Genomic DNA, 55,114 nt, shown 5'->3' with positions numbered 1-55,114 from the left:
CACCTACACCGAATACAAGACCATCACCGTCTGACTCCGGTCGTACGGCCCCGACGACGGCGAGAGACGCCGACGGACGGGCCACGGACCAACCACGCACACAACCGCCGACGGCGGCAGGTGGATCCGACCACCTGCCGCCGGCGCGGCGTTTTTGGCTGCCCGCGAACGCCTCGGGTCCGCGAGCTGCTCCGGGCGGCGCGGTGGCCACCGGCCGGTCGCCGGGGGACATGACCGCTACCGCCGGGCCCGAAACCTCGGCGCGGGTCAGGCCGGGGGCAGCACCTGGCGGCCCCGGTAGGTTCCGCAGTGCCGGCAGGCGGCGTGCGGCGGGGTCGGCAGACCGCATGCCGAGTTGGCGCACTGCACGAGCACCGGCAGAGCCGCCTTCCAGTGGGCTCGGCGGTGACGTGTCCGTGCGCGGGACTTCTTGTGCATCATGGGCGATGGTCCGATTCCGTGTGTCATCGCTCTGACCGGGCAGGGCACGCCGGAATCCGACGGGGCCACGCACACCTGTCCCTCAGGTGTCCTGGTCGGACACGGTTTCCTGAGGCGGCGCGCGGGCTCGTGGGAGCAGGGGCCGGTGAAGGTCAGAGCCGCTGGGCGCGGGCACAGTGAGCCCGCTGGGCGTGGGCGAGTGAGCACGCGTCCGCCATGGCCGGGTCCTGACAGGGGTTCGGCCGTCCGCCACCAGTGGGGGAACCCGCGCGCGGGCGAGGTGTGCGAAGCGGCTGGGCTGTCCTCAACCGCTGGTAACCAGCGTGAAGCCTGGACCGGCGCCGATGGGCGGTGGGCTCAGGCTAGGCTCTGTCGACTTCGATCAGCACGTCGAGGAGGCTAGCAACTGCCGGGCGTGCCCGCAAAACACGCACACTCTCCTGCTCGGCAGGTGCCCGTACGGGAGCTCTCCGCCACCTGCACACGTTTTCCCGCAGGAGTGTCCGCATGACGCCGACCGGCTTGTCTGAACACGCTGTATGGTTGCTCCGTAGGCTTGGCGGAAGCGGCACGTGTGCGACGCGGGCCAAGCGAGACCACCCTTCTGAAGACAGGGCACAGGTATGACGCTGACAACCACTCCGTTCGGAACGCGCGCCACCGCCGTGGAGGTACTCGACGGAGTCGATCTGAGCGGGCGCCGGATGATCGTCACCGGAGGGTCCTCCGGTCTCGGTGTCGAGACGGTGCGCGCGCTCGCCGGGGCCGGAGCGCAGGTGACCGTCGCCACCCGGAACCCCGCCGACGCCGAGCCGCTGGTCAAGGAGTTCCCGGGCACGCGGGCCGTCGCACTCGACCTTGCCGACCTGGCTTCCGTCCGTGCCTTCTGCGATGCCTGGAGCGGGCCGGTCGACGGCCTCGTCGCCAACGCCGGCGTGATGATGCTCCCGACCCGCGAGGTCAACGCACAGGGCTGGGAGATGCAGCTCGCCACCAACTACCTCGGCCACTTCGCCCTGGCCGTCGGTCTGCGCACCGCGCTCCAGGCGGCCGAGAAGCCGCGCGTGGCCGTGGTCAGCTCCGGCGCCCAACTGCGGGCGGGGTTCGACTTCGACGACCCGCAGTTCGAGCGACGCCCCTACGACCCGTTCGTCGCCTACGCGCAGTCGAAGACCGCCGACGTGCTGCTCGCCGTCGGAATCAGCCGTCGGTGGGCCGAACACGGCATCACCGCCAACGCCTGCGCGCCGGGGTGGATCCACACCAACCTGACACGCCACCTCGACGAGGCGACCATGCGGGCTTTCGGTGCCATGGACGCGGACGGAAACCTCCTCACCCCCGACTACTACAAGACCCCGGCCCAGGGCGCCGCCACCACGGTGCTGCTGGCCGCGTCGCCGCTCCTCGACGGTGTGACCGGGCGGTACTTCGAGGACAACCAGGAATCGGAGGTCGTCGACGGGGGCCCCGACGTGATGGCGGGCGTCGCCAAGTGGTCGATCGACCCGACCGCCGCGGACCGGCTGTGGGACCTCGCCCTCACCGCGGTGAGCTGACCCCCGCGACCCCTGTCGACGATGCGGGCCGAACCCCACGGCCGCGTAGACCGAAGGATCGAGATGAACGAAATCACGGGACGCCCCCAGTTCCTCCTGGTGCACGGGGCATGGCACGGCTCATGGTGCTGGCGGGAGCTTCAGGACGTCCTCGCCGACCGGGGCTGGACCAGCCACACGGTCGACCTGCCGAGCGTCGTCCCCGAGGGGTCCGGCGGGAAGCTCCCCGGTCTGCTGGACGACGCCCGGGTGGTCCGCGAGAAGATCGACTCCATCCAGGCGCCCCTGGTGGTCGTCGGGCACTCCTACGGGGGTGCTCCGGTCACCCAGGCGACCCCGGGGGCCGCCAACGTGTCCCACCTCGTGTACGTGGCCGCCTTCGCCCTGGACGAGGGGGAGAGCCTGATGACGTGCTTCGGCGGCGAGCAGCCGGACCCCGCCACGGTGGAGGGCGTCATCCCCGTCCGGGAGGACCCGGCGGAGACGCTCTACAACGACGTGCCCGAGGACAAGAGGAAGGCCGCTCTGGCGCGGCTGCTGCCCCAGACCGCCCTCTCCTTCGCCGAGCCGGTGAGCCGGGCCGGCTGGAAGACCGTTCCCACCAGCTACGTCCTCTGCGACGACGACCGCAGCCTCCCGCCGTCCTACCAGGAGCCGTTCGCCGAGCGGGCCGGTGCCGTCCACCACCTCCCCAGCGGCCACACCCCGCTGCTCTCCATGCCCGAGAAGCTGGCCGATCTGCTCGAACGGATCGCCCACGACACCCCGGCATAGGGTGCTGGAGCGGCCTGCCGAGCCGCGGAACCGCACGATGACCGGAAGGTGCCCGATGAGACCCGTGACCCGCCGCCAGGCCGACCACCATGCCGCGCGGTCGGCCGCCACCCGGGCGCAGGTGATGTCCACCCTGGAGCGGCTGCTCGATTCCGGCGAGGCCTTCTCCGAGATCAGCGTCCAGCGGATCCTGGAGGAGGCGGGCGTGTCCCGGGCCACGTTCTACGCGCACTTCCACAGCAAGTCGGACGTCCTGGTGCGGCTCACCGACGAGCTGCGGGAGTCGCTGCTGACGCTGGCACGGCAGTGGGACCCGGGCGCCGGTGCGGACCGGTTCGCCCGGTTCTTCGAGGAAGTGATCAAGATCCACCGCGCCCATCAGGGTGTGCTCACCGCGGTCCGCGAGGCGGCGTCCTACGACTCCGCTGTGGGCGATTTCTACACCGCCGACCTCGAAGGCTTCGACGAGGCGGTGCTGAGGACCCTGCTGTCCGAACAGGCCGCGGGCTCGACGCCGGCCGACCTCGACGCCGTCGCCGCGAGCCGGATCATCGTCTGGGGAGGCGCTCAGGCCATCGCGCACCACATCCGTGTCGACGACGGCAGCGGTGACGCCGTCTTCGCCCGCGAACTGGCCCGGATCTGGTGGTACGGCGCCTACCGACGCCCCGCCGGGGCCCAGTAGCGCCTCGCCAGGTCGTGGTTCTTGACGTAGCCCTCCCGGTCGACGGAGTCACGGCGGACCGGGCCCTGGAGGTCCTTGGTCCAGTCGATGCGGATCGCGTTCCGCGGACCACACACCCAGAGGTTCGCACATGGACGGCCGGCGGTGTACGTCACGGCCAACCCGCCCTCACCGCCCGTCGGTTCCTTGACAGCGAGGTCTGACGTGGAGATCCTCGTTACCAGTTAGAGCGGTGACGCACGTCAGGTGTGCACATGTGTCTCGCACGCTCCGGACCGAACACGAGGAAGCGACATGATCAGCAGGCGGAGACTGACCCAGGCCATGACGGCGGCAGCGGCGACGGGGGCCGCCGGTCTCGCCGGGGCCGGCCAGGCGTCGGCGGACACGGGCACGGCAGCCGTCAAGGCGTCGACCGGACCGACCGCGGGCGGCCTGGGACCGGTGCGCACCGTGCGCACCGACGTCCTGGACATCGCCTATCACGCGGTCGGCCCGGCCCACGGAAAGCCGGTGATCCTCCTGCACGGCTGGCCCTTCAGCCCCGTCGGCTCCTACACCGAGGTGGCTCCCGCGCTCGCCCGGCGCGGGTACCGCTGCTACATCCCCTACCTGCGCGGCCACGGAGAGACCCGGTTCCTGCACGGGGACACCTTCCGGTCCGGTGAGCAGGCCGCGCTCGGCGCGGACCTCATCGCCTTCATGGACGCGCTGCGCATCCCGCGGGCCCTGTACGCCGGGTACGACTGGGGCGGACGGGCCGCCGACGTCGCCGCCGCGCTGTGGCCGGGGCGCTGCACCGGTCTGGTCTCCGTGAACGGCTACCTCATCCAGAACCTCGCCGTCGCCGAGGAGCCGCTGACCCCCTCGATCGAGTCGGGCTACTGGTACTTCTTCTACTTCCTCACCGAGCGGGGGCGGAAGGGACTCCTGCGCAACCGGGAGGAGCTCGCCCGTGTCGTCTGGCACCGCAACTCGCCCGAATGGCAGTTCACCGAGGCGGAGTTCGCGCAGGCGGCCGAGCTGTGGACCAACCCCGACTACGTCGACGTGGTGATCCACAGCTACCGCCACCGCCTGGCCGACGCCCCGGGCGACCCCCGGTACGCCGAACTGGAGCGCAGGCTGCTGGACCAGCCGAAGATCACCGTCCCCACGGTCACCCTGGACGGGCAGGCCGACGGCGTCATCCCGGCCACCGACGGAAGCGGCTACGCCGCCCACTTCACGGGCCCCTGGACGCACCACGTCGTCCCGGGCGCCGGCCACAACCTGCCCCAGGAGCGGCCCGAGGCGTTCACCGCCGCGATCCTGGAGGTCGACGCCATGAGGTGACCGGCGGCACATGCGTCACCACCTTGACAGGTGACGATCGGCGGTGCACGCTGAGAGTCGTCCCCGGCGGAAACGAGGACGCCATCCACGATCGACGAAGTGGAGCATGGTCATGAACAACGAATTCACCAGCGATGCCGCCGCCGCGGCGGTGCGGCAAGCCCGCTTCGGCCGGCTTCCCGAGCGCATCCGCTTCGAGGACATGACCGAAGAGGTGGAGGTCGAGAAGGGCGGCGGGGCGAACTCGTACAACCCCGAGGGCTCGTGGCAGTACTACTCGTGCCTCGCGTTCGACCTGGGGCTGTAGACCGTCCCCGTCCCCTCCCCGGGAGCAGCCCCCACCGAAGCGACGGTCGGCGCGCCACCGCGTCGCCCGCCGCGTCGGCGAGATACGGCCGCACACACCCGGCCCGCGTCACCGGCGACATACCGATACGTCAGGTCGCCAAGCGGACACACGGTGTCGGATGATCCGATACGCTGTCGGGCCGCGTGTTTACACTGAGTGAACCGATGTACAACACGGCGCTTCCCTTTTCCTCGCGACCCTATGGAGACAGCAGCCCGATGAGCGACCTGGACCACCCGGCCGCTCCCGCCGCAGGACGGCTGATCGGGCGGGACCGGGACCTGGAGTTCATACGGTCCCACCTCAACGGTTCCGCGGTCCATGGCGCGTCCCTGCTGCTGTCGGGCGAGGCGGGCATAGGGAAGACGGCGCTCCTCGACGCGGTGGCGGCGGAAGCCAGGCAGCTGGGTACCCGCGTGCTGCGGGCGAGCGGCGTGCAGTTCGAGGCGGACATCGGCTACGCCGGTCTCAACCAGTTGCTCGTGCCGTTCTTCGACTCCTTCGACCTGCTGGACACTGCCCACCGCGACGCCCTGCGGGTCGCGGTGGGCATCGGCGACGGCCCGCCCCCCAACCGTCTGCTGACGTCCACCGCGGCCCTGATGCTGCTGCGCCGGATCGCCGACGACACGCCGTTGCTGATCGTCGTCGACGACCTGCCCTGGCTGGACCGGGCCACCACCTCGGTACTGGGCTTCGTGGCACGGCGGCTCATCGGCAGCTGCATCAGCTTCCTGGCGGCCTCCCGCGTCACCTCCGACAGCTTCTTCGAGTCGAGCGGCCTCACCGAACACCGGCTCCAGCCACTGGACGAGGCGTCGTCGGCCGAGCTGCTCCATCGCACACACCCCGAGATGTCCCTCGCGGTAAGGCGTCGCGTCGCGGCCGCGGCACACGGCAACCCCCTGGCGCTGCTGGAGCTGTCCGCCGCCCTGGAGGCCGAACAGCGCACGGCACCGACGGCGATGCCCTCCGTCCTGCCCCTCACCGAGCGCCTCCAGACTCTGTTCGCCGCGCGCGTGGCCGATCTGCCGGAGCCGAGCCGGGAGTTGCTGCTGATCGCGGCGCTCGAAGGCACGGGCGACCTGGCCGTGATCGAGGCCGCCGGGGCCGGACGTGCCGTGATCGACGACCTCGAACCCGCCGAACGCGACCGGCTGATCGCGATCTCCGCCCCCTCCCGGCGGCTGTCCTTCCGGCACCCGCTGATCGGCGCGGCGGTGGTGGCACAGGCGACAGCCGCGGACCGCCGCCGGGCGCACCGGGCGCTGGCCGCCGTGCTCACCGACCAGCCGGAGCGCCGCGCCTGTCACCTCGGAGAAGCGGCGACCGGCCCGGACGAGACGGTCGCCGGCCTCCTGGAACAGGCCGCCCTGCTGCGCCTGGCGCGCGGAGACGCACTGGGCGCGGTCGCGGCGCTCACCCGCGCCGCGGGGCTCAGCCCCGCGCCGGCCGACGAAAGCCGCCGGCTGGCCCAGGCCGCCTACATCGGCGCCGACTCCGGCGGCGAGCTGGCAGACGCCTCACGCCTGCTGGCAGGAGCCCGGCGGGCCGATCCCGGCGCCGGGGAATCGCTGTACGCGGCAGCGGCATTCGCACTCCTCCTGATCAACCAGGAAGGCGACATCGACACCGCGCACCGGCTGCTGGTGGGCGCGATAGAGACGGGGGGACACGGCTGGCACGCGTCCGACGGCGCCCTCGTCGAGGCCCTGTTCACCCTGACCACCCTGTGCTGGTCCAGCGGCGACCCGCAGAAGTGGCGGCCCCTGTTCCGGGCCCTCGACCGGCTCACTCCCGGGCCCCCCGACCTGTTGTGGGTGTGCGCCCAGACCGTGGCGGACCCCGCTCGCACCGGGCACCGGGCACTGGAGGCGCTCGACGCGCTGCTGGCGGACGTCGGCCAGAACCCGACCCGCGTCACCCGCATCGCCACCTGCGCGATGTACCCGGAGCGGCTGGCGGACGTGCGGGAGGCGTGCCAGCGCCTGGTCGAACAGGGCCGGGCCGGCACCGCACCCGCCCGCCGGCACCTGGCGGCCCTGCTCCACCTGTGCACGGACCACTACCGCACGGGCCGCTGGGACGAGGCCGTAAGCCTGGCCAGTGAGGGCCTCGTCCTGTGCGAGCAGCACGGCTATCGCTTCTTCGCCCGCAAGTTCCAGTACGTGCAGGCGCTGGTGGCCGGGGCGCGCGGCGACGCGGAGACGAGCACGGCCCTGTCCGAGGAGATCGTCGGCTGGGCCGTCCCGCGCGGCGCCCATGGTGTACAGGTCCTCACCTTCCACACCCGAGCGCTGACCGCCCTCGGCGCCGGCGACTTCGAGGCCGCCTACCGGCACGCCACCGCCCTCGGCCCGCCCGGAACCCTCCCTCCCTACCTCCCGCAGGCCATGGCCGTCACCATGGACCTGGTGGAGGCGGCCATCAGGACGGGGCGCCCCGCCGAAGCCGCCGCCCACGCGGCGGCCGTGCGGGAGTCCGCGATGGCGGACCTGGCGCCGCGCCTCGCCATGCTCGTGCTCGCCTGCGAGGCCCTGACCACGCCCGGCGACGACGCCTTCGACCTGTTCGACCAGGCGCTGCGCCGGGCCGAACCCGGCGCCTGGCCGTTCGACGTCGCACGGATACGCCTCTTCCTCGGCGAGCGCCTTCGACGCCGGCGCTTCACGAAGGAAGCCCGCGAGCAACTGACCGAGGCGTTGCGGGCGTTCGAGAAGCTGGGCGCGGCCCCCTGGGTGGCCCGTGCCATGGCCGAACTGCGTGCAGGGGGCCCTGGCGCGTCGGCCACCGCGCAGCCGGGGAAGGGCGCACTGACCGCTCAGGAGCGGGAGATCGCCACCCTGGCGGCCACCGGACTGACCAACAAGCAGATCGCCGAACGGCTTTTCCTGTCGCATCGCACCATAGGTACGCACCTGTACCAGATCTACCCCAAACTCGGCATCAACTCCCGAGCCGCGCTGCGCGACGCCCTGGCCGGTCTCGACCTGGACGACGCCGGCTGAGGGGCCCGTACGGCCGTACGGTGACGGGACCGGGCGGGGCGGGCGTACCGGAACTCAGCCGGTGGTCAGCAGGACGCCCGCGTACGACACCCCGGCCACCACGACCCAGGACGCCGCCCCGAGCACCAGCATGCGCCGGCCGGACTTGCTCGCGAGTGTGCTCAGGTTCACCGCCGCGCCGAGACCGAAGAGGGCCGAGGCCAGCACGAAGTGCTGCACCGCAGCGGTGTGTTCGAGCACCGCGGTGCCGAGCAGCCCGGTGCTGCGCAGCAGGATCATCGCCAGGAAGCCGACCACGAACAGGGGGAGTGCCGCAGGCCGCTCGCCGCCCGCGTCCGCCCCCCGGGACCGGCGCAGGGCGACGGCCGTACCGGCGGTCAGCGGGGCGAGCAGGACCACCCTCATCAGCTTGACCAGGACGGCGTCGCGCAGGGCGAGCGGACCGGCGGTCTGCGCGGTGGCGACCACCTGGCCGACATCGTGGACACTGGCCCCCGCCCACCGGCCGAACCGCACGGGGTCCATGCCGAGGACGGTGTGCAGCACGGGCAGGACCGCGATCGCGAGCGTGCCGCACAACGTGACCAGCGCGACCGCGCCGGCGACGTCGTCCTCCTCGCTCCTGGCCACCTGGCCCACCGCGCCGATGGCCGAGGCACCGCAGATCGCGTAACCGGCGGCCACCAGCAGCGGAACGTCGCCGGGCAGGTCAAGCCGCCGGCCCAGCCAGTAGGTACCGCAGAAGGTGGCGAGGACGACGCAGACCACCATTCCCAGCGTCGGCAGCCCGAGCCCCGCCACATCGGCGAGCGAGAGCTGGAGCCCGAGCAGGACGACGCCGACCCGCATCAACCGCTTCGCCGCCACGGCCAGTCCGGCCTTGGCCGACGTCCGGACGAAGACCCGGATCCCGGGCAACTGGCCGGCCGCGACACCGAGCACCACCGCGATGGTGAGCGTCGGTACGGCGGGCAGCGCCCCGTGCAGCGCCGTCGCCAGCAGCACACCGGCCGCCGCCAGCGCCAGACCGGGCACGGCGCGATGCCGGGGCCACTCCCTGAACACGGGCGGGATGAACGATCTGTCGTGGACTCCGCTCACGGCGTCAGTCGCGCTCGTCGGCAGGGCGCTCGTACACGCGTCGCACACTGCTGCCCAGACGCACCACGTCGGCGCCGTAGACGTGGAGGGAGATCGCCGTGCCGGTTCCGCAGTTGCGCACCTCGTGGATGTCACCGGGCGGGGCGAAGCCGCAGACGGAGCCCACCGGGTTGGTCACCACCTCCGTGACGACCAGGCGGGCGCCCGCGCCCTCGGGCACGAGGCGGTAGCGGTGCTCGCTCTCCGTCCCCTGGTGGACACCCGTCGCGCACCAGGAGACGTGGTCGTGGACCGGGGTGCGCTGACCGGGCAGCCAGACGAGCGCCACCACCGAGAAGCTGCCGTCCGGTTCGGCGTGCAGCACGTGCTGCGTGTAGCGCTCGGGCGAACCGACGCACTGTTCGGCGGTGAGCAGTCCGGGATCCGCCAGGTAGCCGCGCAGCGCCTGGCCGGCCAGGTCGGCGGACCGCGCGGGACTGAGGCCACGTGCCACCACGGCCCGGATGTCCGCTGTCAGGGCCGCCGCCGTCTCGGTGATGCGCGCACTGCCGGTCGCATGAGCGGTGGTTGCTGTCATGCACGGCAGCTTCGGGGCCGTCGCACACCGGCGTCCAAGCAGCGTTTCTTCGCTCGTCCCAACCACCGCTTATGCGAGCCGGGAGGCGCCGGGCGCCGAGCCGGTCATGCGCCGGCCGGGGGGACGGGCGTCGTGGTGGAGGCAGCAGCGGTTCCCGGCGTACGCGTGTCCGGTGGGGTCAGCAGCCGTTCCGGGCGGCGGCGGCCGAGCGTATGTGCTCCAGCACCAACTCGGTGGCCGGCAGGTGCACATGCTCGCGCAGCGCGTAGGCACTGACCCGGCGGAAGACGTTCGGCTCGATCAACCGGCCGGTCACCTGGCGGTGGTTGAGGAAGGAGAGCACCAACGAGGGGGCGACCGCGATGCCCACCCCGGCAGCCACCAGGCTCTGCAACGCGAGATTGTCGTCGGTGGTGAAGACGACGTCCGGTTCGAACCCTTCCTCGGCGCAGATCTGTAGTAAGTTCGCCCGGCACCGGGAGCACCCCGCCACCCAGCGCGCCCGGGCCAGCTCGGCGAGGCGCACGGCACGCCGGCGGGCCAGCGGGTGGCCGACCGGCAGCAGGACCACCAGCCGGTCCTCCAGGAGGTCGATCTCCGCCAGCTCGGGCGGGACTTCGGTGCGCAGCCCCGGATAGCTGAAGGACAGTGCGATGTCGCAGGCGCCGGACAGCACCCGGTGCAGGGACTCGGGCGGCTCGGCCTCCTGCAACTCCACCCTTACGGCAGGGTGGTCCGCCAGCAACCCGGCCACCGTTTCCGGGATCAGTGTCGCGTTGGCGCTGGGGAAGGCGCAGACGCGGACGCGGCCGGCACGCAGTCGCGCCAGTGCCTGGAGCTGCTGCTCGGCGTCGCGCAGTTTGCCCAGGATCTCCTCCGTGTGACGGGCCAGCGTCCGTCCGGCCTCGGTGACGCACATCCGGCGGCCCTTGCGGGTGAAGAGCGGCACGCCCGCCTCCCGTTCGAGCGCCCGGATCTGCTGCGTGACAGCGGGCTGGGTGTAGCCGAGGGAGCGTGCGGCGGCGGTGAACGAACCGGTGGTGACCACCTCGTGGAAGGTGCGGAGGCGTCGGGAGTCCAGCATGCGCCGATCATAAGCAGAAGTTTGGCAGCGGCGACCGAACGTGTGCTCCGGCGAGGCCTGAACGCTCCCTGTCCGTCATCGGCGTCGGGCTGCGGACGATGCGCCCCAGGGTCTCCGTGCCGGGCGGCGCGGACGACTTCTCGCCGCCGTCACGAGCAGGGATGTCCGAAACACCTATGCCACTAGGTCACCTTGACGCGGATATGTTCCAACATAGGATGTGTGTCGGTGCAAGATTCAGGGCGGCTCGCGCGGGATCGTCCGGCCTGGCGCCACGCGTTGAACACACGTGAGGGACCACTCAGCGAGGAGCGAGCTTTGCCCGAGAACAACCAGAGGCCGTTGACCACGGCTGCCGGTGCACCGGTTCCCGACAACCAGAACTCCCTGACGTCCGGTCCGCGGGGCCCGATGCTCCTCCAGGACGTGTGGTTCCTGGAGAAGCTCGCTCACTTCGACCGCGAGGTGATTCCGGAGCGCCGTATGCATGCCAAGGGCTCCGGCGCGTTCGGGACCTTCACGGTGACCCACGACATCACGCGGTACACGAGCGCGAAGATCTTCTCCGAGGTCGGCAAGAAGACCCCGCTGTTCGCCCGTTTCTCCACCGTCGCGGGCGAGCGCGGCGCGGCCGACGCCGAGCGTGACATCCGCGGCTTCGCCCTGAAGTTCTACACGGACGAGGGCAACTGGGACCTGGTCGGCAACAACACCCCGGTGTTCTTCTTCCGCGACCCGCTGAAGTTCCCCGACCTCAACCACGCGGTCAAGCGCGACCCGCGCACCAACCTCCGGGACCCCGAGAACAACTGGGACTTCTGGACCAATCTCCCCGAATCTCTGCACCAGGTCACGATCGTGATGTCCGACCGGGGCATCCCCGCGTCGTACCGGCACATGCACGGCTTCGGCTCCCACACCTACAGCCTGGTCAATGCCGAGGGCGAACGGTTCTGGGTCAAGTTCCACCACCGCACCCAGCAGGGCATCAAGAACCTCACCGACGCCGAGGCCGAAGCCCTCATCGGCAAGGACCGCGAGTCGCACCAGCGTGACCTCTTCGACGCGATCGAGAGGGGTGACTTCCCGAAGTGGAAGCTGTTCATCCAGGTCATGCCGGAGGCCGACGCGGAGAGCTACCGCTTCCACCCCTTCGACCTCACCAAGGTCTGGTCGAAGAAGGACTACCCGTTGATCGAGGTCGGCGAGTGGGAGCTCAACCGCAACCCCGACAACTACTTCGCGGACGTCGAGCAGGCCGCCTTCAGCCCGGCGAACGTGGTTCCGGGCATCGGCTTCTCCCCCGACCGGATGCTTCAGGGCCGTCTCTTCTCCTACGGTGACGCCCAGCGCTACCGCCTCGGCGTGAACCACCACCAGATCCCCGTCAACGCCCCGAAGAACCCGGTGAACTCCTACCACCGCGACGGCGGCATGCGCGTCGACGGCAACCAGGGAGCGACGCCGGGCATCGAGCCCAACTCCTACGGACGCTGGCAGGAACAGCCCGCCTACCGTGAGCCGAGCCAGGCCGTGGGCGCCGTGGCCGACCGCTTCGACTTCCGCGCGGACGACGCCAACTACTTCGAGCAGCCCGGCGACCTGTTCCGCCTGATGAGCCCCGAGCAGCGGCAGGTCCTCTTCGAGAACACGGCCCGCGCGATCAACGGCGCGTCCCGGCCGACCGTCGAACGGCACATCGCCAACTGCACCCAGGCCGACCCGGCCTACGGCGAAGGCGTCCGCAAGGCCATCGAGGCCCTGGCCGCCGGCGACCTCTGACCCCTTCGCCCCACGGCACACACGAGACATCGCCCCCGGCCCGGCGCGAGCGCGGAACACGCTCACGCCGGGCCGGAGCATGGGGGATGGGGGGGCATGGGGGAACCACCGTGACCGCACGATCCGGAGAAGGGGCACATGACCAGCGGTGGACTGACTCCTGAGCAGACGCGACGCGTCATGGCCATCGCCATGGACCTGGCCCGGGAGGGCAGCACCGCAGCATTGGTGGAGTTCGTGGAGCACGGGCTCCCGGTCGACGCCCGCGACGAGGCCGGCAACACCCTTCTGATGCTCGCCGCCTATCACGGCCACGCCGACACCGTACGGGCCCTGATCGCCCTCGGTGCCGACCCGGACCTGCGCAACGCCCGCGACCAGTCGCCCATCGCCGGTGCCCTGTTCAAGGGCGCCGACGACGTCGTGGGGGTACTGCGGCGGGCCGGCGCGGACCTGGACTCCGGAACGCCGACCGCGCGGGCGGCAGCCGCCCTGTTCGGCCGCGCCCACCTGCTGGCGGACTGATCCGCGAACGCCCGGCCGCGGTGGCAGCCGTACGGCGCGAGATGTCTCGGGAGCCGCTCTCACGCAGTCCGGCCGGTGCCGCCTCGTAAGGTGCCGGGGTGTGGCCCCGGAGCGCGGGTCGACGAGGTCACGGTGCAGGTGGCGCTGTGACTGAGGGCGGTGGTGAAGCTGCCGTCGGCGAACTGGACGAGGGGCCCGCGGGGCGAGCGGCCGACGGTGATGGTGCGCGCGTGGACGTCGTCGGTGTGCCGGGCCGGGACACGTGCGGCGGCGGCGCGGTCGCCCACGCTGGTCAGGATGTGTCCCGTGGCCATGACGCCCTGGGCGGCGAGGCGGTCCAGGTGGGTGGTGACGGCGCATGCGTGCCTGCTCGTGGGTCTCGGTGTCGGCGGCCTGTTCCTCGGCCACCGCCGTCTGCCGGACGTGGACGACCTCCAGTGGGCTGCCGGTGTCCCGGGCGAGCCGGGCGGCGGCGTCGACGACGGCCGGGGCCTGGTCGTGGGCGCCGACGGCGACGATGACCGGCGGGGTGTCGGACGCGGCCACGTTGCCGACCGGCGTGAGGGACGGCGCCGCCGGCTGGTCGTCCCCGGTGTCCGCCTCCGCCTCGCGCAGCAGCCGGTGGCCGCCGGCCAGGACCGGTACCGCGAGCAGGAAGGCGGCGGCGCCGAGGTGGAAGGGGACGCGGGTGGGGTCCGGATCCCGGCGGACCTCGGGGCGCGTCGGCCACGGCGGTGCCGGCGAGACCGGCCGGAGCTATATGGACCACGCGGTCCACTTTGTGGGATGGTGGGGGGAACAGGCAACTGACGGCGAAGGGCAGGGCGACGCGGCAACGCATCATCGTTGCCGCGGCGCTTCTGATCAGGGAGAAGGGGGCCGCCGAGACGACGCTCGACGACGTGCGGGCGGCCACGGCGACATCTGGCCGTGGCCGTGGCCGAGGCGATCGACCCATTGCGGCGCGTGAAGGCGGACGCCGCGCAGGCGTGAGCACCGCAGTGGACTTGCCGGTCCAATTTTGAGGGAGCAGGATCGGACCATGCCGTCCAATCCTGCTGTGGTCGACTCAGCCGTCCCTGTCGTCCAGCCCCCTCCCGCCCACGCCGGTGCGACGCGGGCCGCACTTGTGCTCCTTTCGGCCGCCTCGGTCTCGTACGCCCTGGTCCAGTCCGTGGTGAACCCCGGGCTGGAGGCGCTGCGCGATCACGTCCACGCCGGCCGGCTCGGCGTGGGATGGGTGCTCCACCGGCTTCCCGCTCGCGAGCGCCGTCCTGACACCCGTACTGGGCCGGGTCGGCGACCAGGTCGGCATGCGCCAGGTCCTCGTCGCGGTCCTCGCGCTGCTGGCTGTCGGAAGCGTGATCGGCGCCCTCGCCGCCGCATCGGCCGAGGGGTCGCGATCGCGTACGGTCGGGAGGGCGCACATGTGGTCGTCTCGGGCCGTGACACCCAGCGGGGCGCCGAGGTCGTGGCGGAGATCCGGGCCAACGGTGGCCGTGCCGACTTCGTCGCCGCCGACCCCGACGGCTCGGCCGCCGCCTCCCGTGCTCTCGCCGACGAGGCCCGGTCCGTGCTCGGCGGCCGGGTCGACATCCTGGTCAACAACGCAGGTATCTTCCCGGCCAACGGAACACTGGACAACGAGGCCACCTTCGACCGCGTCCTCGCCGTCAACGTGAAGGCCGCCTTCTTCCTCACCGCCGCCCTTGTGCCCCACATGACCGAGTCGGGTGGCGGCGCGGTGATCAACCTCGGCTCCTGGGCTGTCCGGCAGGACCTCCCCCAGGGCATCGCCTGCACCGCGTCGAAGGGCGCGCTAGAGGCCCTGACCCGCGCCTGGTCCGCCGAGTTCGGCAGCCGCGGGGTCCGGGTCAACGCCATCTCGCCCGGCGTGGTCCTCACCCCCGACCCCGATGAGACGACCCCGAACCCCGTCCGGGTGATGATGAAGGGCACTCCGCACGGCACCACCGGCACCCCCGAGGCCATCGGCCGGGCGGCCGTCTACCTGGCAAGCGACGAGTCCTCGTTCGTACACGGCACGGTGCTCGACGTGGACGGTGGCCGCACCGCGGTCGCCGTCATCGCGGGCTGACACCTCCCGCGCCCGGTACGCCGCGGTCACGCGAGCGCCGCTGGGCGAAACACCATGGGCTCACCGCCCCGAGAGCGCGTTCTGTGCTCGCAGCACCCGACAACCCACACACGTATCACCGATTCCGGAGGCCCTGTCATGGCTGTCACCGACAACGACACACTGGTCCGCGACTTCGTGAACACCTTCAACGCGCAGGACGCCGACGCCCTCGCCCCGTTCCTGGCCGATGACGTCGTCTTCACCGCCTACGGGGACGCGCCGGTCAAGGGGCGCGACGCGGTGGTCGCGCTGTGGAAGGGCGTGTTCGCCAACTTCGAGCAGATCAAGTTCGAGACCGTGCACCAGGCGGTCAACGGCGACGTCGTCATCGCCGAGCAGATCCACGGGCTCGCACTGCCCGGCGGCAAACTCGCCCCGGTGATGAACATGGCCGTCTACGAACTCCGCGACGGCAGGATCGCGGCCTGGCGCGACTACACCAACCCCGCCTACGCGTCCACCCTGCTACAGGCCTGAGCGGAGCGCTCCGCCGAAGACGCGGCACGCGCCGCCGTCCTCCCCATCCGCGACAACAGGGCCCCGGCCGACCCCGAGGGACCCGTCAACACACTCGCCGGCCGACCCCGGCCGTACCGAACAGAAAGAGGTGTGCACCATGCGTGCTGTGGTAATCGAAGAGCTGGGCGGGCCGGAAGTGCTCCAGCTGAGGGAATGGCCCGACCCCGAGCCCAAGCCCGGTGAACTGGTGGTGGACATCGACTTCGCCGGTGTCAACTTCATGGACACCGGCACCCGCGCCGGATTCGCGGTCCCCGGCGACCTGCCCTTCATCCCCGGTGTCGAGGGTGCCGGCCGGGTCACCGCCATCGGCGAGGGCGTCAGCGGGCTCGCGATCGGCGACCGGGTGGCCTGGGTCTCGGTCTACGGCAGCTACGCCGAGAAGATCGCGGTCCCCGCCGACCAGGTCGTCCCCGTCCCGGACGACATCCCGAGCGACATCGCCGCCGCGACGATGATGCAGGGACTCACCGCGCACCACTTCGTCACGGAGTCCGCGCCCCTGGCCGAGGGCGAGACCGCGCTCGTGCACTCCGCCGCCGGCGGTGTGGGACGCCTCGTCACCCAGTTGCTCAAACTGCGCGGCGCACGGGTGATCGGTCTGGTCTCCCGCGCGGAGAAGGTCCCGGCCGCGAAGGCGGCGGGCGCGGACGAGGTCCTCGTCTCCTCCGGCGGCGATTTCGTCGACCGGGTCAAGGACCTGACGGACGGCGAGGGGGTGCACGCGGTCTTCGACGGCGGTGGCGCCACCACGTTCCGGCCCTCGCTCGACGTTCTGCGGCGGGTCGGCACGCTGGTCTACTACGGCCCGCTGATCGGTGACATCCCCACCGTGAGCATGCTCGAACTGCCCAGGAGCGTCAGAATCACCTACGCGGTGTACGCGGACCACATCCACAACCGGGAGCTGCTGCTCCGGCACGCCGCGGACCTCTTCGACAAGATCCGCGAGGGCAGGCTGCGGATCGACGTCAGTGAGCGCTACCGGCTGGGCGCGGCAGCTCAGGCACACGCGGACATCGAGTCGCGGCGTACCTCCGGCAAGCTGCTGCTCGACCCGAGCCGTTGAACCGGCCGGGTACCTCTGCCGCCCTTCGCACAGCCTCCTACCGATCACACCCGGGGAGAGCCAGATGAAGCCGTACCGGATGCCCCTGAACGACGGCACGACGATCCCCCGACTCGGGTTCGGAGTGCTCTTCGTGCCGGACGAGGCGACGGAACACGTCGTCGGCACCGCCCTTGACGTCGGCTACCGGCACATCGACACCGCGCAGCTCTACCACAACGAGGCCGGAGTGGGCCGAGCGCTCGCGCGCTCCGGCCTGCCCCGCGACCAGCTGTACGTGACGACCAAGCTGCACAACGGCCACCACGAGCCGGCCCGCGCGAAAGCCTCGCTCGCCGAGTCCCTGGAGAGACTCGGACTCGACCACGTGGATCTGTTCCTCATCCACTGGCCCCTGCCGACTCTCTACGACGGCGACTACGTGTCGACGTGGCAAGCCCTGATCGAGTTGCGTGACGAAGGCCTGACGACCTCGATCGGAGTCTCGAACTTCGAGCCGCACCACCTGGACCGGATCGTCGCGGCCACCGGCGTCGTCCCCGCGGTCAACCAGATCGAGGTCCATCCGTACTTCGCCAACGACACCGCCCGGTCGGCGACCCGCCGGCACGGTGCGATGGTCGAGGGCTGGTCGCCGCTCGCTCGCGGTGCCGTCCTCGACGACCCGGTGATCACCGAGATCGCGGGTGCGCACGGCCGTACCCCGGCTCAGGTGGTGCTGCGCTGGCACCTGGAGCGCGGTGACATCGTGTTCCCCAAGTTCGCGAACCGGGCGCGCATGGTGGAGAACCTCGGGGCCACCGAGTTCGTCCTCAGCCCGCAGGAGACAGCGGCGATCGACGCGCTGGACCGTGGCGAGCCCGGACGTACGGGTCCGCATCCCGACACCCTGGACATCGTTCCGGACTGACACGTGCGCTGACACACCGTTCCGGCGCCTACGGATCGGATGGGCGGGTCTCGGGTTGCCGCAGGGCCTCCGCCTTGGCGCGCGCCTCTGAGGCACGTGCGACGCGGAGGGCACTGAAGAGGCCGGCCGCGCGGGTCCAACTCTCCCGCGCCTGTTCGGTCTCTCCCCGTTCCAGTTGAGCTGATGCGAGGTTGCCGAGCACCTCGGCCTGGCGTGTGTCTGCTCTGGAACACGCGCACCCAGGAGAAGTTCCGTTCGGTGGTGGCTCGGTGTTCCGCAGGCAGCCGGTGCAGCTGATCGAGGTCCGGGGCTACCGTGGTGCCCGATCGCCGAGGATCACACATCCGTTCGCGGCGTCGCCCACGGTCGTTGACGTCCACCACCGCCAGTACGGCGTCGGCCCTGTCGCGTACGTCGTCCCTGGCACGTGCTGGTCCGAACTCCGCCACTGCCCCACACCCGCCGTCCCACACCTTCTCCTTCACCGCCGTTACGTCGCTGTGAGATATGTTTCCAGTAGACATGTGTGAGATGCGGAAACGGAGAAACGGGGAAGGTGCCCATGCGGAGTGCTCCTGAGGCCGCGGCGGGCGGGAACGCGCTGTCGACGACCTTCGCCGACGCGATCGGACAGACGCTCGCCGAGGACGGGGTACGGCACGCCTTCGGTGTCGTCGCCAACGGCAACGTCCTCGCCGTCGCCGCACTCACACGACACGGCGTCCGGTACCTGTCCGCCCGTCACGAGGGCGGTGCCGTCACCATGGCGGACGCCTACTACCGGACCACCGGCGAGGTGGCCGTCTGCACCACGGGCAGCGGGCCGGGGCTGACCAACACGGCGACGGGCCTGGCCGACGCCGTGAAGCACCGCAGCGGTGTACTCGTGCTGTGCGGCGACGCACCCGTGGCCGGACCACGCAGGATCGACATCGACCAGGCCGCGTTCCTCTCCTCCCTCGACGTCCCCGTGGTCCGGCTGACCGACCCGGCGAGCGTGCGCACGGACACGCTGCGGGCCCTGCGACTGGCCCGCGACCAGCAGCGGCCGGTGGCGCTGTGCCTGCCCCAGGACATGATCACGGCACGGACCGCCGAGGCGGGTGCCGCACCCCGGCCGCAGGCTGCGCACCGCGGGCCGGTGGACACCGTTCGGACGGCGCCGGTGCTGGACGCGCTCGCCACCGCCCGGCGTCCACTCGTCCTGGGCGGCCTGGGAGCCTGGCGCGCCGGAGCCGCCAAGTCCCTGATGGAGCTGGGCGACCGGATCGGCGCGCTCTACACGACCAGTGCCATGGCCGGCGGACTCTTCGGCGACAGCCCGTGGTCGCTGGGCGTGTGCGGCGGGTTCGCCTCCCCGCGCGCCGCCGCACTGATCGGGCAGGCCGACCTGGTGCTCGCCTTCGGCGCGAGCCTCGACCGGTGGACGCTCGCCGACGGCCGCCTGCTCGCCCCCGACGCGGTGCTCGTGCAGGTGGACACCGGGCGGGCGCCCACGGCCGGCCGGGTGGACCTGTTCGTCCCGGGCGACGCCGACGAGGTTGCCGCGAGCCTGCTGGACGGCGTCCGGGCACGGGATCCGCGCCGGTCCGGCTGGCGGGAGGACATCACCGCCGGACGCATCGCCGAACTCGGCTGGGACCGCGAGCCCTTCCTGGACGCCGGCACCGGCGACCGCGTCGATCCGCGCACGCTGACCCTCGCCCTGGCCGGACTGCTGCCCCGGGAACGCACGCTGGTCACCGACGGAGGCCACTTCGTCGGCTGGCCCGCCATGTACTGGTCCGTTCCCGACCCCGCCGCCTACGTGTTCACCGGGGCGGCCTCCCAGAGCATCGGCATGGGTTTCGCCGGCGCGGTCGGCGCCGCCGTGGGCCGCACCGACCGGACGACCGTGGTGGCCCTCGGCGACGGCGGCGCGCTGATGGGCCTGTCCGAACTGGAGACGTTGGTACGCACCGGGCACTCGGCTCTGGTGGTGATCTACGACGACGGCGGATACGGCATGGAGGTCGTCCTCTTCGGTGACCGCGGCGCCGACCTCGACAGCATGGTCTTCGGTGACACGGACTTCGCCGGGGTCGCCCGTGCCCTCGGGGCGCGCGGCGCCACCGTGCGGTCGGTGGCGGACCTGGCCGTCGTCCGCGACTGGCAGTCCGGGGGAGCCGAAGGCGTCCTGGTCCTCGACTGCAAGGTCGTCGACGGGGTCGTGGCCGACTGTCTGGCCGGACTGACCACGGTCATCAGCGGCCGGGCGACCGACGACCGGTAGCGCGCGGCGGATCCGGCCGGTGCCGACCTACGCCCACGGCTTCCCCTCGGCTTTCCCGGGCGGGCTCAGAAGCCCGGGCGGGTCAGGCCGGTGCGTTTGACGGTGGCCAGGACCGGGGTGGTGTCGACCGAGGTGATCTGCTGCATGGCTCCGATGGTGTCGGTGAGGAAGCGGTAGAGCGCGTCCAGGTCGGTGGTGGTGACCATGACCAGGAGGTTGGCGGGTCCGGTGGTCGCGGCGGTGAAGCGGACGGCGGGTTCGCGGCTGAGCTGCTCGCCGGCGGCCTGGAGGGCGCTGGGTTCGACGGACAGCCACAGTTGGGCCTTGGTGCGCAGTCCGAGCAGGGCCAGGTCGGTCTCGGTGACCAGCCGAACCGTGCCGTCGTGCAGCAGTGCCTCCAGGCGGCGCCGTGCGGTGCGTGGTGTGGTGCCGGTCCGCTCGGCGAGCGTGGCGTAGTCGGCACGGGCGTTCTCGGTCAGGGCCTGGATCAGGGCCAGGTCCGCGGAGGGCAGAGGGGCCGGTGGCGGGGAACTCAGCGGGAACGGCCGCACTCCGAGGCGCGCGGCCTCCTCGTCGTCCAGCAGTCGGGCACCCCAGTTGAGGGAGGCGGGGAAGACCCGCAGCAGGGTGTGGGAGGTCCAGCCGTGGACGGCGTCGGTGGCCGGCAGGTCGCGCAGCAGGAGGCGATTGCGTGCCTCGGTCCCGTCCAGGAAGACGATGGTGCTGATCTCGTCGCCGCCGCCGAGGATGTCGACCCAGAGGGTGTCGGTGCGGCGCGCCAGGGTCGAGGCGACCGTTCTGATGCGCTCGGGACGGCAGCGGATGCGCAGGGCCATGGGCACCAGGTGGGGGAAGCGGATCGGATTGCGCTCCGCGGTGGCGCGCAGCGTGCCATCGGCGTACAGCGGGCCGGCGCGGCGGACCACGGTGCGTTCGGACAGCCCCAGGCACACGGCGACGGCCCGCCAGGAAGCGCGCGGTGAAGCGATCAGAGCTGCGGCGATCCGCTGATCCGTCTCATCCAGACTTTGGCGCACGATCGGCATTCTATACGGCGTACGTGACGCCCAATGTGATTTTCGAGGGCCGGTTCTGGCGTTGTATCGCCGTGCGGTCAAGGATGGATCACGCGCAGGCCGATGGGCCCGCACACCTGACCCCCTCCGGGCTGCGGACGGCCCGAACCGCGAAGGAGACACCGTGACCCCCCTCAACGTCCTCGCCATCTCGGGGAGCCTGCGCCGCGACTCCCTGAACACCACCCTGCTGCGGGAGGCCGAGCGTCTGGGCCCGCACCACCACTTCGACCACTACGACGGGCTCGGCCGGCTGCCCCACTTCAACGAGGACGAGGAACACCCCGCGCCGTCCGCCGTCATCGACCTGCGCCGCCGCGTCCAGGAGGCGGACGCGGTGCTGATCGCCTCACCCGAATACAACGCCTCGATACCCGGAGCGCTGAAGAACGCCCTCGACTGGCTCTCCCGCCCGGCCGGTGACGACGGCCCGGCGCTCGCGCTGAAGCCGGTCGCCGTCGTCGGGGCTTCCCCCGGTCCTTTCGGCACCGTCCGGGCGCAGCTGGCCCTGCGCCAGGTGCTGCACAAGATGAACGCCCGCGTCGTGCAGCAGCCCGAGTTCCTCCTCTTCCAGGCCCACCAGCAGTTCGACGACGACGGCCGCCTCCCGGAGGACTCCCCGGCCCGGCAGATGCTGCGCGCGGTGCTCGACGCCCTCACCCACCTCGCCATCAGCGAGCGGCAGCAGGCCCTGACGGGCGCATCCGTCCACTGACCTCGGTGCGGCCCCGCCGCGGCCCGGCACGGGAAGGGCGGAGCCGATGACCCGCACAAGGATGGGAAACGACATGCACATCGGAACGCTGAACCGACAGTCCGCCGTCCGGTCGCTCGTACTGGGTGACGTACGTCTGACCTATGTCGTGGACGGCGCGATGGCCATGCTGCCGTCGGGTTTCTTCCCAGGTTTCGCCGAGGACTACTGGGACGCCCACCCGGAGCTGCTCGACGAGAAGGGCCGGCTGGCCATGTCGGCGGGCGGCCTGCTGGTCGAACGCGACGGCCGCCGCCTGCTCATCGATGCCGGAATGGGGCCCGTGCGCGGGCCGATCCACGTCTCCGGCGAACCGGTGGGACACAGCGACTGCGGTGCGCTCCCCCAGATGCTCGCCGCGCTCGGGCACACACCCGAGGACATCGAGGCGGTGGCCTTCACCCACCTGCACGTCGATCACACCGGCTGGGCGTTCACACCGGAGAAGACCTTCCCGAAGGCCCGCTACCTCGTCGCCGCCCAGGAATGGGCCCCGCACAGCTGTGGCACGACCGTCCCGGGCGCCCCGACAGCGGACATCCTCACACTCATCGGTGCGGCCCACACCCCCGTCGACGACGGCGAAGAGATCTTTCCCGGGGTGCGTGCACTGGTCACTCCGGGCCATTCCCCGGGACACACGTCGTACGTCATAACCGCCGGCGGCGAGCGGCTGGTCGTGCTCGGTGACGTGTTCCACACGCCGGCGCAGCTGGCGCATCCCGAGTGGCCGTCGCGGCCCGACGTGGACCGAAGCGGGGTGATGGCCGCACGCAAGCGCATCGCGGCGGAACTTGAGCGGCCGGGGACACTCGGCTTCGCGTTCCACTTCGGCGACCAGGCCTTCGGACGCCTGGCGGGCACCGACTGGGCGCCGGTCCCCGCTCGGGCACTCTTCCCGACTCCCAGGACGGTGTGACGGAGCACGCGGGCCGGGACGACGGCGTGGCAGGCGTCCGTCGGCACCTCGGGCCGGACCGGCGCACCGGCCCCGGGCCGTACGGCTGTCTCCGACAGCGCGGCGCACGCCCCACGCACAGCGAAGGCCGGTCCGGTACAACGAGGTGCCGGACCGGCCGACGCGAGGGTCAGCGGTGCCAGGTGTGACGCGTGAGGGCGGCCTCGACGGCCGAGGCCATCACACGCTCACCCGTGGCGTTGGGGTGCACCGGCGCCGCCGGCGTCTCGGGGGCGAAGGTCTCGATCCACCGCTCACCGGTCGGCTTGCAGAGGTCGTGACCGACGGTCGGCGTGTACGTGTTCACGTACCGCGCCCCGCTTTTGAAGGCCTGACGGGCCAGCATCGCGTTGAGTTCCTTCTCCTTGTCGCGAAGCCAGGCGAAGTCACCCATGGCCAGCGGCACCGTCTTGCTGGTGCAGCCCACGCCGTCGTCGGGGAAGAGGTCGGGGTAGCCGACCACCACGACCCGGGCGTGCGGCGCACGCTGGTGGATACCACGCAGCACCTGGGCGACCTTGGGCCCGGTCCGGGCGATCGCGTCCGAGATCTGGTCCGCCCCGGTGCCCGCGAAGTGGGTCCGGCAGGGGGTGCCGGCCGGATCGGTGGCCGTGAGCTGGGCGCAGGTGCCCAGCACGGTCGAGAAGCCGATGTCGTTGCCACCGATCGTCACGGTGACCAGGTCGGTTCTCCGGTTGACGGCGTCGAGCTGGGCCGGCACGCCGTCGGCCTGAGGGGCCGTCAGGTCGGCGGTGGTGGCACCCGAGCAGCTGACGTCCGTCAGCGTCGCGCTCTTGGACTGCGCGACCAGCGAGGGGTAGTTCTGGCTGGAGCGCAGGCAGGTGGCGTCGACCTGGGTGGGGACGAGCGGCGCGGAGGCGTACGAGTCGCCGAGAGCGACGTAGTCCACCGTGGTCCGGCCCGCCGTCACCGTGCTCGCCGCAGCCGTTCCGGCCGGGGCGAGAGCGGCCCCGGCGGAGAGCAGCGCGGCACCCACCGTGAGTGCGCGTCCCGCGCGGGAGGTGGGAAACAGTTTCCTCAAGATCTGTCCTTCCGTGATCGGTCGAGGGGCTCCGCCGAGCGTGGACGTCAGGGGCCGGGCGGAGCACCCACCCTTCACACGTATTCGAAGGCGCTCAGGTGCCGGGTGCTCAGATAACGAATTGGGCACTGCTGTTCCGCCGGCGGCGGGCCGCACACACCGAACTCGACACGGGCCGCCCGGGTGCGGTCGCGGCGGTGACGGCCGACCCCCGCGCACTGATCGACCACCGGCTCGCCCGGCGCGGCTGACGAAGGGTGAGACGGAGTGCGCTGGTGAACCGGCCCGCCGTCGCCGTCGCCGTCGCCGTCGCCGTCGACCGTCCGTCCGGGAGGGAACTCGGGCGTCCTCGACTCGCCCTGCTCCACCCGGCCGTCGAGCACGTCGACCGGGTGGCACGGCTGTACAAGGGCCTCACTCGTCCCGCGAACGCGGCGGTGTCCGGCTGGTGGACAGCGCGATCGCGGGACGAGCGCAGACGTCAGGCGTCGGGCGTCAGCAGGGTGTACATGACCGAACGCTGCTGCTTGTGACGCAGGATGCGGCCCTTGGCGACCAGCGACTCAAGGGTGTTGCGCACCACCTGCGGGGTGGGGGCGCGGTCCGGGTACTTCGCCATCAGCTCGTCCCGCAGTTCCTTCGCCAGCCGCGGCTCGTCGTGGTGGCCGAGCAGATCCGTGAGCAGGTCACCGAGCAGAGGCAGGCGCGACTTCCCCTTCGCGCCCGTCTGCGCCGCGCCTCCACCCGGAGCGCGCTTCGGCCTCCCGACGGCCGGCTCGTCCTGTAGCTGCTCCGGCAGACGCGACGCGTCCGCGAAGCCCTCGTACCGCTCGGTGAGGTTCAGGATGTCGGCCAGGAGTGCCTCCTCCTGCTTCAACACCTCGATCTTCGACGCCAGCTCCTGCTGTCGTCGGCGGTTCTCCTCCAGGTCCGATGCGGCTTGTTCCACGTACCGCGATCGGAGTGTGGCGGCTGACTGTGTGGTCAAGACCATTCACTCCTCGATATGGATGACGTTGCGCATGGTACCCAGGCCGAAGGCCCTGTGCGGAAAAGTATCGACGCCGGATGGTTCGCCGGGCATGTTCACTCTTCACGACAAGTGTCGATGTGCCTTCGCGTGGGAAGGTGGTGCCGACGTTTCCTACCCACATGAGTCGGCTCCCGAACAGGAAATGCCCGGTAGGTGTGCCGACGAACGGCGCGCGGCTCCTACGCCGGACCCGCCGGCCGTATGACAACGTTGCCGGACACGTGGGTCCGTTCGGAAGGCCGTTGTGACGGCCGGGTGCTCGCCGGCGGAGGGCGGCGACACTTCTTCGCAGGGCGATATGTGTGCCAGGATGCATGTGACCGAGTGGCGGACGGATGAACTCCGCGCAGGGCTGATCCGTTCATTCTCATGGCGGGCTCCGGCCGCCGGGCGACCGCTCGCCGAGGCCCGCGTCACCGGCGGGCCGGTCCGGCGCGGCACGATCGACCCGCTCGCCTTCACGAGGCGACGAGCTGGTGAGAGGAGGAGCCCCTTGCACGTTCTCATCCCCGACGATCCGGTGTTCTTCGCGAAGTTCGAGAGCCTTGAGGAACCGCTCCTCCGACACCTCCACCGACTGCACAGCGAGGGACTTGAGACCGACGACGAGGACGTCATCTCGGACGCCTACGACAGTTGGGTGCAGGTACTGGTGCAGTTGCCGCTGTGGTGCGAGTGGTACGCCACGAGCCGGTCCGCCGGTCCCACGCCGGGTGACCGGGCCCAGACCAGGTACGTGCTGTACGGTCCGGGCGGCGACCAGCTGACGAGCCTGTACCCGGTGGAGGTCGCGGCGGCCGACCTCGGGAATCTGATCGCCTGCCTGGAGCTGTTCGCCGCGGCCGACCCGGTGTGGAGCGCGGCGGCGAGCGAGGTCGGCACCGGGACACCCGCCCCACCGCCAGGGCGGGAGCAGGTTCTCCCCGACGCTCTCCGGCGGGTCCTGGACGTACTGCTGCTGACGCCGTCGGACGGGCTCCTGGACACCCTGCGGCAGGCCGGTGCCCCTGAGCCGGTCGTCTCGGTGACGCTGTCGGCCGAGCAGGAAACCGACTACCGGCGCTTCTGCGAGGACATCGTGGCCATACTCAGCTCGGGCGACGCGTTCGCCTATCGCAACCACCGCGCCCTGTACTTCTGACGGCGGAGCGGTACGGGCCGGTGGTCGGCATCGCCCGTACACCATCGCGTGCCTCAGGAGGGCGAGCGCAGGGCGTCCACCGGCGTGAGGCACCGGGCGGGTCCGGGACCTGCCGCGCACGGGATCGTCATGCCTCCTCCTGACGGAGCCGGCCGGCGTGGATGCGGACGCGCCGGCTCGCCCGTGCGCCCACCGCGTCGTCGTGCGTGACCACCACCAGGGTCATGCCCTGCGCCTGGAGCACGTCGAAGAGCTCCAGCACCGATGCGGTGTCCCCGCTGTCGAGGTTGCCGGTCGGCTCGTCGCACAGCAGCAGTGCGGGCTCGCCGAGCAGCGCGCGGGCGACGGCCACCCGCTGCCGCTCGCCGCCGGGAGCCGGCCCGGCAGGGAGCCGGAGCGGTGCGCGAGTCCGACCCGGGCCAGCACCTCGCGCGCCCGTTCCCGCCGGAAACCGCGCCCCCGGTCGGGGTGCGGGGTGCGGTGGACCTCGGCGAGCATCACGTTCTCGTCCACGGTCCGGTACGGCAGCAGGGGGAAGGACCGGAAGACGAATCCGATACGGCTGCCGCGCAGCGCGGTCCGCTCGGGGTCGGCGAGTGCGTCGGTGCGCACCCCGTCCAGCCAGTACGCGCCCGAGGAGGGCCGGTCCAGCAGGCCGAGGATGTTCAGCAGCGTCGACTTCCCGGACCCGGAGGGGCCGACGACCGACAGGTGCTCCCCGCGACGGACCGTCAGGTCCACCTCCCGCAGGGCGTGCACGGGAGGGTCGGCGTCGAAGACCCGGCCGACCGAGTCGAGCCGGATCACGGCGTCCGGGTCCGGCGCCTCGTCCCGCGGGAGCGCCGAAGCCGGCGCGGGCGTCCGCCTCGTCACCCGGCCACCACCTGGTCGCCCGCACCGAGGGGGACGTCGGCCAGGCCCACTTCGACCTGCCCGGCGGCGGACAGCCCCACCGTGACGGGTACGTCGACGACCTCGCCGTCAGCCGCCACCGGCACCTCCAGCTCCCCGCGTTGCTTCTCGTCCTGTGCGCTGGGCGTCCGCGGCTCGTAGCCCTTGCGACCGCCGTTCGTGCGAGTCATGTGTATTCACCAGGTGTGTCCGTACCGGCGCGGGTATCGCGCATCACGTTCGATTTCCTCAACAGGGTGGGAGGCGGGGCGGATTGTACCACGTGCTCACATGTGACATAGGGCACGTTTCAAGCTGTCGGCTACCTGTGAGGGCCGGCAACCGTGAAGGGTGCTCATGCGTGTGACAGGTGTGAAGTCACCTTCGGGAACAGGAGCGGAATGAGGACGGCGAGGAATGCCGACGCGACCTTCGAGGAGTTCGTGACGGCACGTGGACCCAGACTTCTGCGGGTCGCCTGGCTCCTGACGGGTGACGCACACCTCGCTGAGGACCTGCTACAGACGGTGCTGGCGAAGGTGTGGTCCAAGTGGCGCAGGATCGGCACGGAGAACCCGGAGGCATACGTACGCAAGGCCCTGGTCAACACCCACCTGTCGTGGTGGCAGCGGCGCTGGCGCGGGGAGATCCCGCACGAACACGGGCGGATGCCCGAGAGCGCGGGGCCCGGCGACCCGTTCGACGCCGTGGACCTCGAACAGTCACTCGCCCTGGTCGTCCGGCGGTTGCCGGCCCGGCAGCGGGCGGTGGTGGTCCTGCGGTACTTCGAGGAACTGAGTGTGCAGGAGACCGCGCACGTGCTGGGCTGTCACCCGGGCACCGTGAAGAGCCAGGCGGCCAAGGCGCTGAAAACGCTGCGAGCGGAACTGGAGACCGTGCCCGGGGGATGGAAGGGGATCAGTCATGGCCGCCGAGCCGGATGAGGAGCAGTGGAACGAGACGGAGCGCGCGGTCCGCAGCCTCCTGGAGGCTGCGGTTCCGGCGCCCCGCCCTTCGTCCGAGCGGATGGCCGGCATCCGGCGGAAGGCCCGGCGCCGGCGCCGGCGCAACGCGGCAGCGCTCGGGGCCGCGTTGACGGCCGTCGCCGGCCTTGCCTTCGTGCTGCCGGGACTGCGCGACGCCGACCCGTCGCACGGGGCGGCGTCCACCCCGTCGTCGCCTGTCACGCTCATACGCGGCCCCGGCGCACCGGTGCGTCTGCTCGGGCCGGCGCGGGCGGTCGAGGTCACACTGCCGCGAGGGTGGTACGCCGTGTCCGTCGACGACGCGCGCGGGGGACCGGTGGCGTTCATCGCGTCCCAGCCGCTGTCGCGGCCGGCCCGCGGCACGTGTGTGAGCGGCACACCTGGCGCCGTGGGCACCTGCCGGCCGCTGACGCGGCTGGCCGACGGCGAGGTGCTCATCGTCCTGCGGCCGGCCGGGAAGAGGGAGGAGGCGGCACGCCTGACCGCGTCGCCCGTGAAGCCTTCGCTGGACGGCTGTGAAAGCCTGGGGGCGCAGGGCCGGTCGCGGCTGTGGAAGGTGGGACGTTCGGGGGCCGCCGACTTCGTCGTCCTGGAGATGTCCGAGTGCTCGCGCACCCCGGTCGCCAAGGCGACGAGTGATGCCCTGTCCGGCCTTCTGAACAGCATCAGACTGGCCGACGGCACCTGACCGGCACGGCGTACGATCGCGCCGTGCCGGTCCGTGCCGGTCCGTGACGGAGCCCCGCTCGACCCGGCGCACGATCATGCCGTAGAAGCCCGGAGCGAAGACGCCCGGTCCGCGGAGCGGGGCCGTGCGCCGGCCGGAGCGGGCCGGCGCACGTCACGTCGGGGAACGCGGTGCTATGCGGCCCCGCCCCGCGCCGCCGTCTCCCGAACGAAGTCGCGGACCGCGTCCGCGAACCGCTCGGGCTCCTCGACGTGCCCCATGTGACCGCTGTTCTCCAGCACCAGCAGCCGGGAGTCGGGGATCAGTTCGTCCAGTTCCAGACCCCAGCGCAGTCCGCAGATCACGTCGTGTCGGCCCACGACGACCAGGGCCGGTACCGTCAGCTCCTTGAGCGCGGCCCGGTCGTCGATGACGTCCGGGGTGAGGTTCTCGTCCAGGCCCGAGATGTAGGTGGCCCGGACCGCGTCCCGGAAGGGCGCGAACTTCTCCTCGTTGCCCCAGTAGTCGGCGAAGTACGACGGCAGCACGCCCCGGGCGACCGCCACGGTGTCCTCGTCACTGGACATGCCGGACATCGCGTCGAACGCGGCCAGCACGCCGGGCAGTCCCGGGTGGCCGGCGTGCTTGGCCACGAACGCCTCCACCATGCGGGCCGCCTCCGCGCCGTGTTCGGGCCCCGTGACGGGGGCGCCCTCGTAGAGCACGACGCCCGCCAGCTGCCCGGAGCGGTGCAGGGCGTGGTAGGCGGCCACGAAGGCGCCGTGCGAGTGTCCCAGCAGGTGCACCTCGGGCACCCCGAGCCGGTTGATCAGCGCCTCCAGGAAGCTGCTGTAGCGCTCCCGGGTGTAGCCGTGCGGGTGCGAGGGCAGGCGGCTGTCCTCGGCGGTGCCCACGGGCTCGACGTACACCATGGTCAGGTGCTCCTCCAGGGCGGGCATCCGCATGTACTCCCAGAAGATGCCGGGCCCGCCGGAGTGGGCCACGCACACCGGGCCGGTGCCGTGGACGTGATAGCGCTGCACCACTCCGGCCAGCCGGTAGGTGTGCGTGCCGGGGGAGAGGGGGTCGGTGTCGGGGGTCAAGCCGTCGTGGTGCGCGTTGGACGCGGTCATCGGGGCCTCCATGAGCCGTGTGAATGCGGGATTACACCGACACGACGCCGCCCGGACCGGAAAGTTGGATCCGACTGATGTGATCCGGGCCACATGACCGGAGAGGCGCGGTTCAGGCCGCCACGGGCTTGGAGAGCGCCTCCGGGCGGGGGCTGTGGTACAGGGAGACCCGGTCGACGCGACCCTCGTCCAGCGTCATGATCCAGGCGACTCCCGGCGGGCAGTGGTCCGGGTCGTCCGCCGGGCTGATCAGGTCCATCTCCCACACCACCAGGGAGCGGCCGGCCACGATGTGGCGGGGCCGCTGGCGCACCCCCGCCGACAGGTCGCAGTCCATGCCCGCCAGCAGCAGGTCGGCACCGCCGAGCCGTTCCCCGCCCACCAGCAGCGCGACCCCGGGGGAGTAACGGTCCCTGACCACCTTGCCGAACTCGCCGCGCTCGGCCGCCGCGAGCGTGTCGTGCGCCTCCCGCCAGCTCTCCGCCGTACGGCGCAGCACGTCCTCGTGCCCGGAGTCCACCGTGTCCGCCAGGGTCCGGGCCAGTGCGGCGCGGGCCTGGTGCAGGCGGCTGCGCACGGTACGCACCGGCACCGCACAGGCCTCGGCGATCTGCTGGTAGGAGGTGATCCCGGTGGAGAAGTAGCGCAGCACCACCGGCAGCCGCAGGGTGGGGGACAGCGACTCGACCGCCTCCCAGATCCAGTCCCGCAGCGCATGGCTCTCCAGCACCTGCTCGGGAGTGCTGCCGTCCTGCGGCAGCGGCACGTCCAGCGGCACCTCGTCCAGGGGTTCCGTCCGCCAGGAGGCCCGCAGCAGGCTGCGGCAGTGGTTGCGTACGACCATGCGCAGCCACGGTCCCACGGCTTCGGGATCGCGTACGTCCACGATCCGCCGGAGCGCCACCAGCGCCGCCTCCTGCATGACGTCGTCCACGTCGGGGCCCGGCCCCAGCAGGCTGAGTGCCACCGCGCGCATCCTGGGCCGGTGCCGCTCCAGCAGCAGGGCCAGGGCCGACACATCGCCCGCCTGCGCGGCCCGGGTCAGGGCGGCGTCCTCCCATGCCCCGGCGTTCTCCGGCAACCCACCCATACCTTGTCCTTCACCCCGAGGCACCTGACTCCCTCCGACTCTAACGCTCCGAAGGGCGTGTCCGCCCGTCCCCTCGCCCCTGGCTGACACGTGTGAAGGTAAGGTGTGGCATCGGCCGGTGGCCGTGGCGTACGGAAAGGCTGGTCCCGTGACATGTCCGAGGAACTGACGAGGTCCTTCGAGGTCCGCTGGGACGACATCGACCTGAACGGTCATCTGCGGAACACGAGATACCTGGAGTACGCCGCCACGGCACGGCTCGGCTTCCTGATCGGCTCCGGATGGGGGCCCGGGGAGCTGGCGAAGGCCGGGGTCGCGGCCGTCTCGCTCGGCGAGGAGGTCCGCTATCTGCGCGAGGTCTTCCCGCTCGAAAGGGTCGTCGTCGGCTCGCGCGTCGTCGGTCTGAGTGAGGAGGGGGCACGGTGGCGGTTCGAACACCGCTTCGCTCGGGAGAGCGGGGAGGAAGTGGCCGTCGTGCGCACCCTGGGGGCGTGGATCGACCTCCGCGCCCGCAGGATCGCCCCGCCGCCGTCCGGCCTGCTGGCCGTGGTGTCCTCCGCGCGGGCGGACGACTGCGAAGTGATCACGTCGACGTCATGAAAGGGTTCCGGGGAGCGGGCGTGGGTGGAGCAGCCGCCCCCACGTCAGGGAAGAACGTGGGGACGGCCGCTCCTTTCCTGCGGCCGGGCCAGCCGATGAACACACCGACCGCAGGAGTCCTTCTCTGGATGAACGGACGTGAAAGCAGCGCGGGTTCACGGATCGGGCGACGAAATTGCGCCAGGAACGTTTCCCTCCCGTCGCTCGTCCCGGCGGCCGGGCGCCCGGCCGCCGGCCGCCGCGCCGTCCTCGGTCCCCGCGGTGACCGGAGTACCGGATGACGGACGACCCGACGGCGGTGCCCCGCCGGGGCCCCCGACCGGATCCCGGCAGGCTGCGGCGGCACGTGGAGTTCCTCGCCGCTGAGCCGCGCAGCCGGCTTCGGGCGCCGGACGTGATGGAACGTGCCGAGGCGTACGTGCACGACGAACTGACCGCGGCGGGCTGGCTGGTGCGGCGACAGCCGTTCGACGTGCGCTGGCAGGTCGGCGCGACCGACCGGCACGGACATCGGGCCCTCGCCCTCAAACCCCGGCTCCATCCGCGGCTGCGCGGCGCGAACCTCATCGCCGAGCTGCCCGGCCGCGGCGCCGGGCCGGCCGTGGTGATCGGCGCGCACCTGGACAGCGTCAGCGGCAGTCCGGGCGCGGACGACAACGCCTCGGGTGTCGCGGTGGTCCTGGAGACGGCACGTCTGCTGGCCGCCTCGCCCGTCGCCCCGCGCGTCGTCCTGGCGGTGTTCGACATGGAGGAGCTCGGTCTCATCGGCGCCCGCCAGGCCGCCCGGGAGCTGGTCCGCGACGGCGGGGTACGCGGGATGATCTGTCTGGAGTCGGTCGGCTACTTCGCCGACGACCCGGGGACGCAGCGTCTGCCCGCCGGCTTCGGACGGATCTTTCCCGAGGCATCCGCCGCGACCCGCGCCGAGGGCTACCGGGGCGACTTCACCCTGGTGGTGCACCGCCGCTCCTCGGCCGCCGCGGCCGAGACGTGGAAGCGGGCCGCCGCGGCGGCCTCCCCGTCCGTCAGCGGACTGCTGTTGCGCGACCCGCGTCCCGACGGGCCGCTCGGACTGCTGATCGGACTCGCCGTGCCTCCGGCCAACCACCTGGGTCGCAGTGATCACGCGCCGTTCTGGAACCGGGGTGTTCCCGCGCTCATGCTCACGGACACCGCGAACTTCCGGAATCCGCACTATCACCGGTCCACGGACGTACCGGAGACGCTCGACTACGGCCGGCTCACCGCCGTCACCGAGGCGACCGCGGTGACGGCCGTCTCGTGGGCGTCACCATGACGGTGAGCGGACGATCCGGCGGGTGGCCCGGTATCCGCTCGCCCGGTATCCGCTCATGCCGGTCGGCGCGGGGTCACAGACCGGCGTGGGCGAGGTCCCAGTCGACTCCGGCCAGCTCGTGCTGTGCCGGAACCAGCTCATAGGTGTGCTCCAGCCACTGCGCCAGCGCGGGCGCCGGCAGCTCGAACAGGGCCGCCATGTCGCCGGAGGCGAGCTGGAGCCACGCGGTCGCCCGGTTCCGCGGCTTCGAAGGCCACATCCGGACGTCGCCGAGTCCGCTCAGCGCGTACAGACCCTGCTGGAGGACGCCCCGCCCGATGCGCCACGAGGCCTGCGGCCCGCCTTCCACGAGGAACTCCACGGCCACGACCCACGGGGACCGCGGGTCGAACCGGAACTCCGCTCTGACGGCCTGCCGGGTCGCCACGTCCAGCACGCGCTCGATGTCCAGGGCCAGCTCGTGGCAGTCGTGCGATGCCGCTCGACGGGTCCGTCCCCCTGGGTGGTTGCCGCTCATGACGCGTGGATCCTTCTCTGTGGCGGAGGCTGACCCCACCTACTGTCGCCGTCCCGGGCACGTCGTACATAGGTAACTTGACGGTTCTCGTGCACCCGACCGCTGGGTCGGTCCCCGTGGCGGCCGTCCGTCGCAACGACGTTCACCCGCTTTCACGGCGGTCTTCTGCGGCCCGTGCCGGGGACCGGTGCGGTCCACCCCGGCGGGCCGTGAACATTGAGTCATTCGACTGTCGCCCCTGGTGCGGGGCCGGACGATCCTGAAACGGTCGCCCGCGTGCCGGTGCCGGGTGATCGTCTTGCTCGGAGGAACCAGCCGTGAACCGTACTCCCGTCGTCTTCATCCATGGCGCGTGGCTGCACGCGCTGTCCTGGGAGTCGTGGGCGGACCGCTTCGCCGGCAGGGGGTTCCTCGCCGTCGCGCCCGGGTGGCCGGGCGAGGCGGCCACCGCCCGCGCGACGCGGGCGTTCCCCGAGGCACTCGGCGGCCTCGGTCTGGACACCTTGACGGACCACTACGGCGGGATCGTGCGGGCCTTCGACACCCCGCCGGTGATCGTCGGCCATTCGGTCGGCGGCCTCATCGCCCAGCACCTCATCGCCGCCGGATGGGGCCGGGCCGCGGTGTCCATCGCGCCCGCGCCGATCAACGACGTCCCGCTGCCCCACTGCCCGGCCCGGCTGTGGACGCCGGACCACGCGGACCCCGGGGACGGGCTGCTGTCCCTGTCCCCCGAACAGTTCCACGAGGTGTTCGCGAACACCGCGCCGGCGGAGGAGTCCGGCCGGATCTTCGAGCGCTACGCGATGCCCGCACCACGCCGGCTGCTCGCCGACCTCGGGTGCGCGGGCGCGGCGCGCAGCCCGCGCACCATGGTCGACGTCGCCCGGGCCGGCCGCGGCCCGCTCCTGCTCGTCTCCGGACAGGAGGACCGGCTGGTACCCGACGCCGTCACCCGTGCCGTCTACAAGCAGTACGGGGACTCCGTAGCCGTCACCGACCTGAAGCAGTTCGCGGACCGCGCCCACTCACTGGTCGTCGACAGCGGATGGCGCCAGGTCGCCGACCACGTGCTCGGCTGGCTCGACGGCCAGGACATCCGCGGGCGTTCGGCCGGGGACTGACACCGCACCCGGGCGGCGCGGCACCCCGCCGTGCCGGCCGGTCCCTCACACGCTCTGCTCGTCGCGGAGCTTGCCCAGCGCGTCACGGAGCGCGGCCCGGGAGCTGATGCCCAGCTTGGGGAAGACCCGGTAGAGGTGGGAGCTGACCGTGCGCGGCGACAGGTGCATCCGCTGGCCGATCTCCTTGTTGGTCAGACCGCCGGCGGCGAGATCGGCGATCCGGCGTTCCTGCCAGGTCAACGCGGCGAGGTGGACGGCGGATGCCTGGGCGGGGGTGCCGGTGGTCCTGAGTTCGGCACGGGCCCGTTCGGTCCACGTGGTGGCGCCGAGGCGTTCGAACGCCTCCGCCGCCAGGGTCAGGGGCGGACGCGCGGCCCTGCGCCCCTGGGTGTGGCGCAGCCGGATGCCGTGGGCGAGACGGATCCGGGCCAGCTCGAAGGGGAAGCGGGTTCCGGCGGGGTGGTTCTCGACCAGGTCGTAGCACCGGTCGGCCTCGGCGGGATCGGTGGCGGTCATGGCGAGGGCGCCGTAGGTGACGAGGGCGAGGCGGGGGGAGATCTCGGGGAGTCCCGCCTGCTGGGCGGCCAGGGCGTGACCGCGGGCCTGCTCGGAGCGGCCGGTGTGCAGGGCGGCCTCGACGAGGTCGAGCAGGGTGCGGGACGCCTGGTGGGCGTAGGGCTCGAAGGCGCTGGGCGGCGTGATGCCGATCGCGTGGAGGTAGGCGGCCTCGTAGTCGCCCTCGCTGAGGGCCGCGGCGGTGCCGATGGCGTCGGCGATCTGGGTGAGGAAGCCGATGCCCCGGGGACGGGCCCAGGCGTCGACGGAGGCTTGCAGTTCCCGCGCCCGTTCGACCTCGCCGCGCATCGCCGCCAGCAGGCCGAGATACGCCTTGCTGTGGTGGGCGAACAACGTGTGCTGATGCGATGTCATCAGCTCCAGTCCGCGCCGTCCGGTGCGGTCCGCCTCGTCCCACTCGCCGACGGCGATCTGGTCCAGCATGATCAGGTGCAGCATGGTCATGCCGGAGACCAGGGCCCCGGTCTCCAGTTCGCGGTCCACGATGCGCTGGAGGTGCGGCCGGTACTGACTGAGCGTGTCCACGTGGTAGGCGGCGACCGACAGCCTGCTGATGTCCCAGGGGTCCAGCGCGCCGAGGTCGGCGAAGGCCCGCTCCACCCGCTCGTGCACGCCCGCTCCCCGACGCACCACATCGCCCCAGGCGTCCTGGTAGATGCGCGAATGCGGGGACACCAGGTCGCCCAGCGAGTCGATGAGCCCATGAGCGCGTTCCCAGGACGTCGCGTCGCCCGCGTACTGGTTGATGGCCAGCAGCAGGTTCACCAGCCGGGTGAGGACCTCGTTCGGCCCCCCGCCGTCACGGAGGCCCTCGATGGCCGCCAGCACCTGGTGCTGGGAGGACCGCACGTCCCCGTCCTCGTAGAGCGCCACGTAGGCCGACGCCACCACCGAGGCGGGGGAATCGATTCGTCCCGCCGTCGAGTCGGCGCCGATCAGCTGCTGGGCCTGGTCGAGCCGGCCGGCGTGCCCGGCGACGAACGCGGCGTCGCCGAGTCTGCGGGACCGCTCCTCGTGGCTCTCGCTCAGCTCCGCGGCCCGGGTCAGCCAGGCCACGGCGGCCCGCGCGCCGCCCCGCCGGGTGGCCGACTCCGCAGCCGCCTCCAGCGCGGCGGCGACCTCCTCGTCCGGGTCGACCGTCGAGGCCCCGAGGTGGTACGCGCGCCGTTCCACGTCGTCGCGGTGCACCTGCGCGAGGGACGCGTGCGCCGCGCGCCGCTCGTTCGGGGTGGCGATCTGCACGGCGGTCGACCGGACCAGGGGGTGCCGGAACACGAAGTCGCCGTTGAGCGGGTCGATGTCCAGCAGACCGCAGGCGGCGGCCTCGTCGGCGTCCTTCATCCGGTAGCGCGCGCCACGGGCGGCGCCGGCCGTCGTGCCCGCCGCGACACCGTCCAGGGCGCCGCGCAGCAGCTCCGCGCGTACGGCGTTCCCCAGGCCCTCGATACGAGCGCCGTAGACGTGCTGGAGCCGCAGGGGCAGCGCGACCCCGGTGTAGCCGAACGATTCCCCGGAGCCGCGGGCCGAGCGGTTGCCGCGCACATGGGGCGGCAGTTCCAGCAGGGCCAGCGGGTTGCCCTGGGCCTCGTCCAGGACGAGACGGCGGATCCGGGGGTCCAGGCCGGGGTGGTGCATGTCGAGCAGCTGCTCGGAGGCCTTCTCCGACAGCGTGCTCACCGGCACCGCGGGCAGCGCGGCGGTGTCGAAGCCGGAGGCGAGGTCGGAGCGCAGGCCGACCGCGAGCTTCACCGAGCTGCCGGTGAGCCGGCGGCCCACGAACCCGCACACCTCGATGCTGGAGGCGTCCAGCCACTGGCCGTCGTCCAGTACCAGCAGGAGCGGCTTCTGTGACGCCGCGAGCGAGAGCAGGTCGAGGACGGCGATGCCGAGGGTCATGACGGACGGAGGTCTTCCCTCGCTCCTGCCGAAGACGACGTCGAAGACCCCTCGGTGGGTGTCGTCGAGCCGGTCGATGTAGGAGAGCAGCGGGTACAGGAACTGGTGCAGGCCGGCGAAGGGCAGCTCCGACTCGGCCTCGACCCCGGCGGCCCGGATCACGCGGTGCCGCTCGTCCGCCGCGAGGTCGGCGACGTAGTCCAGCAGGGCGCTCTTGCCGACACCCGTGTCGCCCCTCAGGACGAGGGACCGGCCCTCGGAGGCGGCCACGAACGCGGACAGCACCTCCTGCTCGTGTTCGCGGCCGACTATCGCTCCGAGCATCGGTTCCACCGTCCCCCACTTCCTTCCCCGCTGACCTCACACCCGGTGCGGATCGGCACACCTGTGCGCTCGGGTGTGCCGGGCACAGTGCGAGGCTACGCCGCCGTGTCCGCTCCGTCGCGGCGACGGCCGCCGTGGCCGTCCGTCTCCGGATCCCGGGCGGCGGCGCGCGCGATCCGCTCGCGGACGGCGGCCGGGTCGGTGGCGTCCGTGCCACCCGTTCCACCCCACCCGGACAGCAGCCTAGATGCCCCCGGGGGTTTCCGTCACGCGGTATGGCCGAAATGTTTCTTGTGCTCCGGAAAGACACCTGCCGCGTCACGCTCCGTTCACGTCCGCAGGTGGTGAGTCTCACGTGAACTCGTGCCACCGGGGCATACGTCCACTCAACTGAACGAAACGATCACGCGGGAAGAAACTGAGGCAGCGATGAAGGACGGCGCGACGGTGTGGCTCCCGTACCGGAGAAACCGGATCCCGGGCCTGCCCGAAGGGCTCTCCTACGGGTACTGGGACGGAACGGGTCCGCTGCCCGGGGACCCGGCCGAGGTCCGCTTCCTCGTCGGCCCGCCGGTGCCCGGCGCCGAACACGTCCTGGGTCGTGTCCTGCCGGGGATGCGCAACCTGGAGATGCTCCAGCTGCTCGGCTCCGGCTACGACCACGTGATGCCGCTGCTGGACACGATGCCGGCCGGCACCCGGCTGGCCACCGGCTGCGAGGTGCGCCGCGTGGCCACCGCCGAGCGCGCGGTCACGCTGCTGCGGGCCCTGTGCCGGGGACTCGACCGGTGCGCGGGCCACCCGTCCCCGGGGGAGGGGCGGCCACAGCCGTACACCACTCTGGTCGGCAAGCGCGTCCTGGTCATCGGCTACGGCGCCGTCGGCGCGGACGTCGCCGCCCGGCTCGGCGCGTTCCGCTGTGAGACGGTCGTGGTGGCCCGTACGGCCCGCACCACCCCGGCGGGGCGGGTGTACGGGGCGCAGGACCTTCCCGTGCTGCTGCCCACGGCGGACGCGGTCGTGGTGTGTGCGTCGCTCACCGACCAGCCGGGCGGCATATGGGGGGCGAACACGCTGGAGCTGCTGAAGGACGGTGCGCTGCTCGTGCACGTCGCCCCGGACGACCCGATGGACACGCAGGCGCTCGTGCGGCAGGTGCGGGCGGGGCGGCTGCGCGTCGCACTCGACGTAAGCGACCCGCAGCCGCTGCCGCCCGGTCATCCCCTGCGGCAGCTGCCCGGTGCCCTCATCACTCCCGATGCCGGGTCCGGCGACGCCTTCTCCCCGATGAGCACGGACTTCCTGCGCCGCCAGCTGCACCGCTACGCACGGGGCGAGCAACTCGACAACGTCGTCCTGACCAACACCCGCCGAACCGGCGAACGGGCCGCCTAGACACGGACGACACGGGGACGCCGGCGGCCTCGGCGCGGCAGACGGGCCGGCATCCGCACGCGGCACACGTGTTCATGTACCACCGTGCCCCGCGGTGACCAGGGCCGGATCCGCCAGTATGTGAGACGGCCCCGCCGGAGTGAACGGTCAGGTGTGTCCGACTCGTTCCAGTGACGTCAGGGTGTGTCCCTGTGCGTCCCGCGCGTTCGGGCACGGATGGCCGACGGGGCGCTCCGTATGTGTGCAGTGAGGTTGTGATCAGCGTGGCGAGTGTCAATTTCCGGCCGGAGGACCTGGCGGACCTGCGTGAGTCCGTGCGCGGTCCCGTCCTGGAGCCGGGAGCCGAGGGGTACGAGGAGGAGTGCGCCACGTTCAACCTGCTCTGCGCCCTCCGTCCGGCCGTGGTGGTCGGGGCGACCGACGCCTCCGACGTGCGTGCCGCGGTCCGGTTCGCCGTGCGGCACGGCCTGCCCGTCGCGGTGAAGTCCGCGGCTCACCAGGTGGTCTCGTCGGCCGAGGGCGGCCTGCTGATCACGACGCGGCGGATGCGGGGCATCGTCGTCGACGCGCAGGAACGCCTCGTGCGGGTCGAGGCGGGTGTCCGGTGGAACGACGTGCTGCCGCGCACCGCCGAGTTCGGCCTGGCCCCCCTCGTGGGCTCCGCCCCCGGCGTCGGCGTCGTCGGCTACACCCTGGGCGGCGGCCAGAGCCCGCTGCTGGGGCGGAGCCTTGGCTACGCGGCCGACCACGTCCGCCGGCTGACCATGGTCACCGCGGACGGAGAACTGCGCGAGGTGACCCCGCGGACCGAACCCGACCTGTTCTGGGCCGTGCTCGGCGGCAAGGGCAACTTCGGTGTGGTGACCGAGATCGAGTTCGAGGTGTTCCCGGTCACCCGCTTCTACGGCGGCTGCATCTACTTCCCCGGCGAGCACCTGGCCGAGGTGCTCGGCGCCTGGCGCGCCTGGCTGCCCACGGTGGGGGAGGACATGACCTCCTCCGTGGCCGTCCAGCGGCTGCCCGACCTCCCGGTGCTGCCCGAGCCGCTCCGCGGTGCCTTCGTCGTCAGCCTGCGGATCGGCTACCTGGGATCGGCCGCCGACGGCGCCGACCTGATCGCGCCGCTGCGCGCGGCGGCACCGGCGCTGATCGACCTGGTGGGGGAGAAGCCGTTCTCCGCCATCGGCGAGATCCACATTGACCCGGTCGACCCGATGCCCTACTGCGACCGCAGTGCCTGCCTCGAGGAGTTCTCCGAGGAAACGGAACGGGCGCTGGTGGAACTGGTCGGCCCGGAGTCGGGGTGCACGCTGGCGAGCGTCGAGATCCGGGCGCTCGGCGGTGCCTTCGACCGGGAGCCGGCCGTCCCCAACGCGGTGTCGAGCCGTGGTCTGCCGTACGTCGTCTTCGGTTTCGCGGTGGGGGCACCGGGCCAGGAGGAGGCGCTGCGGGCCGGCCTCGCGAAGGTGATCGACGGGCTGAGCCCCTGGGCGGCGGGGCGGAACATGGTGAACTTCCTCTCCCCGGACGAGGCGACCGACGCCGAGGGAGTGCGCGAGGTGTACGGGCCGGAGCGGTTCGAGCGGCTCACCGCGGTGAAGAAGCAGTACGACCCGACCAACGTCTTCCGCTTCAACCACAACGTCCTCCCCGCCTGATCCCGGCGGTGACGGAGCGTTCCCCGGGTGGAGGCGGTGCACCTGCACCCGGGGGCCGCTCCGCGGCGAGGCGGCGGGTTCGGCGGCCGAAAACCGCCGTGGCCGACCGGAGCCGTGCCCGGCCGGGTGAACCGGTGGCCCCCTCGCATACGTGTGGAAGACGATCCGGACACGTGTACAACGCACCTGTCCTCGCGCCTACCCGGGAAGCAGAACCATGTCCTCTCCGCAGCCGACACCCGCCCTCCTCACCCGGCAGGTGGAGGAACTCCTCCAGCACGGCGGCCCGTTGCCCATCGTCGCCGCGGGCGACCCGGTGCTGCGCCGGATCGCCGAACCGTACGACGGCCAGCTCGACGACGCGCTGCTCGACCGGTTCGTGGCCGCGCTGCGCGAGACGATGCACGCGGCTCCGGGCGTCGGACTGGCCGCGCCCCAGGTCGGCGTCCCGCTGAGCATCGCCGTGATCGAGGACCAGGCACGCGGGCGGAAGGAAGCGCTCCAGGCGCGGGACCGCGCTCCGCTGCCCTTCCGGGTGCTGGTCAATCCCGTGTACGAGCCCGAGGGCGAGGCCAGGGCCGCCTTCTTCGAGGGATGCTTGAGCGTCCCGGGCTGGCAGGCGGTGACGGCCCGGTACGCCCGGGTGCGGTTGCGCGGGCAGGACGAGCGCGGCCAGGCCGTCGACGAGGTGTTCACCGGCTGGGCCGCCCGCATCGTGCAGCACGAGACCGACCACCTGAACGGCACGCTCTACCTGGACGTGGCCGAACCGCGGTCGCTGTCGACCGACGAGGCGGTCGCGGCGCACTGGTCGCAGCCCACTGCCGAGACGGCCGCCGAGGTGCTGGGATTCGAGTTGCCGTGACCGCCCGTCGGGGTCCCGGACACACCCGGTGTCCCACCGTCACGTGAGTGATGCGCGGCGTTCGCCCCCAGGGGCAGGCCGCGGTCAGCCGACGAGTCCGGCAGCCGGCCCCGGCGCTGGTGGGGCTGCCCCGGACGGCGGTACGTCCGACGCGGAGCAGAGGAACTGGCGTGACACCGATCGTGCGGCAGTGTTCGTTGAAGAGCAGCAATCCGATCCTGTCCCGGCCGCAGTTCGGGCGCCGGGGCGGGCAGAAGACGGCGGTCCGGGACCCGCGTGCCGGGATTCCCGCGGCACGGGACCGGATCGGAGCCGGTACGGACCTGGAAGCGGCCCCCTCGCACGACCCCGCGCCGCCGCCGCTCGTCGTCGGTGACCTGATGACGATGGACGGCGTCCTGTCACGGGCGGCGGCAGGGCTCGGGGTCACGTCCCTCATGGCCGTCCTGTCGTGGGCGCTGCTTCCGCTCGTCCCGGCCGGTGCGGCGGCGTCGTACGGCATCGCCGGCGGCGCCGGACTGCTCGCCGCGGCACTGGTACTCGTCCAGCGCCGCAGGAACCTGCCCTCCCCGGTCCGGACCCTGACGTTCGCGGCGCTCCAGGGTGTGTTCCTCGGGGTGCTCTCGACGACGGCTTCCAGCCACCTCTCGCCGGGCGTCTTCGTGCAGACCGTGCTGGGCACGATGGCGGCCGGTGCCGGTGTCCTCCTCGCCCACGCCCTGCACTGGTTGCGGGCACACCGCCGGTTCCCCGGCTTCACCGGTGCCGCGCTGCTGGCGGCGGCCCTCCTGGCGTGCACGGACTGGCTCCTCCTCGATCCCCTGGGCGCGCGGGGGATCGGGCTGCGTCCGTTCGGACTCGGCGTCGTGATGGCCGTGGTGGGGGTGATCCTCGGGACGGTCTTCCTGGCGTTGCACCTCAGGCAGGTCGAGAACGGCATCGTCCACGGCACTTCCCGCGACCACTCCTGGACCGCCGCGTTCGGAGTCACGTTGACCCTGGCCTGGCTGTACGTGGAGACCGTGCGGCTGTTGACCCTCTGCCCGGGCGACGACTTCTACTGAGCCCTGATCGGCACCGTGGCCGACAGCCCGGCGAAGCGGCCCCCCCCGGCACCGCACGCCCGGGGAGTGGAACTCCGCCGGCGTCGGCCCGGGAGGCAGCATGCCCTTCGCAGAGGTCAGAGCACCGCGTTGTCGGCGGCACCCGGGAAGTCCGTGCTGAAGGCCAGCTCGCGGCCGGCCTCGAACTCGGCCCGCAGCTGGTCGAGCTTCACGCCGATGCGCCGCTGGGCGTCGCTGCCCAGGACGACCCAGTGGGCCGGCTGCGGCGCGTTGACGGACTCGTAGATCGCCTCGGCGGCGCGCTCGGGGTCACCGGGGAACATCTCCGGCGTGAGGCTGCCCATCATGGCGCGGAAGGCTCCGGCGGTGGCGGCGTAGTCCTCGATGCCCTCGCCGGACACCTTCGTCCGGTTCTCGATGCCGGTGCGGAACGAACCCGGCTGAATGATCATCGCGTGCAGGCCGATGGGCCCGATCTCCTGCCACAGGGCCTCCGTGAAACCCTCCAGCGCGAACTTGCTCGCGGAGTAGTAGCCGTTGGCGGGCAGGCTCGCCAGGCCGTCCATGGAGGAGACGTTGACGATGGTGCCGTTGCGCCGGCCGCGCATCCCGGGCAGGACCGCCCGGGTGAGGGCGACCGCGCCGAAGAAGTTGACCTCGAACAGCCGGCGGTAGTCGCTCTCCTCCTGCTCCTCAAGGGCACCGACGAAGTCGATGGCGGCGTTGTTGACGAGGATGTCGATGCCGCCGAAGCGCTCCTCGGCGGCACGTACCGCGGCTTCGCGGTCGGCGGGTTCGGTGACGTCGAGTTTGGCCGCCAGCGCGGTCTCCGGATAGCGCGCGGCCAGTTCGGTGGTGGCCTGCGTCGAGCTGGCGGTCGCCACCACCTGGTCGCCGTGGGCCAGCACATGTTCGGCCAGGGCCTTGCCGAGACCGCTGGACGCGCCGGTGATGAGCCAGGTCTTGCGAGACATGAGGTGATCTCCTTGGTTCCGGTGAACAGGGTGTCGTGGGGGAGGCAGGGAAGGGAAAGCGGGGAGAGGGGGAGGGGGAGACGTCCGGGACGACGGGTGCGCGTCCCGTCCGGTGTGCCTACTCCCCGGCCGGGAAGTCCGCCGCGCGGCTGGCCGCGGCCCACTTCCGGGTCTCCGTGGCGCGGGCCTCACCCGCTTCCAGGGCCATGGTCACGGCCTGGGCGCCGAGCAGGAGCCGGCGCGGCGGGTCGTCATCGCGTACGACGTCGATGAGGACCTTGGCGGCACGGACCGGGTCGCCGGGCTGGTTACCGCTGTTCTCCGCCCGGTACCTGTTCATGGCGCCGACCGTCTCCTCGTAGTCGGGCCCCACGGCGTGCAGTTCCATCGACGAGCCCTGCCAGTCGGTGCGGAAGGCGCCCGGTTCCACGATGACGACCTTCACCCCGAACGGGGCGACCTCGCCCGCCAGGACCTCGGAGAAGCCCTCCACGGCGAACTTCGCGCTCTGGTAGGCGCCCATGCCCGGGGTGCCGCCGACCCGGCCGCCCAGCGAGGAGAACTGCACGAACGTGCCCGAGCGCTGCGCGCGCAGCACCGGAAGGGCGGCCCGGGTGACGTTGACGACCCCGAAGAAGTTCGCCTCGAACTGGGCGCGGAAGTCGTCCTCCGCCATCTCCTCGATGGGGGCGCTGTTGGCGTACCCGGCGTTGTTCACCACCACGTCCAGACCGCCGAAGGCGTCGACGGCCGTCCGCACCGCGTCCCGGGCGGCGACGGTGTCGGTGACGTCGAGGGCCACCGCGCGCACCTGGTCGCCGTAGCGGGAGACCAGGTCCGCGAGCTGCTCCGGACGTCGTGCCGTCGCCACCAGCCGGTCACCGGCCGCCAGAACCGCTTCCGCCAGTGCGCGTCCGAACCCCCGGGACGCGCCCGTGATCAGCCATGTGCTCACCATGTGTGTCCTCTATCCGTGTGATCGGTGAATGAGGTGACTCTGTGCGAGTAAGGCATCCCGAACAAGGCACGCAAGACCGCGCAAGACGCCTGCACATGGGGCGTCTCGTCCAACATGCGTATCAACGGGACGTTTCTCAGTCTCGTCCCGCGGCCCGCCGACGGGCGACCGTCGTTTGACTGCCGGTCCCGGCAGCATGGGCGGTCCCCGGTTCACCTAAGTCATGGGCGCGGTCGCCGTCCGGCGAAGCGGAGCTCCGGCGCGAGAGAACACAAATGCCCGGGCCTACGCCGTCGAAGGCGTCGGCCCGGGCACTGGGCGGTTTCCGCTACGCGGAGACCACCCGGTAGCTCAGCATCGGACTGGGAAGGTCGGTCTGGGTCAGCGAGCCGCTGCTCCATGCCGTGGCGCCGCCGCAGTCGGCCGAGGGGTACAGCTTCACGGACGCCGAGCCGTTGACGATCTGGATCGACTGCACCGCCTGGGACAGCGTGTGGCACGTCCCGAAGTCGCCGAGGTCGACCACCGTCACGGTTCCCGTCCCGGTGGTGCCCGAGTAGAGATAGGCGCCCTCCTGAAGCGGAGGCCAGCCGGCGGCGTTCGCCGCCCCGGCACCGAGGCCGATCAGGGCCGCCGCCATGGCCGCGGCAGCGGCAGTGCTACGAAGCTTCACCTGCATCCTGGTGGTGGACATGCAATCCGCCCTTTCGTCGTGCGCCGAAGCCGGTAGCGGCAATGGCGCTCCCATTCGGTCGAAACGCGGCCGACTGAGCAGATCCTTGCATATTCAAACATGTGCAGGGGAGTACAGATCCGGTCACCCGCACATGTGTGGCTGGCCATCAGGTCCGCTCCGGGGAGGCGGAAACGGTGGTTGCCGAAGTCGCCGCCGGCAGGTTCCACTTCTGCTGCTCGGAGCCGCCGCACGTCCAGATCTGCAACCTGGTGCCGTTGGCGGAGCTCGCGCCGGTGGCGTCCAGGCAGCGGCCGGACAGCGTGTTGACCAGGCTGCTGTTGGCGCCCGTCCGCCACTTCTGCCCGCTGCTTCCGTTGCACACCTGGAGCGTCACCGCGGTACCGCTGGCGGTGGCGTTGTTCGCGACACCGACACAGCTGCCGAGGATCTGCACACTGCCGTCACCGGCCACCGACCAGTCCTGGGAGACACCCGTACCGCAGGTGTTCAGCTGGAGCGCGGTGGCGGCGGCGTTGGTGGCACCCGACCCGGCGAGGTCGACGCACTTGCCGCCGATGCCGGTGAGGTGACCGGTGGGCACACCGGCGGGGAGCTGCCAGCGCTGGTTGTCGGAGACCGCGCAGGCCCAGATCTGCAAGGGGGTGCCGGTGGCGGAGCTGGGGCCGGTGGCGTCGAGGCAGGAGCCCGACCTCTTCGCGACCAGGCCACGGTTGGCGGCCCACGTCCACTGCTGGTCGGGGGAGGACGCGTCGCAGGCCGCCAGCACCACCCGGGTGCCGTTGGCGGTCGCGCCGCCCTTCACGGCCATGCACATCCCGAGCACGCTCACCGTGCCGTCGGTGTTGACCGTCCACTTCTGCGAGGCACCCGTGCCGCAGGTGCCCAGCTGTACCTGGGTGCCCGCGGCGCTGGTGGAACCGGACCCGGCCAGGTCGGCGCATGTGCCGCCGTACCCGGAGATGCGCCCGCTCGGACCGCCGACGGGCAGCCGCCACACCTTGCCCGGGGTCACCGGACCGCAGGTCCACAGCCACAGCACCGCGCCCACCGCGGAGGAGGTGTCCTTGACGTCCAGGCACTTGCCGGACAGGTCGTTGACCAGACCGCCGTCGGCACCCGCGTGCCACTGCTGCGCGGCGGAGGCGTCGCAGATCTCCAGGACCACCGGGGTGCCGTTGTCGGCCGTGCCGCCGCCCTCGGGTGTCATGCACCGCGAGTCGAACAGCCTGAGCGTGCCGTCGGCGGCGGCCTTCCACTGCTGCGAGTCGGCCGACCCGCAGGTGTTCAGTACCAGCTGGGTGTCCGGCGTCTGACGGCCGCCGTCACTGTCGGCACACATGCCCGCGATGCCGGTGAGGTGCCCCTGCGGCCCCGCCGGAGTGGTCGGCAGGCCGAACTTCTGCCCGGTGGTGGCGGTCGCGCAGGCCGCGGTGACCACGGGTGTGCCGTCGGCGGTCGAGGAGCCCTTGACCTCGGCGCACAGCCCGGACGCCCGGTTGACCAGGCCGCGGTCCGCGGCAGCCGTCCACTGCTGTGCGGTGGAGCCGTCGCAGGCCGCCAGCACCAGCGCGGTACCGGAGGCACCGCTCTTCGCGGCGGGCATCACACACTTGCCCTGCACCCACAGCGAGCCGTCCCTGCCCGCTATCCACACCTGCGAGGCGCCGCCGTCACAGGTGCCGGTCTGCACCGCCGTACCGGTGGCCAGTCCGAAGGCGTGGCCGAGGCACGTCCCGCCGACGGCGGTGAGCGCTCCGACCGGACCGGCCGGAGCGGGGGACGCGGGGAAGTCCAGCCCGATCCGCGTCCTGCCCAGATGCCTGGGCAGTTCGGCGGGCTCGCCGCCGATCCTCTCGAACGGCAGCGAGGTGACCGGCGCCGACTGGCGCTCGATCAGATAGGCGTGCCCGGCCTTGGCGCGGAGGGTGAACTGCGCGGCCGTGGAGAACGCCACGACCGTCGACCCGTCCGCCGCGTCCACGACACCGGCCGACTCGCCGGGCCACGGGTTGCGGGTGACGAAGGAGGCGGTCGAGCCGGCCTCCAGGGCCACGGTGACCGGGACACCGCCCCGGGTCTGCACATCCACCTTGGCGTTGTCGTGCACCGACACCGTGCCGTCGACATCCCAGTCGGAGGGGAGAGCCGGGGCGATCCGCAGCACGTCGTCGTAGTCCTGCACCAACGCCTCGTTGACCGCGGCGGCGATCACCCCGTTGGTCTCGCTGTACGGCTCCCGGCCGGTCTGCACGTTGTTGTTGCTGGTCAGACCGGACGGGTAGAGCTGATGGGTGACGTTGAACAGCAGGCCCGCCTTCACCGCGCCGGCGTCGCCGAGGCGGGCCGCCTGGAGCGCGTCGAAGCTCCAGTTGGCGTCATCGGGCCAGCGGCGGTTGTCGTAGGTGCGCTGCGCGAGGTCGTGCAGCGCACCGGTGTCACCGATCAGACCGTAGGGCCACACCGCCTCCAGGTCCAGGTTCTCGGAGTTGTGCGTCTCGGCAGCCGGCTCGGCCGACAGCGCGATGACGTCCTCGCCGGAGGAGTCCGCCGAGGGGGTGAGCACCTGGGTGTGGGTGGCGGCGTCCGTACGCGGCAGCGGCGGCGACTTCGCCTGCGCGGCCGTCAGTTGCGCCTGGAAGTCGGTGTCGATACCGAGCGCCTTGGCCGCGGCGGCGACCACCGGGAACAGCGCCTGCATGGCCGCGACGTCCGTGACCGGGTCGCCGACGTTCCACTGGGTCTCGTGCGCGTTGGCCCTGGTGTGCAGCAGGCCGTCGCTCCCGGTCGTGGCGTACGACAGCAGGAACTGCGCGCTGGACTTCATCAGCGGGTAGCTCTCCCGCAGGAATGCCAGGTCACCGCTGGTGCGGTACTGCTGCCACAGCGCCAGCGACACCTCCGCGCCGGTGGAGACGGTCTGCGCGTTGTACGACGTCTCACTCGCCTCGCAGGAGGCGTTGCCGGTGCCGGCGTCGAAGTAGCCGTTGCCGTTGAACCGCATCGTCTCGGGGACGCAGGCGCCGGTGTGCCCCGGCATGTGGTCCTTCGTCCAGGCCTCGATGTTCGCCAGGTTCGACGTGTAGAGGTCGTAGAACGGTGTGTTGAGGTCGGAGACGCCCGAGGTGAGGTTGGCGGCGGCCTGCATGCGCAGGTTCCACCACCAGTAGTCGCGTGGGGCCCAGTCGTGCTCGTCGCGGGTGAAGGAGAACAGGTCCGCGACACCGGCCTGGGTGCCGGGCAGCGAGCCCCGGTTGCTGGCGGCCGACTGGTAGAGGAAGACCGTCCGCAGGTTCTCGACGTAGGAGCCGGTCCCGTCGGCCGACTCGATCTTCATCGTGCCGGCACGGTCCCAGAAGCCGTGCCACCAGGCGGTGTGCGCGGCCTCCAGGCCGGTGGAGGAGGCGGTGGCGTCGCTGCCCAGATACGCCGTCGCCGTCGCGCCCGCGTCGCCGCCGGCCCAGTGCGGGGCGGCGACCACGACCCGGAACGAGCCGTCGGCCGCAGGGTTGAACGCGACCTGCACGGTGTCCCCGTCGGTCACCGACGAGGTGACGTTTCGTCCGCCGGCCGTGAGGCCGAGCAGCGTGCCGTACGTGTCGCCGGTGCCGCCGGTGCCGTCGTCCTTCCACGTCTCGGCGAGGGTGGCGACCGGGCCGTCGGCGGTGGTGGACGGCGAGCGCCCGTCCCACAGGTCGCCGCGCACCGTCTGGGTGCTGTCCGGGTCGGCGCCGGTGACGTCGACGACGAGCTCGTCGCGGTCGGCCCGGGTGTAGACGGTCGCCGTCATGCCGCCGCCGGACTCGGTGAGCACGCCGTCGTACAGGTTCAGGCGGGCGGAGAAGTCGTCGGCCTCGGTGAGGGTCTTCAGACCCGGGATGGTCACCCGGCCGGGGGACTTGCGGTCGGGGAAGGTGTCGCCGCGGTTGAGTTGGGCGGTGAGGCCGTCCGCGGCCCACACCGCCGCCCCCAGTGTGCCGTTGCCCAGTGGCATGGACTGGGCGGGGTCGGTGCCGGCCCGCCCGAGCACGATGTCGGAGCGGTGGACCACGGCGGCGCGGTCCACCTGGAAGGCGTTGTTCTGCCAGGCCGTCGTGGGGGCGGTCCGCGCCGCCGCCGTCTCCTGCGGGGGCGCCGTCGCCGCGGCGGCCGGTGGGCCGAGGAGTCCGAGGGCGAGCGCGCTCACGGCGCCGGCGGCCGTGAGCGCGCTCCGGCCGGGTCTGTGCCGGCGCATCGGGTCGTTCGCCTCGGGTGAAGGCCGCCTGTCGGCGGGGGTTCTGGTTCTCACACCGCGATGACGTGTGCGGGACGACACGGAGTTCACGCGCCGGCGGGGGTGATGACACTCACGGCGATGCCCGGCGTCGCCGTGGTGCGGACGAACGGGCCGACTGCCGAACACGCACGTGCCTCGCACGGGGTTCACACTGATAGCCTGCCCGCAGCGGGCGGCCCTGGGTGCCGAACGAACACCTGACGAGCGGCAGTTGCCCACCACAGTCATGAACACGTGTCTCCTGGTGAACGGGAGGCGGCGCTTCCGCTCGACGGCCCCGGGTGATGCCGTACCGCCGTCTGCCACGCCTGCTCACCGGAGAGAAGAACCGTGACACCTCTCGACGAAGCCCCTCTGGACGTCCTGGACGCCTACCGGACCTGCGAGTTCGCCACCCTCGGACGCGACGGCACCCCGGCCGCCTGGCCGACGGCCGTACGCCGGAACGACAACGGCACCCTGTTGCTGACCACCTCACTCGCCTTCGCGCAGAAGGCACTGAACATCCGCCGCGACGGACGCGTCGGCCTGCTCTTCTCCGACCCCACGGGCAGCGGTCTCACCGACGCGCCGCAGATCTTCGTAGGCGGCAGGGCGGAATGCCCCGACGAGATCATGACGGGCCCCGACGGCGCCGAGGACTACTGGCGGATGCTCTTCGAACGGCAGCCGCACAGCCGGTCGTACGTCTCCGCCCCCGCGCGGTGGACGATGGACTGGTACTACCTGCGCCTGCTCATCACGGTGACGCCCGAGCAGGTCGTCGTCAGGCCGCCGTTCACCGTGTCCGGGCCGCAGGACGCCGGCCCGAGCCCGCTGCCGGGCGCCGAGCAGTTGTCCCGGTACGCCAGCGCGGTGCTGGCGGCCCGCGACGCGTCCGGAGCACCCGTCCTCGCCCGTACCCGGCCGGCGCCCACCGACGGCGGCTACGTCATGGACGTGCCCGCCGAGTGCGCCGCGGTCCCCGGACCCGCCTCGCTGCTGGTGCACCGCCACGACGAGTCGATGAACAACATGCACAACGCGCTGGTCCGCGGCCGGCTGGAGACGGCCGGTGACCGACTGCTGCTGGTTCCGGAGAAGGTCGTGGAACCGATGGGCTCCGGGCGCGCCAGTGACGCCCTGGGCGTGCTGCGCCGTACGAAGCGGGCCACCGAGCGCTATCTCGAACGGCGCGCGCTGCCACGGCCCAAGGTGCGCTGGGACGAGTTCCGGGCCCTGGCCGCTGCCGCTCGCCGGGGCGACAGCGACTGAGACCGCCGCCCCGAGCGCGGCGCCTTCGCGGGTGGCGTGGCTCAGGGCGGCGACGGGCGCCGTCGCCCGACCGGTACGGCTTCCGCGCGGGGCAGCGCTCCGGCTCAGCCGAGGGAGAGGCCCCGCACCAGCAGGTCGAGCAGCGCGCACACGAACAGGGCGATGCCGATGAAGCCGTTCACCTGGAAGAAGGCGCGCTTGAGGCGGGACAGGTCGTGCGGGCGGACCAGGGTGTGCTCATAGCCGAAGGCCCCGGCCACGACGAGCAGACCCAGCCACAGCAGCGGGCCCCCGTGGGTGGCGAGGGCGTACCAGACGAACAGGGCCGTCGTGATGGTGTGGCAGGCCCGCGCCCCCCAGACGGCGGCCGGGACGCCGAATCGCGCCGGCACCGACTTCACACCGATCGCGCGGTCGGTGTCGACGTCCTGGCAGGCGTAGATGAGGTCGAAGCCGCCGATCCACACACCCACCGCGCCGCCGAGGATCACCGCGTCCCAACTCCAGGCCCCGGTCACGGCCAGCCAGGCTCCGATCGGCCCCATCGACTGGGCCAGGGCGAGGAACGCCTGCGGGAAGTTCGTGAAGCGCTTGGCGTAGGGGTAGACCACCATGGGCACCACGGCGACGGGTGCCAGCGCCAGGCACAGGGGGTTCAACAGGGCCGCGGCGGCGAGGAAGACCACGGCGGCGATCAGCGCGCCGGTCCGCGCGTTGCGCACCGACACGGCGCCGGTCACCAGCTCACGGCCGGCGGTGCGCGGGTTGCGGGCGTCGATCTCACGGTCGATGATCCGGTTCGCGGCCATCGCGAAGGTGCGCAGGGCCACCATCGCCACGGTCACCAGCAGCAGGGTCACCCACTGGACGGCGCGGTCCCGCTCGTACATGGCGGTGAGGGCGGCGATGTACGCGAAGGGCAGCGCGAACACGGAGTGCTCGATCATCACCAGGCGCAGGAACGCCCGGGTGCGCCCCTGGGCCGGGGCTGTCATGGAAGCTGTGCTCACCCGTTCATACTCCTTGCTCCACCGTAGGTCGCAAGGTGGCGACAGGTGTGAGGGTCGCATCGGTATGTCTGTGGCCGCTCATACTAGCTATGTGTGCCCGGAGGCACACACCCGCCGCTGACCGCCACGGGCGCCCCCTCCGGTGGCCGCGGCCGAGCCGGACCACCGTCACACGGACGGCGCGGCCGGTCCGTCGAGCAGGTCCCGCAGGAACCCGTCCCAGTTCAGGCCCGCCAGCTCCACCTCGGCCGAGGCGACCCGGTACGTGGCCTCCAGCCACTCGGCCAGCGCCGAGGTGGGAACCTCGAACAGAGCCTCCACCTCCTGGGATTCCAGCAGCAGCCAGGACGACGGCTGCTCCCCGGGCAGCGTCGGCCACATCCGCACATCGCCGGACCCGCTCATCGCGGTCAGACCGTGGTGCAGCAGCTCACGGCCGATCCGCCAGATGAGACCCGGCCCGCGCTCCGCCAGGAACTCGACCGTGATCACCGCCGGCATCTCCGGATCGAAGCTGAACTCCGCCTGAATGGGCAGCCGGGTGAATTCATCGAGCATCTGGTCGAGGTCCAAGACCAGTGAAGGCACGAGCTCGGGCGTCGAACGCGCCCTCAATGACTGATCACGGTGCATGACGGGAGTTCCCCTCCGTGGGACGAAGCCTGCGTGCTCCTACTCTTCGCCCGGAAGAGAACCCGCACATCTGTCAGTTGACGGTCGGCGGGAGGGGACCGGCGGCGGGCGTCGGAGTGCGCCGGACGGGCCGCGGCGGTCATGACCTAAGTCAGCGTGGCGTCCCCGCGCCCCCTGGTGCGCACCACGGCACCGCGGTCGGGCTGCGCACCACGGCCGCACCCGGTCCGGCGCCGTTGACGTCCATCGGACGGACGGTCACTTCGGTCCCTGTCCGGGCCCGGTGATACGCTCCGCACTCCTCGGGGCCGGACCGGACGAACCATCCGAGCCCTTCGGACCGTACACCTCATGTAGGAGGACCGGCGCGGTGCCGCACCGCGCCGGTCCGCTCGGACCGAGGTTTGGAGTTCGTCGATGAAGGCCTTCCGATACGTGTCCCAGGGCACGCCCCTCCGTTTGACGGACGTGCCGGACCCGGTGCCGGACGCCGGCTGGGTGGTGGTGGACGTCGAGGCCGCCGGTCTGTGCCACTCCGACGTCCATGCCCTCGACGGCACGATCGAGCTGAGCCGGCGCCCGCCCTTCACCCTCGGCCACGAGGTCGCGGGCACCGTGTCCGCCCTCGGCGAGGGCGTGCGGGAGTACGAGGTGGGCGACCGCGTCGCCGTCGCGATCATCGCGCACCCCGAGGTCCAGGCCCACTACGCGCCGGGCATCGGTGTCGACGGCGGCTACGCGGAGCGTCTGGCGGCCCACGCCTCCACCCTCGTTCGCATACCCGACGGCGTCTCCACGGTCCACGCGGCCGTCGCCACGGACTCGGTCGTCACCGCCTACCACGCCGTCCGCACCGAGGCCCGCGCCAGGCCGGGGGAGGTGATCGCCGTCGTCGGACTGGGGGGCCTCGGCCTGAACGGGGTCCGCACCGGAGTGCTCGCGGGAGCCACGGTCTACGGTGTGGACATCAACCCGGACACCTTCGACGCGGCCCGCGCCGCGGGCGCGAGCGACTGCTTCACCGACGTCGCCGCACTCGCCGACCTGCGGCCCGACGCCGTCGTCGACTTCGCGGGCGTGGGGTCCACCACGTCCGCAGCGGTCGACGTCGTACGCCGCCGCGGCCGGGTGGTCGTCGTGGGGCTCGGCACGAGGACCACGAGCTTCTCCACCGGCAACCTGGTCCGCAAGAGCGTGGAACTGCGTGGCTCGTACGGCGCCGGCAAGGACGAGTACCGGCAGGTGCTCGACTTCATCGCCCAGGGCCGCATCGAACCGGTCGTGGAGGAGATCCCGTTCGCCGACCTCAACGAAGGCCTGGACCGCATCCGTCGCGGCGCGGTCCGGGGCCGCCTGGCCGTCCGGCCGGGGAAGTGACCCTCGATGCCCTGCCCCCCGACCACAGCACCGCAAGCGAGAAGGACGGACGCATGACCCGGACCAACACCCAGTACCGCCTCGCGGCACGCCCCGTCGGCCTGCCCGCGGCCTCCGACTTCCAGTACGCCGAGGAACCGGCCCCGCGGCCGGGCGAGGGGGAGTTCCTCGTACAGGTCGACTACCTCTCCATCGACCCGGCGATGCGCTCCTGGATGAACGAGGGCCGCAGCTATGTGCCCCCCGTCGGCCTGGGCGAGGTCATGCGCGCGGCCGGCATCGGCCGCGTCGTCGAGTCCCGGCACCCCGCACACCCCGTGGGCGAGGTGGTGAGCGGTACCTTCGGCGTCCAGCGGTACGCGCTCAGCGACGGCAAGGGCGTCGCCCCGGTCGACCTGTCCCTGGGCGAGGCGCCGGTCCACCTCGGCGCGCTCGGTTACAGCGGACTGACCGCGTACTTCGGTCTGCTCGACATCGGCCGGCCCGAACCCGGCCAGACGGTGGTCGTCTCCGCGGCGGCCGGTTCCGTCGGCGCGCTGACCGGGCAGATCGCCCGGATCAAGGGGTGCCGCGCGATCGGCATCGCGGGGGGTCCCGACAAGTGCCGCTTCCTCGTGGAGGAACTCGGCTTCGACGGGGCCGTGGACTACAAGGCCGGGAACGTGCGGGCACAGGTGAGGGACCTCGCGCCGGGCGGCGTGGACGTGTTCTTCGACAACGTCGGCGGCGACATCCTCGACGACGTCCTCACCACGCTCGCCCACGGCGCCCGGGTGGTCATCAGCGGTGCCGTTTCGCAGTACAACTCCGAGCAGGGTGTCCGGGGACCGGCGAACTACATGCAACTGCTCGTCAACCGGGCCTCCATGACCGGCTTCGTCATCTTCGACTACGCGGCGCGCTACGGCGAGGCCCGCGCCGAACTCGCCGACTGGCTGCGTTCCGGACGGCTGAAGGAACGCACCCATGTGATCACCGGTGGCGTCGAGCGGTTCCCCCAGGCACTGCTCGGGCTCTTCACGGGCGAGAACACCGGCAAGGCGGTACTGGCCCTGTGAGCCCGGTCGTCGTCACCGCAGGGTGAGCGCGGCCGAAGGGCCGCGCGGTGCCGCCGATGCGTCCGGCCACCGAGGGCCGGGGCGGCTGTGGCGAGACCGCCCCTCGGTGGCGACGACCGCGTGTTCCGGACGCGGGCCGCGCCCTCAGCGGGCCGGAGCCGTGCCGGAATCCGGCACGGGCGCCGGGTCGATCCGGATCGTCGCGGCCCGCGCCTGCGGACTCGTGACGAGGGCGTCGGCGAGTGAGCCGTACTTGGCGCGGAAGGCGGCGTCGAGCCCGGGGGAGAGATCCAGGTCACGGGTATGGAGGAGGACGTCCCGGGTGACACCGGCCACCTGGATCCGTCCGTGGCCGCGGTCCCGCGCCGCCTGGTACCAGCGGGAGCGGACTCCCCGGTAGGCGCGGACGTAGAGTTCGCCGTCGACGACCACCATGCCGATCTCCACGCCGTCGTGACCGCCGTCCCCGGCGGTCAGGGTGAGGGCGTAGGTCTCGGCGAGCAGGGCCTGGTCCTCGGCTGTCCAAGCGGTCATCGGGTCACATCCTCGCTCCGGTCGGTGCTGGGTTCCGCGGCGGTCCAGGAGGCGAGGATGCGCAGCGCGTCGTGGGAGGGGCTGCCGGGTTCGGCGGTCAGTGCCATGAGGCGTTGTCCGGAGCCGTCG

The 55,114-nt window shown here is 71.9% G+C and carries 50 protein-coding genes and 4 pseudogenes; 30 read left to right on the top strand and 24 right to left on the bottom strand.

Annotation, left to right across the window (positions count from 1 at the left end):
• Positions 1–267 precede the first annotated feature (267 nt).
• Complete coding sequence (rpmF, locus tag IE294_RS39295) at positions 268–438, bottom strand: 50S ribosomal protein L32 (RefSeq protein WP_373315930.1); 171 nt, start codon at positions 436–438, stop codon at positions 268–270.
• 626 nt (positions 439–1,064) lie between these two features.
• On the opposite strand from rpmF, the gene IE294_RS39290 reads away from it, so the two are divergent.
• The 3 genes from IE294_RS39290 (at position 1,065) to IE294_RS39280 (ending at position 3,459) form a co-directional block, all read left to right on the top strand.
• Positions 1,065–2,000 carry an SDR family NAD(P)-dependent oxidoreductase gene (locus tag IE294_RS39290; RefSeq protein WP_189894176.1) on the top strand — a complete coding sequence of 312 codons (936 nt, stop codon included), beginning with the start codon at positions 1,065–1,067 and terminating at the stop codon, positions 1,998–2,000.
• A 63-nt stretch (positions 2,001–2,063) separates the two neighbouring features.
• Positions 2,064–2,774, top strand: coding sequence for an alpha/beta hydrolase (locus IE294_RS39285; RefSeq protein WP_189894175.1), 711 nt, complete (start codon positions 2,064–2,066; stop codon positions 2,772–2,774).
• A gap of 55 nt (positions 2,775–2,829) precedes the next feature.
• A complete protein-coding gene (locus tag IE294_RS39280; protein ID WP_189894174.1) occupies positions 2,830–3,459 on the top strand; it encodes a TetR/AcrR family transcriptional regulator in 630 nt (209 codons plus the stop codon).
• Between the two features lie 20 nt (positions 3,460–3,479).
• Here IE294_RS39280 and IE294_RS48230 read toward each other — a convergent pair.
• A pseudogene (locus IE294_RS48230) lies at positions 3,480–3,563 on the bottom strand (sulfurtransferase); the annotation flags it as partial.
• Positions 3,564–3,753: 190 nt separating this feature from the next.
• On the opposite strand from IE294_RS48230, the gene IE294_RS39270 reads away from it, so the two are divergent.
• The 3 genes from IE294_RS39270 to IE294_RS39260 all read left to right on the top strand — a co-directional run bounded on the left by IE294_RS39270 (position 3,754) and on the right by IE294_RS39260 (position 8,151).
• Positions 3,754–4,794, top strand: a complete 1,041-nt coding sequence (locus tag IE294_RS39270) for an alpha/beta fold hydrolase (protein WP_189894172.1) — start codon at positions 3,754–3,756, stop codon at positions 4,792–4,794.
• A 112-nt stretch (positions 4,795–4,906) separates the two neighbouring features.
• Positions 4,907–5,101: a hypothetical protein gene (locus tag IE294_RS39265; RefSeq protein WP_189894171.1), complete on the top strand. Its 195-nt coding sequence runs from the start codon at positions 4,907–4,909 to the stop codon at positions 5,099–5,101.
• Between the two features lie 260 nt (positions 5,102–5,361).
• On the top strand, positions 5,362–8,151 hold the full coding sequence (locus tag IE294_RS39260; protein ID WP_189894170.1) for a LuxR family transcriptional regulator: 2,790 nt from the start codon (positions 5,362–5,364) through the stop codon (positions 8,149–8,151).
• A gap of 54 nt (positions 8,152–8,205) precedes the next feature.
• Here IE294_RS39260 and IE294_RS39255 read toward each other — a convergent pair whose 3' ends face one another.
• From IE294_RS39255 to IE294_RS39245, 3 genes are all read right to left on the bottom strand, one after another.
• The gene (locus IE294_RS39255; RefSeq protein WP_229917780.1) at positions 8,206–9,216 is read right to left on the bottom strand and encodes a YeiH family protein; all 1,011 of its coding nucleotides are present in this window, start codon (positions 9,214–9,216) and stop codon (positions 8,206–8,208) included.
• Positions 9,217–9,256: 40 nt separating this feature from the next.
• Positions 9,257–9,829: a cysteine dioxygenase family protein gene (locus IE294_RS39250; protein WP_189894168.1), complete on the bottom strand. Its 573-nt coding sequence runs from the start codon at positions 9,827–9,829 to the stop codon at positions 9,257–9,259.
• 178 nt (positions 9,830–10,007) lie between these two features.
• Positions 10,008–10,913, bottom strand: a complete 906-nt coding sequence (locus tag IE294_RS39245; RefSeq protein WP_189894167.1) for a LysR family transcriptional regulator — start codon at positions 10,911–10,913, stop codon at positions 10,008–10,010.
• Between the two features lie 318 nt (positions 10,914–11,231).
• Between IE294_RS39245 and IE294_RS39240 the strand changes: the two genes are divergently transcribed.
• Together IE294_RS39240 and IE294_RS39235 are read left to right on the top strand one after the other, a co-directional pair.
• Complete coding sequence (locus IE294_RS39240) at positions 11,232–12,695, top strand: catalase (RefSeq protein WP_189894166.1); 1,464 nt, start codon at positions 11,232–11,234, stop codon at positions 12,693–12,695.
• Between the two features lie 138 nt (positions 12,696–12,833).
• Positions 12,834–13,220: an ankyrin repeat domain-containing protein gene (locus tag IE294_RS39235; protein ID WP_189894165.1), complete on the top strand. Its 387-nt coding sequence runs from the start codon at positions 12,834–12,836 to the stop codon at positions 13,218–13,220.
• Between the two features lie 59 nt (positions 13,221–13,279).
• Here the strand turns inward: IE294_RS39235 and IE294_RS49925 are convergent, their stop codons facing one another.
• A complete protein-coding gene (locus tag IE294_RS49925) occupies positions 13,280–13,534 on the bottom strand; it encodes a hypothetical protein (RefSeq protein ID WP_373315928.1) in 255 nt (84 codons plus the stop codon).
• Positions 13,535–13,568: 34 nt separating this feature from the next.
• Here IE294_RS49925 and IE294_RS49920 point away from each other — a divergent pair, with 34 nt between their 5' ends.
• From IE294_RS49920 to IE294_RS39205, 7 genes and pseudogenes are all read left to right on the top strand, one after another.
• Positions 13,569–14,030 carry a hypothetical protein gene (locus IE294_RS49920; protein ID WP_373315931.1) on the top strand — a complete coding sequence of 154 codons (462 nt, stop codon included), beginning with the start codon at positions 13,569–13,571 and terminating at the stop codon, positions 14,028–14,030.
• A pseudogene (locus IE294_RS48225) lies at positions 14,027–14,146 on the top strand (TetR/AcrR family transcriptional regulator); the annotation flags it as partial. The gene IE294_RS49920 and the pseudogene IE294_RS48225, both read left to right, overlap by 4 nt.
• A gap of 503 nt (positions 14,147–14,649) precedes the next feature.
• Entirely contained in the window at positions 14,650–15,318 is a 669-nt protein-coding gene (locus tag IE294_RS39225; protein ID WP_229917779.1) for an SDR family NAD(P)-dependent oxidoreductase, read from the top strand.
• A gap of 138 nt (positions 15,319–15,456) precedes the next feature.
• Positions 15,457–15,837, top strand: a complete 381-nt coding sequence (locus IE294_RS39220) for a nuclear transport factor 2 family protein (RefSeq protein ID WP_189894164.1) — start codon at positions 15,457–15,459, stop codon at positions 15,835–15,837.
• A 139-nt stretch (positions 15,838–15,976) separates the two neighbouring features.
• A complete protein-coding gene (locus IE294_RS39215; RefSeq protein ID WP_189894163.1) occupies positions 15,977–16,948 on the top strand; it encodes a quinone oxidoreductase family protein in 972 nt (323 codons plus the stop codon).
• A 64-nt stretch (positions 16,949–17,012) separates the two neighbouring features.
• Positions 17,013–17,858, top strand: coding sequence for an aldo/keto reductase (locus IE294_RS39210; protein WP_189894162.1), 846 nt, complete (start codon positions 17,013–17,015; stop codon positions 17,856–17,858).
• Positions 17,859–18,420: 562 nt separating this feature from the next.
• Positions 18,421–20,130, top strand: coding sequence for a thiamine pyrophosphate-binding protein (locus IE294_RS39205; RefSeq protein ID WP_189894161.1), 1,710 nt, complete (start codon positions 18,421–18,423; stop codon positions 20,128–20,130).
• A 65-nt stretch (positions 20,131–20,195) separates the two neighbouring features.
• Here IE294_RS39205 and IE294_RS39200 read toward each other — a convergent pair whose 3' ends face one another.
• The gene (locus tag IE294_RS39200) at positions 20,196–21,176 is read right to left on the bottom strand and encodes an Lrp/AsnC family transcriptional regulator (RefSeq protein WP_189894160.1); all 981 of its coding nucleotides are present in this window, start codon (positions 21,174–21,176) and stop codon (positions 20,196–20,198) included.
• Positions 21,177–21,330: 154 nt separating this feature from the next.
• Here IE294_RS39200 and IE294_RS39195 point away from each other — a divergent pair, with 154 nt between their 5' ends.
• Positions 21,331–21,921, top strand: coding sequence for an NADPH-dependent FMN reductase (locus IE294_RS39195; protein ID WP_189894159.1), 591 nt, complete (start codon positions 21,331–21,333; stop codon positions 21,919–21,921).
• 73 nt (positions 21,922–21,994) lie between these two features.
• Positions 21,995–22,879 carry an MBL fold metallo-hydrolase gene (locus IE294_RS39190; RefSeq protein WP_189894158.1) on the top strand — a complete coding sequence of 295 codons (885 nt, stop codon included), beginning with the start codon at positions 21,995–21,997 and terminating at the stop codon, positions 22,877–22,879.
• 169 nt (positions 22,880–23,048) lie between these two features.
• Here the strand turns inward: IE294_RS39190 and IE294_RS39185 are convergent, their stop codons facing one another.
• The 3 genes from IE294_RS39185 to IE294_RS39175 form a co-directional block, all read right to left on the bottom strand.
• Positions 23,049–23,915, bottom strand: a complete 867-nt coding sequence (locus IE294_RS39185; protein WP_189894179.1) for an SGNH/GDSL hydrolase family protein — start codon at positions 23,913–23,915, stop codon at positions 23,049–23,051.
• 119 nt (positions 23,916–24,034) lie between these two features.
• Positions 24,035–24,343, bottom strand: a complete 309-nt coding sequence (locus IE294_RS39180; RefSeq protein ID WP_189894157.1) for a hypothetical protein — start codon at positions 24,341–24,343, stop codon at positions 24,035–24,037.
• Between the two features lie 98 nt (positions 24,344–24,441).
• Complete coding sequence (locus tag IE294_RS39175; protein ID WP_189894156.1) at positions 24,442–24,948, bottom strand: hypothetical protein; 507 nt, start codon at positions 24,946–24,948, stop codon at positions 24,442–24,444.
• A gap of 538 nt (positions 24,949–25,486) precedes the next feature.
• Here IE294_RS39175 and IE294_RS39170 point away from each other — a divergent pair.
• Positions 25,487–26,134: a hypothetical protein gene (locus IE294_RS39170; protein WP_189894155.1), complete on the top strand. Its 648-nt coding sequence runs from the start codon at positions 25,487–25,489 to the stop codon at positions 26,132–26,134.
• Positions 26,135–26,261: 127 nt separating this feature from the next.
• Here IE294_RS39170 and IE294_RS39165 read toward each other — a convergent pair.
• Together IE294_RS39165 and IE294_RS39160 are read right to left on the bottom strand one after the other, a co-directional pair.
• Positions 26,262–27,007, bottom strand: a pseudogene (locus IE294_RS39165) (ABC transporter ATP-binding protein).
• Positions 27,004–27,216 (bottom strand): hypothetical protein, encoded by a 213-nt coding sequence (locus IE294_RS39160; protein WP_189894154.1) that lies wholly within the window; start codon positions 27,214–27,216, stop codon positions 27,004–27,006. The pseudogene IE294_RS39165 and the gene IE294_RS39160 overlap by 4 nt, the downstream one beginning before the upstream one ends.
• Positions 27,217–27,426: 210 nt before the next feature.
• Between IE294_RS39160 and IE294_RS39155 the strand changes: the two genes are divergently transcribed.
• Together IE294_RS39155 and IE294_RS39150 are read left to right on the top strand one after the other, a co-directional pair.
• The gene (locus IE294_RS39155; protein WP_189894153.1) at positions 27,427–27,969 is read left to right on the top strand and encodes a SigE family RNA polymerase sigma factor; all 543 of its coding nucleotides are present in this window, start codon (positions 27,427–27,429) and stop codon (positions 27,967–27,969) included.
• Positions 27,950–28,699 carry a hypothetical protein gene (locus IE294_RS39150; RefSeq protein WP_189894152.1) on the top strand — a complete coding sequence of 250 codons (750 nt, stop codon included), beginning with the start codon at positions 27,950–27,952 and terminating at the stop codon, positions 28,697–28,699. The genes IE294_RS39155 and IE294_RS39150 overlap by 20 nt, the downstream gene beginning before the upstream one ends.
• Before the next feature lie 173 nt (positions 28,700–28,872).
• Here the strand turns inward: IE294_RS39150 and IE294_RS39145 are convergent, their stop codons facing one another.
• Positions 28,873–29,811 (bottom strand): alpha/beta fold hydrolase, encoded by a 939-nt coding sequence (locus IE294_RS39145; protein WP_189894151.1) that lies wholly within the window; start codon positions 29,809–29,811, stop codon positions 28,873–28,875.
• A 112-nt stretch (positions 29,812–29,923) separates the two neighbouring features.
• On the bottom strand, positions 29,924–30,901 hold the full coding sequence (locus IE294_RS39140; protein WP_189894150.1) for an RNA polymerase sigma factor: 978 nt from the start codon (positions 30,899–30,901) through the stop codon (positions 29,924–29,926).
• 153 nt (positions 30,902–31,054) lie between these two features.
• Here IE294_RS39140 and IE294_RS39135 point away from each other — a divergent pair, with 153 nt between their 5' ends.
• Both IE294_RS39135 and IE294_RS39130 read left to right on the top strand, forming a co-directional pair.
• The gene (locus IE294_RS39135; protein ID WP_189894149.1) at positions 31,055–31,501 is read left to right on the top strand and encodes an acyl-CoA thioesterase; all 447 of its coding nucleotides are present in this window, start codon (positions 31,055–31,057) and stop codon (positions 31,499–31,501) included.
• A gap of 277 nt (positions 31,502–31,778) precedes the next feature.
• Positions 31,779–32,798 carry a M28 family peptidase gene (locus IE294_RS39130; RefSeq protein ID WP_189894148.1) on the top strand — a complete coding sequence of 340 codons (1,020 nt, stop codon included), beginning with the start codon at positions 31,779–31,781 and terminating at the stop codon, positions 32,796–32,798.
• 73 nt (positions 32,799–32,871) lie between these two features.
• On the opposite strand, the gene IE294_RS39125 is transcribed toward IE294_RS39130, so the two are convergent.
• Entirely contained in the window at positions 32,872–33,315 is a 444-nt protein-coding gene (locus IE294_RS39125) for an SsgA family sporulation/cell division regulator (RefSeq protein WP_189894147.1), read from the bottom strand.
• A 317-nt stretch (positions 33,316–33,632) separates the two neighbouring features.
• Between IE294_RS39125 and IE294_RS39120 the strand changes: the two genes are divergently transcribed.
• Positions 33,633–34,439 (top strand): alpha/beta hydrolase, encoded by an 807-nt coding sequence (locus IE294_RS39120; protein WP_189894146.1) that lies wholly within the window; start codon positions 33,633–33,635, stop codon positions 34,437–34,439.
• Positions 34,440–34,484: 45 nt separating this feature from the next.
• Here the strand turns inward: IE294_RS39120 and IE294_RS39115 are convergent, their stop codons facing one another.
• Positions 34,485–37,235, bottom strand: coding sequence for a helix-turn-helix transcriptional regulator (locus IE294_RS39115; protein WP_189894145.1), 2,751 nt, complete (start codon positions 37,233–37,235; stop codon positions 34,485–34,487).
• 429 nt (positions 37,236–37,664) lie between these two features.
• Between IE294_RS39115 and IE294_RS39110 the strand changes: the two genes are divergently transcribed.
• From IE294_RS39110 to IE294_RS39095, 4 genes are all read left to right on the top strand, one after another.
• Positions 37,665–38,630: an NAD(P)-dependent oxidoreductase gene (locus IE294_RS39110; RefSeq protein WP_189894144.1), complete on the top strand. Its 966-nt coding sequence runs from the start codon at positions 37,665–37,667 to the stop codon at positions 38,628–38,630.
• A gap of 263 nt (positions 38,631–38,893) precedes the next feature.
• Positions 38,894–40,288 (top strand): FAD-binding oxidoreductase, encoded by a 1,395-nt coding sequence (locus IE294_RS39105; RefSeq protein ID WP_229917777.1) that lies wholly within the window; start codon positions 38,894–38,896, stop codon positions 40,286–40,288.
• 217 nt (positions 40,289–40,505) lie between these two features.
• Positions 40,506–41,153: a peptide deformylase gene (locus tag IE294_RS39100; RefSeq protein WP_189894142.1), complete on the top strand. Its 648-nt coding sequence runs from the start codon at positions 40,506–40,508 to the stop codon at positions 41,151–41,153.
• Between the two features lie 170 nt (positions 41,154–41,323).
• Entirely contained in the window at positions 41,324–42,217 is an 894-nt protein-coding gene (locus IE294_RS39095) for a Bax inhibitor-1/YccA family membrane protein (protein WP_189894141.1), read from the top strand.
• 116 nt (positions 42,218–42,333) lie between these two features.
• Here IE294_RS39095 and IE294_RS39090 read toward each other — a convergent pair whose 3' ends face one another.
• The 4 genes from IE294_RS39090 to IE294_RS39075 all read right to left on the bottom strand — a co-directional run bounded on the left by IE294_RS39090 (position 42,334) and on the right by IE294_RS39075 (position 49,077).
• Positions 42,334–43,191, bottom strand: coding sequence for an SDR family NAD(P)-dependent oxidoreductase (locus tag IE294_RS39090; RefSeq protein ID WP_189894140.1), 858 nt, complete (start codon positions 43,189–43,191; stop codon positions 42,334–42,336).
• Between the two features lie 118 nt (positions 43,192–43,309).
• Entirely contained in the window at positions 43,310–44,149 is an 840-nt protein-coding gene (locus IE294_RS39085) for an oxidoreductase (RefSeq protein ID WP_189820253.1), read from the bottom strand.
• Between the two features lie 328 nt (positions 44,150–44,477).
• Positions 44,478–44,828, bottom strand: coding sequence for a hypothetical protein (locus IE294_RS39080; protein ID WP_229917782.1), 351 nt, complete (start codon positions 44,826–44,828; stop codon positions 44,478–44,480).
• Between the two features lie 163 nt (positions 44,829–44,991).
• Positions 44,992–49,077 carry a ricin-type beta-trefoil lectin domain protein gene (locus IE294_RS39075; protein WP_189894138.1) on the bottom strand — a complete coding sequence of 1,362 codons (4,086 nt, stop codon included), beginning with the start codon at positions 49,075–49,077 and terminating at the stop codon, positions 44,992–44,994.
• A gap of 372 nt (positions 49,078–49,449) precedes the next feature.
• On the opposite strand from IE294_RS39075, the gene IE294_RS39070 reads away from it, so the two are divergent.
• Positions 49,450–50,373 carry a pyridoxamine 5'-phosphate oxidase family protein gene (locus IE294_RS39070; RefSeq protein WP_189894137.1) on the top strand — a complete coding sequence of 308 codons (924 nt, stop codon included), beginning with the start codon at positions 49,450–49,452 and terminating at the stop codon, positions 50,371–50,373.
• 104 nt (positions 50,374–50,477) lie between these two features.
• Here the strand turns inward: IE294_RS39070 and mqnP are convergent, their stop codons facing one another.
• Both mqnP and IE294_RS39060 read right to left on the bottom strand, forming a co-directional pair.
• A complete protein-coding gene (gene mqnP, locus IE294_RS39065) occupies positions 50,478–51,368 on the bottom strand; it encodes a menaquinone biosynthesis prenyltransferase MqnP (protein WP_373315929.1) in 891 nt (296 codons plus the stop codon).
• Between the two features lie 183 nt (positions 51,369–51,551).
• The gene (locus IE294_RS39060; protein WP_373315926.1) at positions 51,552–51,971 is read right to left on the bottom strand and encodes an SsgA family sporulation/cell division regulator; all 420 of its coding nucleotides are present in this window, start codon (positions 51,969–51,971) and stop codon (positions 51,552–51,554) included.
• A 462-nt stretch (positions 51,972–52,433) separates the two neighbouring features.
• Between IE294_RS39060 and IE294_RS39055 the strand changes: the two genes are divergently transcribed.
• A complete protein-coding gene (locus IE294_RS39055; protein WP_189894134.1) occupies positions 52,434–53,393 on the top strand; it encodes a zinc-binding dehydrogenase in 960 nt (319 codons plus the stop codon).
• Between the two features lie 53 nt (positions 53,394–53,446).
• Positions 53,447–54,451, top strand: coding sequence for an NADP-dependent oxidoreductase (locus IE294_RS39050; RefSeq protein ID WP_189894133.1), 1,005 nt, complete (start codon positions 53,447–53,449; stop codon positions 54,449–54,451).
• Positions 54,452–54,595: 144 nt separating this feature from the next.
• On the opposite strand, the gene IE294_RS39045 is transcribed toward IE294_RS39050, so the two are convergent.
• A complete protein-coding gene (locus tag IE294_RS39045) occupies positions 54,596–54,985 on the bottom strand; it encodes a DUF2255 family protein (RefSeq protein WP_189894132.1) in 390 nt (129 codons plus the stop codon).
• A pseudogene (locus tag IE294_RS39040) lies at positions 54,982–55,114 on the bottom strand (transcriptional regulator); the annotation flags it as partial. The gene IE294_RS39045 and the pseudogene IE294_RS39040, both read right to left, overlap by 4 nt.

It is taken from the genome of Streptomyces canarius, from assembly GCF_014650735.1.
Classification (GTDB): Bacteria; Actinomycetota; Actinomycetes; order Streptomycetales; family Streptomycetaceae; genus Streptomyces; species Streptomyces olivaceoviridis.
Note: the sequence above shows the minus strand (reverse complement) of the source record. Positions and strands in the feature narration are given on the sequence as shown.

Coding starts and splice junctions, on each gene's coding strand:
- IE294_RS39280 (WP_189894174.1), top strand. CDS start 2,830: ATGAGACCCGTGACCCGCCGCCAGGCCGACCACCATGCCGCGCGGTCG.
- IE294_RS39045 (WP_189894132.1), bottom strand. CDS start 54,985: ATGACCGCTTGGACAGCCGAGGACCAGGCCCTGCTCGCCGAGACCTAC.
- rpmF (WP_373315930.1), bottom strand. CDS start 438: ATGCACAAGAAGTCCCGCGCACGGACACGTCACCGCCGAGCCCACTGG.
- IE294_RS39205 (WP_189894161.1), top strand. CDS start 18,421: ATGCGGAGTGCTCCTGAGGCCGCGGCGGGCGGGAACGCGCTGTCGACG.
- IE294_RS39140 (WP_189894150.1), bottom strand. CDS start 30,901: ATGGGTGGGTTGCCGGAGAACGCCGGGGCATGGGAGGACGCCGCCCTG.
- IE294_RS39090 (WP_189894140.1), bottom strand. CDS start 43,191: ATGTCTCGCAAGACCTGGCTCATCACCGGCGCGTCCAGCGGTCTCGGC.
- IE294_RS39250 (WP_189894168.1), bottom strand. CDS start 9,829: ATGACAGCAACCACCGCTCATGCGACCGGCAGTGCGCGCATCACCGAG.
- IE294_RS39245 (WP_189894167.1), bottom strand. CDS start 10,913: ATGCTGGACTCCCGACGCCTCCGCACCTTCCACGAGGTGGTCACCACC.
- IE294_RS39235 (WP_189894165.1), top strand. CDS start 12,834: ATGACCAGCGGTGGACTGACTCCTGAGCAGACGCGACGCGTCATGGCC.
- IE294_RS39100 (WP_189894142.1), top strand. CDS start 40,506: ATGTCCTCTCCGCAGCCGACACCCGCCCTCCTCACCCGGCAGGTGGAG.
- IE294_RS39115 (WP_189894145.1), bottom strand. CDS start 37,235: ATGCTCGGAGCGATAGTCGGCCGCGAACACGAGCAGGAGGTGCTGTCC.
- IE294_RS39155 (WP_189894153.1), top strand. CDS start 27,427: ATGAGGACGGCGAGGAATGCCGACGCGACCTTCGAGGAGTTCGTGACG.
- IE294_RS39260 (WP_189894170.1), top strand. CDS start 5,362: ATGAGCGACCTGGACCACCCGGCCGCTCCCGCCGCAGGACGGCTGATC.
- IE294_RS39265 (WP_189894171.1), top strand. CDS start 4,907: ATGAACAACGAATTCACCAGCGATGCCGCCGCCGCGGCGGTGCGGCAA.
- IE294_RS39145 (WP_189894151.1), bottom strand. CDS start 29,811: ATGACCGCGTCCAACGCGCACCACGACGGCTTGACCCCCGACACCGAC.
- IE294_RS39270 (WP_189894172.1), top strand. CDS start 3,754: ATGATCAGCAGGCGGAGACTGACCCAGGCCATGACGGCGGCAGCGGCG.
- IE294_RS39220 (WP_189894164.1), top strand. CDS start 15,457: ATGGCTGTCACCGACAACGACACACTGGTCCGCGACTTCGTGAACACC.
- IE294_RS39215 (WP_189894163.1), top strand. CDS start 15,977: ATGCGTGCTGTGGTAATCGAAGAGCTGGGCGGGCCGGAAGTGCTCCAG.
- IE294_RS49925 (WP_373315928.1), bottom strand. CDS start 13,534: ATGGCCACGGGACACATCCTGACCAGCGTGGGCGACCGCGCCGCCGCC.
- IE294_RS39285 (WP_189894175.1), top strand. CDS start 2,064: ATGAACGAAATCACGGGACGCCCCCAGTTCCTCCTGGTGCACGGGGCA.
- IE294_RS39110 (WP_189894144.1), top strand. CDS start 37,665: ATGAAGGACGGCGCGACGGTGTGGCTCCCGTACCGGAGAAACCGGATC.
- mqnP (WP_373315929.1), bottom strand. CDS start 51,368: ATGACAGCCCCGGCCCAGGGGCGCACCCGGGCGTTCCTGCGCCTGGTG.
- IE294_RS39150 (WP_189894152.1), top strand. CDS start 27,950: ATGGCCGCCGAGCCGGATGAGGAGCAGTGGAACGAGACGGAGCGCGCG.
- IE294_RS39075 (WP_189894138.1), bottom strand. CDS start 49,077: ATGCGCCGGCACAGACCCGGCCGGAGCGCGCTCACGGCCGCCGGCGCC.
- IE294_RS39055 (WP_189894134.1), top strand. CDS start 52,434: ATGAAGGCCTTCCGATACGTGTCCCAGGGCACGCCCCTCCGTTTGACG.
- IE294_RS39050 (WP_189894133.1), top strand. CDS start 53,447: ATGACCCGGACCAACACCCAGTACCGCCTCGCGGCACGCCCCGTCGGC.
- IE294_RS39125 (WP_189894147.1), bottom strand. CDS start 33,315: ATGAGCGGCAACCACCCAGGGGGACGGACCCGTCGAGCGGCATCGCAC.
- IE294_RS39135 (WP_189894149.1), top strand. CDS start 31,055: ATGTCCGAGGAACTGACGAGGTCCTTCGAGGTCCGCTGGGACGACATC.
- IE294_RS39190 (WP_189894158.1), top strand. CDS start 21,995: ATGCACATCGGAACGCTGAACCGACAGTCCGCCGTCCGGTCGCTCGTA.
- IE294_RS39290 (WP_189894176.1), top strand. CDS start 1,065: ATGACGCTGACAACCACTCCGTTCGGAACGCGCGCCACCGCCGTGGAG.
- IE294_RS39160 (WP_189894154.1), bottom strand. CDS start 27,216: ATGACTCGCACGAACGGCGGTCGCAAGGGCTACGAGCCGCGGACGCCC.
- IE294_RS39080 (WP_229917782.1), bottom strand. CDS start 44,828: ATGCAGGTGAAGCTTCGTAGCACTGCCGCTGCCGCGGCCATGGCGGCG.
- IE294_RS39210 (WP_189894162.1), top strand. CDS start 17,013: ATGAAGCCGTACCGGATGCCCCTGAACGACGGCACGACGATCCCCCGA.
- IE294_RS39085 (WP_189820253.1), bottom strand. CDS start 44,149: ATGGTGAGCACATGGCTGATCACGGGCGCGTCCCGGGGGTTCGGACGC.
- IE294_RS39200 (WP_189894160.1), bottom strand. CDS start 21,176: ATGCCGATCGTGCGCCAAAGTCTGGATGAGACGGATCAGCGGATCGCC.
- IE294_RS39130 (WP_189894148.1), top strand. CDS start 31,779: ATGACGGACGACCCGACGGCGGTGCCCCGCCGGGGCCCCCGACCGGAT.